47 protein-coding genes (2 of these 47 cut by a window edge) are annotated in these 56786 nt (G+C 71.4%); 13 read left to right on the plus strand and 34 right to left on the minus strand.

The window, feature by feature from the left end:
* The 3 genes from QNO09_RS17420 to QNO09_RS17430 all read left to right on the plus strand — a co-directional run.
* On the plus strand, nt 1-29 hold the final stretch of the coding sequence (locus QNO09_RS17420; protein ID WP_283971104.1) for an ADP-ribosylglycohydrolase family protein. Its footprint begins 1042 nt before the window's first position; the window shows 29 of its 1071 coding nt (coding positions 1043-1071); its start codon lies beyond the left edge, outside the window; its stop codon occupies nt 27-29.
* Between the two features lie 42 nt (nt 30-71).
* Nucleotides 72-566, plus strand: coding sequence for an NUDIX domain-containing protein (locus QNO09_RS17425; protein ID WP_283971105.1), 495 nt, complete (start codon nt 72-74; stop codon nt 564-566).
* Nucleotides 567-646: 80 nt separating this feature from the next.
* The gene (locus QNO09_RS17430) at nt 647-1402 is read left to right on the plus strand and encodes an SIR2 family NAD-dependent protein deacylase (protein WP_283971106.1); all 756 of its coding nucleotides are present in this window, start codon (nt 647-649) and stop codon (nt 1400-1402) included.
* Nucleotides 1403-1426: 24 nt separating this feature from the next.
* Here QNO09_RS17430 and QNO09_RS17435 read toward each other — a convergent pair whose 3' ends face one another.
* Both QNO09_RS17435 and QNO09_RS17440 read right to left on the minus strand, forming a co-directional pair.
* Entirely contained in the window at nt 1427-1909 is a 483-nt protein-coding gene (locus QNO09_RS17435; RefSeq protein WP_283971107.1) for a methylated-DNA--[protein]-cysteine S-methyltransferase, read from the minus strand.
* Between the two features lie 9 nt (nt 1910-1918).
* Entirely contained in the window at nt 1919-3388 is a 1470-nt protein-coding gene (locus QNO09_RS17440; RefSeq protein WP_283971205.1) for an AlkA N-terminal domain-containing protein, read from the minus strand.
* Between the two features lie 142 nt (nt 3389-3530).
* Between QNO09_RS17440 and QNO09_RS17445 the strand changes: the two genes are divergently transcribed.
* On the plus strand, nt 3531-3893 hold the full coding sequence (locus QNO09_RS17445; protein WP_033309205.1) for an ArsR/SmtB family transcription factor: 363 nt from the start codon (nt 3531-3533) through the stop codon (nt 3891-3893).
* Nucleotides 3894-3938: 45 nt separating this feature from the next.
* On the opposite strand, the gene QNO09_RS17450 is transcribed toward QNO09_RS17445, so the two are convergent.
* Both QNO09_RS17450 and QNO09_RS17455 read right to left on the minus strand, forming a co-directional pair.
* Complete coding sequence (locus QNO09_RS17450; protein WP_283971108.1) at nt 3939-7835, minus strand: glycoside hydrolase family 2 TIM barrel-domain containing protein; 3897 nt, start codon at nt 7833-7835, stop codon at nt 3939-3941.
* Between the two features lie 224 nt (nt 7836-8059).
* The gene (locus QNO09_RS17455; protein WP_283971109.1) at nt 8060-8896 is read right to left on the minus strand and encodes an alpha/beta fold hydrolase; all 837 of its coding nucleotides are present in this window, start codon (nt 8894-8896) and stop codon (nt 8060-8062) included.
* A gap of 150 nt (nt 8897-9046) precedes the next feature.
* Here QNO09_RS17455 and QNO09_RS17460 point away from each other — a divergent pair, with 150 nt between their 5' ends.
* Nucleotides 9047-11092 carry a SpoIIE family protein phosphatase gene (locus QNO09_RS17460; protein WP_283971110.1) on the plus strand — a complete coding sequence of 682 codons (2046 nt, stop codon included), beginning with the start codon at nt 9047-9049 and terminating at the stop codon, nt 11090-11092.
* Nucleotides 11093-11103: 11 nt separating this feature from the next.
* Here QNO09_RS17460 and QNO09_RS17465 read toward each other — a convergent pair whose 3' ends face one another.
* Together QNO09_RS17465 and QNO09_RS17470 are read right to left on the minus strand one after the other, a co-directional pair.
* Nucleotides 11104-11520 (minus strand): DUF7144 family membrane protein, encoded by a 417-nt coding sequence (locus QNO09_RS17465; protein WP_283971111.1) that lies wholly within the window; start codon nt 11518-11520, stop codon nt 11104-11106.
* A gap of 34 nt (nt 11521-11554) precedes the next feature.
* Nucleotides 11555-12025 carry an SHOCT domain-containing protein gene (locus QNO09_RS17470; RefSeq protein ID WP_283971112.1) on the minus strand — a complete coding sequence of 157 codons (471 nt, stop codon included), beginning with the start codon at nt 12023-12025 and terminating at the stop codon, nt 11555-11557.
* Between the two features lie 180 nt (nt 12026-12205).
* On the opposite strand from QNO09_RS17470, the gene QNO09_RS17475 reads away from it, so the two are divergent.
* The 3 genes from QNO09_RS17475 (at nt 12206) to QNO09_RS17485 (ending at nt 15676) form a co-directional block, all read left to right on the plus strand.
* Nucleotides 12206-12784 carry an ion channel gene (locus tag QNO09_RS17475; RefSeq protein WP_283971113.1) on the plus strand — a complete coding sequence of 193 codons (579 nt, stop codon included), beginning with the start codon at nt 12206-12208 and terminating at the stop codon, nt 12782-12784.
* 3 nt (nt 12785-12787) lie between these two features.
* On the plus strand, nt 12788-14197 hold the full coding sequence (locus tag QNO09_RS17480) for a DUF2252 domain-containing protein (protein ID WP_283971114.1): 1410 nt from the start codon (nt 12788-12790) through the stop codon (nt 14195-14197).
* Between the two features lie 645 nt (nt 14198-14842).
* On the plus strand, nt 14843-15676 hold the full coding sequence (locus tag QNO09_RS17485; protein ID WP_283971115.1) for a class II glutamine amidotransferase: 834 nt from the start codon (nt 14843-14845) through the stop codon (nt 15674-15676).
* Between the two features lie 59 nt (nt 15677-15735).
* On the opposite strand, the gene QNO09_RS17490 is transcribed toward QNO09_RS17485, so the two are convergent.
* From QNO09_RS17490 to QNO09_RS17505, 4 genes are all read right to left on the minus strand, one after another.
* Entirely contained in the window at nt 15736-16245 is a 510-nt protein-coding gene (locus QNO09_RS17490; protein WP_283971116.1) for an O-acetyl-ADP-ribose deacetylase, read from the minus strand.
* Nucleotides 16242-17651, minus strand: coding sequence for a phytoene desaturase family protein (locus QNO09_RS17495; protein WP_283971117.1), 1410 nt, complete (start codon nt 17649-17651; stop codon nt 16242-16244). The genes QNO09_RS17490 and QNO09_RS17495 overlap by 4 nt, the downstream gene beginning before the upstream one ends.
* A 179-nt stretch (nt 17652-17830) precedes the next feature.
* Nucleotides 17831-18676, minus strand: a complete 846-nt coding sequence (locus QNO09_RS17500; RefSeq protein WP_283971118.1) for an inositol monophosphatase family protein — start codon at nt 18674-18676, stop codon at nt 17831-17833.
* A gap of 85 nt (nt 18677-18761) precedes the next feature.
* Nucleotides 18762-20588, minus strand: coding sequence for a gamma-glutamyltransferase family protein (locus QNO09_RS17505; RefSeq protein ID WP_283971119.1), 1827 nt, complete (start codon nt 20586-20588; stop codon nt 18762-18764).
* 344 nt (nt 20589-20932) lie between these two features.
* On the opposite strand from QNO09_RS17505, the gene QNO09_RS17510 reads away from it, so the two are divergent.
* Nucleotides 20933-21601, plus strand: a complete 669-nt coding sequence (locus tag QNO09_RS17510; RefSeq protein WP_283971120.1) for a hypothetical protein — start codon at nt 20933-20935, stop codon at nt 21599-21601.
* 26 nt (nt 21602-21627) lie between these two features.
* Here QNO09_RS17510 and QNO09_RS17515 read toward each other — a convergent pair whose 3' ends face one another.
* The 9 genes from QNO09_RS17515 to QNO09_RS17555 all read right to left on the minus strand — a co-directional run bounded on the left by QNO09_RS17515 (nt 21628) and on the right by QNO09_RS17555 (nt 32981).
* Nucleotides 21628-23154, minus strand: coding sequence for an NCS1 family nucleobase:cation symporter-1 (locus QNO09_RS17515; protein ID WP_283971121.1), 1527 nt, complete (start codon nt 23152-23154; stop codon nt 21628-21630).
* Nucleotides 23155-23306: 152 nt separating this feature from the next.
* Nucleotides 23307-24329: a TIGR03842 family LLM class F420-dependent oxidoreductase gene (locus tag QNO09_RS17520; protein ID WP_283971122.1), complete on the minus strand. Its 1023-nt coding sequence runs from the start codon at nt 24327-24329 to the stop codon at nt 23307-23309.
* A gap of 11 nt (nt 24330-24340) precedes the next feature.
* The gene (gene hydA, locus QNO09_RS17525; RefSeq protein ID WP_283971123.1) at nt 24341-25744 is read right to left on the minus strand and encodes a dihydropyrimidinase; all 1404 of its coding nucleotides are present in this window, start codon (nt 25742-25744) and stop codon (nt 24341-24343) included.
* A 121-nt stretch (nt 25745-25865) separates the two neighbouring features.
* Nucleotides 25866-26708 (minus strand): nitrilase-related carbon-nitrogen hydrolase, encoded by an 843-nt coding sequence (locus QNO09_RS17530; RefSeq protein WP_283971124.1) that lies wholly within the window; start codon nt 26706-26708, stop codon nt 25866-25868.
* A 155-nt stretch (nt 26709-26863) separates the two neighbouring features.
* Entirely contained in the window at nt 26864-28462 is a 1599-nt protein-coding gene (locus QNO09_RS17535; protein WP_283971125.1) for a PucR family transcriptional regulator, read from the minus strand.
* A 25-nt stretch (nt 28463-28487) separates the two neighbouring features.
* On the minus strand, nt 28488-29774 hold the full coding sequence (locus QNO09_RS17540) for an aspartate aminotransferase family protein (protein ID WP_283971126.1): 1287 nt from the start codon (nt 29772-29774) through the stop codon (nt 28488-28490).
* Nucleotides 29771-30613, minus strand: a complete 843-nt coding sequence (locus QNO09_RS17545) for a nitrilase-related carbon-nitrogen hydrolase (RefSeq protein ID WP_283971127.1) — start codon at nt 30611-30613, stop codon at nt 29771-29773. Before QNO09_RS17545 ends, QNO09_RS17540 begins: the two co-directional genes overlap by 4 nt.
* A gap of 170 nt (nt 30614-30783) precedes the next feature.
* The gene (locus QNO09_RS17550) at nt 30784-32631 is read right to left on the minus strand and encodes a hypothetical protein (RefSeq protein ID WP_283971128.1); all 1848 of its coding nucleotides are present in this window, start codon (nt 32629-32631) and stop codon (nt 30784-30786) included.
* Between the two features lie 98 nt (nt 32632-32729).
* On the minus strand, nt 32730-32981 hold the full coding sequence (locus tag QNO09_RS17555; RefSeq protein ID WP_283971129.1) for a helix-turn-helix domain-containing protein: 252 nt from the start codon (nt 32979-32981) through the stop codon (nt 32730-32732).
* Between the two features lie 32 nt (nt 32982-33013).
* On the opposite strand from QNO09_RS17555, the gene map reads away from it, so the two are divergent.
* The gene (map, locus tag QNO09_RS17560; RefSeq protein ID WP_283971130.1) at nt 33014-33781 is read left to right on the plus strand and encodes a type I methionyl aminopeptidase; all 768 of its coding nucleotides are present in this window, start codon (nt 33014-33016) and stop codon (nt 33779-33781) included.
* Between the two features lie 187 nt (nt 33782-33968).
* A complete protein-coding gene (locus QNO09_RS17565; RefSeq protein WP_283971131.1) occupies nt 33969-36503 on the plus strand; it encodes an ATP-dependent Clp protease ATP-binding subunit in 2535 nt (844 codons plus the stop codon).
* A gap of 112 nt (nt 36504-36615) precedes the next feature.
* On the opposite strand, the gene ggt is transcribed toward QNO09_RS17565, so the two are convergent.
* Nucleotides 36616-38421: a gamma-glutamyltransferase gene (gene ggt / locus QNO09_RS17570; protein ID WP_283971132.1), complete on the minus strand. Its 1806-nt coding sequence runs from the start codon at nt 38419-38421 to the stop codon at nt 36616-36618.
* Nucleotides 38422-38525: 104 nt separating this feature from the next.
* On the opposite strand from ggt, the gene QNO09_RS17575 reads away from it, so the two are divergent.
* Nucleotides 38526-38666, plus strand: a complete 141-nt coding sequence (locus QNO09_RS17575; RefSeq protein WP_283971212.1) for a hypothetical protein — start codon at nt 38526-38528, stop codon at nt 38664-38666.
* A 214-nt stretch (nt 38667-38880) separates the two neighbouring features.
* Here the strand turns inward: QNO09_RS17575 and QNO09_RS17580 are convergent, their stop codons facing one another.
* A complete protein-coding gene (locus tag QNO09_RS17580; RefSeq protein ID WP_283971133.1) occupies nt 38881-39357 on the minus strand; it encodes a MarR family winged helix-turn-helix transcriptional regulator in 477 nt (158 codons plus the stop codon).
* 202 nt (nt 39358-39559) lie between these two features.
* Here QNO09_RS17580 and QNO09_RS17585 point away from each other — a divergent pair, with 202 nt between their 5' ends.
* Nucleotides 39560-40687: an amidohydrolase family protein gene (locus QNO09_RS17585; protein WP_283971134.1), complete on the plus strand. Its 1128-nt coding sequence runs from the start codon at nt 39560-39562 to the stop codon at nt 40685-40687.
* A 114-nt stretch (nt 40688-40801) separates the two neighbouring features.
* Here QNO09_RS17585 and QNO09_RS17590 read toward each other — a convergent pair whose 3' ends face one another.
* From QNO09_RS17590 to QNO09_RS17655, 13 genes are all read right to left on the minus strand, one after another.
* Nucleotides 40802-41578, minus strand: a complete 777-nt coding sequence (locus QNO09_RS17590; protein ID WP_283971135.1) for an IclR family transcriptional regulator domain-containing protein — start codon at nt 41576-41578, stop codon at nt 40802-40804.
* A 29-nt stretch (nt 41579-41607) separates the two neighbouring features.
* On the minus strand, nt 41608-42441 hold the full coding sequence (locus QNO09_RS17595; RefSeq protein WP_283971136.1) for an ABC transporter ATP-binding protein: 834 nt from the start codon (nt 42439-42441) through the stop codon (nt 41608-41610).
* A 13-nt stretch (nt 42442-42454) separates the two neighbouring features.
* On the minus strand, nt 42455-43246 hold the full coding sequence (locus tag QNO09_RS17600) for an ABC transporter permease (RefSeq protein WP_283971137.1): 792 nt from the start codon (nt 43244-43246) through the stop codon (nt 42455-42457).
* A 4-nt stretch (nt 43247-43250) separates the two neighbouring features.
* The gene (locus tag QNO09_RS17605; protein WP_283971206.1) at nt 43251-43967 is read right to left on the minus strand and encodes an ABC transporter permease; all 717 of its coding nucleotides are present in this window, start codon (nt 43965-43967) and stop codon (nt 43251-43253) included.
* Between the two features lie 152 nt (nt 43968-44119).
* Nucleotides 44120-45094, minus strand: a complete 975-nt coding sequence (locus tag QNO09_RS17610; RefSeq protein WP_283971138.1) for an ABC transporter substrate-binding protein — start codon at nt 45092-45094, stop codon at nt 44120-44122.
* 503 nt (nt 45095-45597) lie between these two features.
* Nucleotides 45598-47490: a DUF2264 domain-containing protein gene (locus tag QNO09_RS17615; RefSeq protein ID WP_283971139.1), complete on the minus strand. Its 1893-nt coding sequence runs from the start codon at nt 47488-47490 to the stop codon at nt 45598-45600.
* Between the two features lie 22 nt (nt 47491-47512).
* The gene (locus tag QNO09_RS17620; protein ID WP_502962309.1) at nt 47513-48580 is read right to left on the minus strand and encodes a LacI family DNA-binding transcriptional regulator; all 1068 of its coding nucleotides are present in this window, start codon (nt 48578-48580) and stop codon (nt 47513-47515) included.
* Between the two features lie 32 nt (nt 48581-48612).
* Nucleotides 48613-50265 carry an extracellular solute-binding protein gene (locus tag QNO09_RS17625; protein ID WP_283971140.1) on the minus strand — a complete coding sequence of 551 codons (1653 nt, stop codon included), beginning with the start codon at nt 50263-50265 and terminating at the stop codon, nt 48613-48615.
* A 17-nt stretch (nt 50266-50282) separates the two neighbouring features.
* Nucleotides 50283-51170 carry a carbohydrate ABC transporter permease gene (locus QNO09_RS17630; RefSeq protein ID WP_283971141.1) on the minus strand — a complete coding sequence of 296 codons (888 nt, stop codon included), beginning with the start codon at nt 51168-51170 and terminating at the stop codon, nt 50283-50285.
* Nucleotides 51167-52021 (minus strand): ABC transporter permease, encoded by an 855-nt coding sequence (locus QNO09_RS17635; protein WP_283971142.1) that lies wholly within the window; start codon nt 52019-52021, stop codon nt 51167-51169. The genes QNO09_RS17630 and QNO09_RS17635 overlap by 4 nt, the downstream gene beginning before the upstream one ends.
* Nucleotides 52022-52355: 334 nt before the next feature.
* Nucleotides 52356-53669, minus strand: coding sequence for an RICIN domain-containing protein (locus QNO09_RS17640; protein ID WP_283971143.1), 1314 nt, complete (start codon nt 53667-53669; stop codon nt 52356-52358).
* 82 nt (nt 53670-53751) lie between these two features.
* Complete coding sequence (locus QNO09_RS39720) at nt 53752-55782, minus strand: family 43 glycosylhydrolase (RefSeq protein WP_349636976.1); 2031 nt, start codon at nt 55780-55782, stop codon at nt 53752-53754.
* Nucleotides 55783-55969: 187 nt separating this feature from the next.
* Nucleotides 55970-56786: the 3' portion of a right-handed parallel beta-helix repeat-containing protein gene (locus tag QNO09_RS17655; protein ID WP_283971144.1), read on the minus strand. The gene runs 533 nt beyond the window's last position; only the last 817 of its 1350 coding nucleotides appear in the window; its start codon lies beyond the right edge, outside the window — the gene reads right to left on this strand; the stop codon is at nt 55970-55972.

A 56786-nucleotide genomic window follows, 5' to 3' on the forward strand; every position in this document is an offset into this window, starting at 1 on the left:
CGCTGCGGCTGGCGGAACCGGCGGCCTGAGCGGCCGGGGGCGAAGCGGGCCGCGGTGGTTACCCTGCACCGGTGACTTCCTCTCCTGATTACGCCGCCTACATCGCGTCCCTGCCCCGCGTCCTGGCCGGCGCCGCCGCGCTGTTCCGGGACGACGAGGGCCGTGTCCTGCTGGTCGAGCCCAACTACCGGGAGGGCTGGGCGCTGCCCGGCGGCACCGTCGAGTCCGACGACGGCGAGACCCCGCGGCAGGGCGCGCGGCGCGAGACGGCCGAGGAGATCGGCCTCGACCGTGAGCTCGGCCGGCTGCTGGCGGTGGACTGGGTGCCGGGCTCGGGCCGCCCGCCCCTGGTGGCGTACCTCTACGACGGCGGGGTGCTGAGCGAGGACGAGCTGAAGGCGATCCGCCTCCAGGAGGAGGAGCTGCTGTCCTGGCGGCTGGTCGCGCGCGGGGAACTGGCCGAGTACCTGCCGGGCGCCCTCGGCGGGCGCGTCCTGGCCGCCCTCGACGCCCTGGCGGACGGCTCGGGGACGGCAGAGCTGGAGAACGGCCGGCGGGTGTACTGACGGGTCCGCAGGCGCCCCCCCTCGGCACCCCGTTCGATATCCGCTCGCCGGCGCACCGCGGCCCGCCTACCCTCGGTGCCATGGCCAAGCCCCTCGTCGCCCTGCTCACCGGTGCGGGTGTCAGCACCGACTCCGGGATTCCGGACTACCGCGGACCGAACGGGCTGTGGCGGCGGGATCCGGAGGCCGAGAAGCTCGTCACTTACGCGTACTACATGGGTGACCCGGAGATCCGCCGCCGGTCGTGGCGCATGCGGCTGGAGAACCACGCGCTGCGTCCCGAGCCCAACGCCGCGCACCGGGCGGTGGCGGAGCTGGAGCGGTCCGGGGTGCCGGTGCGGGTGATCACGCAGAACGTGGACGGGCTGCACCAACTCGCCGGGATGCCCGACCGCAAGGTGCTCGAACTGCACGGCACGGCACGGCGTTTCGTCTGCACCGGCTGCCCTGCCCGCGGCCCGATGGAGGACGCGCTGGCCCGGGTCGAGGCCGGTGAGGAGGATCCGCCGTGCCGGGAGTGCGGCCGGATCCTGAAGTCGGCGACGGTCATGTTCGGCGAGCGGCTCGACCCCGTCGTCCTCGGCGAAGCGGCGGCCGTCAGCAAGGCCTGCCAGGTCTTCGTCGCGGCCGGCACCAGCCTCCAGGTCCAGCCCGCGGCGGGCCTCGCCGGTGTCGCCGCCGACCACGGCGCCCGCCTGATCGTCGTCAACGCCGAGCCGACCCCCTACGACGACCGTGCCGACGAGATCGTCCGCGATCCCATCGGCACGGCCCTGCCGGAGCTGCTGCGCCGTCTCACGACCGGGGCGAGCCCCGCAGGCCCTCCAGGCGCGTGAGCGGGGCTGCGCTGTTCCAGGGGGTCAGAACAGTGCGGCTCCGCGTTCGAAGTCCAGCAGGCGCTGCTTGCGTTCCAGGCCTCCCCCGTATCCCGTGAGACCGCCGTTCGCGCCGATGACGCGGTGGCAGGGGATGATGATGCCGATGGGGTTGCGGCCGTTGGCCAGGCCGACCGCGCGGGAGGCGTGGGGAGTGCCGAGGGTGTCGGCGAGCCGGCCGTAGGTGCGCGTCTCGCCGTAGGGGATGCGGCGCAGCTGGTCCCAGACGGCGCGCTGGAACGGGGTGCCGTGCAGGCGCAGCGGGACGGTGAACTCCTTGAGCTCGCCCGCGAAGTAGGCCTTGAGCTGTTCCTCGGCCTCCGTGAACAGGGTGGGGTCGCGGGGGCCGAAGGTCTCCTCCGGGGGGCGGTGGCGCTGGCCGGTCATGTAGAGGCCGCACAGGACGCCGTCGTCGGCGACGAGGGTGAGCGGGCCGTACGGGCTGTCGGTCACGGTGTGCTGCTTCATCGAAGGTCCCTATACCGGAAGGAAGTTGATCGGGTGGCTGTCGGTGGCCCAGAGGTACTGGACCGCGTAGGCCCGCCACGGGCGCCAGGCCACGGCGCGTGCGGTGAGCGCGGCCGGGGTGGACGGCAGGCCCAGTTCCCGGGCGGCTCGGCGGATGCCGAGGTCGGTGGGGAGGAAGGCGTCGGGGTCGCCGAGGGCGCGCATGGCGAGGACGTCCGCCGTCCAGGGGCCGAAGCCGGGCAGGGCGAGGAGCTGGGCGCGAGTCTGCGGCCAGTCGCTCTCCACGCCGAGGTGGAGCTCGCCCTCGGCGAGGCCGCGGACCAGGGTGGTGAAGGTCGCCCGGCGGGTGCGCGGCATCGCGAGGGTCTCCGGGTCGAGCGCCGCGAGGGCCTCGGGGGCCGGGAAGAGGTGGGTGAGGCCGCCCTCGGGGTCCTCGACCGGTTCGCCGTGTGCCGTGACCAGGCGGGCCGCGTGGGTGCGGGCGGCGGCGGTGGAGACCTGCTGGCCGAGTACGGCCCGGACGGCGAACTCGGCCTCGTCGACCGTGCGTGGCACGCGTCGGCCGGGTGCCTTGTCGACCAGGGGCGCCAGGACCGGGTCCGTGCGGAGCTGGTCGTCGATGGCGACGGGGTCGGCGTCCAGGTCGAGCAGGCGGCGGCAGCGGCTGATGGCGACGGTCAGGTCGCGTGGGTCGCTGAGGGTGAGGCGGCAGGCGATGTGGTCCGGGGTGGGCGTGAGGGCCACGATGCCGTGGCCGTACGGGAGGCGCAGGGTGCGGCGGTAGGAGCCGTCGCGCCACTCCTCCACGCCGGGCACGGCCGTCGCCGCGAGATGGCCGAAGAGGTTGTCGGGATGGAGCGGGGCGCGGAACGGCAGCCGCAGCGCGAGCGCGCCGGGGGTGCTCGCGCCCTGCCGTTTCGGCGCGCGGGCGCGCAGCTCGCTCGGGGGCAGGGCGAAGACCTCGCGGACCGTGTCGTTGAAGGTGCGGATGGAGGCGAACCCGGCGGCGAAGGCGATCTGCGCCATGGGCAGGGTGGTCGTCTCGATGAGCAGCCGGGCCGTCTGGGCGCGCTGGGCGCGGGCGAGCGCGAGGGGGCCCGCGCCCAGTTCGGCGAGCAGTTGCCGTTCGATCTGGCGGCTGCTGTAGCCGAGCCGGCCGGCCAGGCCGGGCACGCCCTCGCGGTCCACGACGCCGTCGGCGATCAGCCGCATGGCCCGGGCGACGAGGTCGGCGCGCTGGTTCCACTCCGGTGAGCCGGGGCTGGTGTCGGGCCGGCAGCGTTTGCAGGCCCGGAACCCGGCCTGCTGGCAGGCGGCCGCGCTCGGGTGGAAGACCATGTTCTCCGGCTTGGGCGGCACCACCGGACAGCTGGGACGGCAGTAGATGCCGGTGGTCAGGACGGCCGTGAAGAACCAGCCGTCGAATCGCGCGTCCTTGGAGCGGACGGCGCGTACGCAGCGCTCGGTGTCGGTGTGCATCCCCATCTGCATGGGTCCAGCATCCGGCACCGGGCGGCGCGGGGCTGGCGAGAATCCGACATGAACGTGTCCGTGCGGCACCGCCCACCGGCACAGATGAAGATTCATTCATGTGTTCGTGCGGGGCCGGTACGATGACGTCATGGGTCATGGAGCCGTCACCCCCGTGCAGGACGCCGGCGAGCGCGTACGCCTGGACGCGGACAACGTCGCAAAGGTCGCCACCACGCTCCAGGCCCTGTCCACGCCCTCCCGGCTGCTGATCCTGGCGCGGCTGCGCGAAGGCCCGCTGCCGGCCACGGAGCTGGCCGCCGAGGTGGGCATGGAGCAGTCGGCCTGCTCGCACCAGCTGCGGCTGCTGCGCAACCTGGGACTGGTCGTGGGCGAGCGGCGGGGCCGTTCGGTGGTCTACGCGCTGCACGACCACCATGTCGCCGAGCTGCTCGACCAGGCCGTCTACCACGTGGAGCATCTGCGTCTGGGGATCAGCGACGCCGCCGACTGAGGCGGCGTCGCTGTCACACGGCGGGTTCCAGTGCCGCAGCAGGCACTAGCGGGTGGCCGTCGGCCGCCGCGAGGCCTCCATCGCCCGGCTCACCCGCGTCAGCGGACGCAGCCGGTAGGTGTAGGCGTAGTCCCGGTCGGCGAGCAGCTTGAACTCGTCGTGCGTGTGCGCTCCCCAGCTGTTGTCGCCGCCCACGCCCATCTGGCGGTGGTTGACCCGCAGGACCACCGCGTCCCGGGGGGTGAGCTGGTAGTCGTGGCGGGCCCCGACGGACAGGTCCTCGGGGGTGAAGCGCGAGGCGTTGACCTCCAGCAGCGGCTCACCGGACACCAGCAGCCCCCGCCCCCTGCCATCGGTCAGCGCGGCCCAGCGCACATCGGTCTTGTTGCCGTTCTCCTGGGGACGCAGGTAGGGGGTCCACTGCCCGGAGACGGTCCCGGAGTACAGGCCCACGTCGGTGGCGTTGTTGCGGTCCCACATGTTCTCCTCGGGACCCCGGCCGTAGTAGTGCAGCCGGTCCAGGCTCCGCGGCAGGAACAGCAGGGTGCCGACCTCCGGGATGTACGGCAGGTTCGCCGCGCCCGGGTGCAGGGTGTTGTCGACCCTGATCTCCCCGTTGCCGAAGACCGTGTACGTCGTGCTGTACGTGGACTCGGTTCCGGTGGGCAGTGTGCCGGTGACGGTGACCTCGACGGCCCGGTCGTCCAGGGATCGCACCCGTACGTCGGTCACCTTCCGCTTCGCTCCGGCGTCGCGCCAGATCTGGTTGCGCGTGTGCTGCCCGTTGCCGCGGTCGTTGTCGGTGGGCGCCCGCCAGAAGTTCGGGACGGGGCCGGAGGTGATGAGCCGGATGCCGCCCGCCTCGTAGGAGGTGATGGTGCCGGTGCCCTTGTCGACGGTGACGGTGAAGCCCCTGCCCTTCACGGTGACGCTCTTGTCCCCGTCGGTGTGGCCGAGGGCGGGCACGCCGCTCAGCGGTACGGGCTTCACGGCCGGGCTGCCCGCGTCGAGGGCGAGTTGCTGCTTGGCCACCTCGAAGCCCGCCTTCGCCCACTTGGTGGCTTCCCTGGTGGTGAAGGAGAGCTGCAGGAAGTATTCCGTGCCGGGCTCGGGCCTGGCGGGCAGCCGTACCGGAACCTTGATGTCCTTGCTGCTGAGCGGGGCGACGTTCAGCTGGTCGCGGGTCAGCCGGCCGCGCTGGACGACCTCGCCGTCGGCGACGACGGACCAACGCCCGTCGAGCTCGCGGAGGTTGGTGAAGAGGTACTCGTTGGTGAGGGTGACGGCACCGGGGCCGCCGGAGGCCGGGGCGGCATTGATGGCCTGGTAGATCTGCTTGACCTCGGCGGACTTGCCCGTGAGGGCGCGGTCGGCCGTGACGATGCCGTTTCCGCAGAAGGCGCCGTCGTTGGGGCTGTCGCCCCAGTCACCGCCGTAGGCGAAGAACGTCTTTTCGCGCGGGCGCTTCTCGGTGAAGCCGACGGTGGCGGCGTCGAACCAGAAGCGCACGCCCTCGTCGTCCGGGCCGCGGCTGTCCGAGGCCAGCTCGGCGGCGCTGAGGGCACGGGCGTACACGCGGGCCCGCCGGATGGTTCCGCTGAACTCCCGGGTCGGGTTGTCGACGTCGGTGGCGAGCGCCAGGGACGCGGTGTTGTCGGCGGGGCGCCGGGTGGTGGTCCGGGTGCCGCGCACCTGGCCGTCGACGTACAGGGTGAGCGTGCCCGCGTCCGCGTCGAAGACGCCGGCGACGTGGTGCTCCTTGCCGGTCCAGCCGTCGGGCAGCGCCCAGCTCGCGGTGGCCCACTGGCCGCCGCCGTGGATGAAGAACTCCAGGTTCTTGTCGGTCTGTTTGAGGGCGTACTGGGTGTCGCCCTTGGCGAGGATGGGCTGGTGGCCGCCGGTCACGCCCGGGGTGACCCAGGCCTCCAGCGTGAGGGAGTCGGTGAGGTCGAGGCGGGCGTCGCGGGGGAAGACGGTGCCGCCGGAGACGCCCTTCGCGCGGTCGAAGCCGGCGGCGGGTGCGATGACCTCGCCGCGCAGTGCGCCCGGGCCGGACTCGGTCAGCAGCTTGCGGGTCGGAACCGGCCAGCTCAGGGCCTGGTCGACGAAGTCCCAGATCCAGCCGCCCTGGAGGACGTCGAAGCGGCGGACGAGGTCCCAGTACTTCTTGAAGTTGCCGTTGGAGTTCCCCATGCCGTGCGAGTACTCGATCATCACGTACGGGCGGGTGTCGTTCGTGTCCTTGGCACGTTGCTCGACCCGCTGCGGGCTGTCGTACATCTCGGAGCGGATGTCGCTGATGCCGGGGCGGTCGTCGCCCTCGTACTGGATGACGCGGGTGGGGTCGTAGGAGCGGATCCAGTCGTACATGGCGTTGAACGTGGTGCCGCCGCCCGCCTCGTTGCCGAGGGACCAGATGACCACCGAGGCGTGGTTCTTGTCGCGGTGGACCATGTTCTGGGCGCGGACCACGCACGCCTCGGTCCACTCGGGGTGTCCGCTGCCGGGGAACTTGTCGCGGATGCCGTGGGTTTCGAGGTTGGTCTCGTCCACGAGGTACAGGCCGTACTCGTCGGCGAGTTCCGTCCACAGCGGGTTGTTGGGGTAGTGAGAGGTGCGGACGCTGTTGATGTTGAGCCGCTTGATGACCTCGATGTCCTCGATCATCTGCGCACGGGTGAGCGCCGAGCCGCTTTCGGGGTGGATCTCGTGCCGGTTGACGCCGCGGAAGGAGACCGGCTTGCCGTTGATGCGCATCAGGCCGTCCTTGAGCGCGAACTCGCGGAAGCCGACCCGGTGCGAGAGGGTCTCGACGACCTTGCCGGACGGGTCGCGCAGTCGCAGCACGGCGGTGTAGAGGTTCGGGTGCTCGGCCGACCACAGCTTGGGCGCGGGGACGGCTCTGGACGCCTCGACGGTGGCCTCGTCCCCGTCCGGGACGTCGACGGACCCGTTCAGCGGCCGCGACCAGACGGCGTGGCCGCGCGCGTCGTAGAGCTGGGTCTCGACGGTGTGGCGGCCGCCTCCCTCGCCGCCGTAGTCGCGCACGTGCGCGGTGACCTTGAGTTCGGCGGAGGTGTAGTCGTCGCCGAGCGGGGTGTCCAGGCGGAAGTCGCGCAGGTGCACGCTCGGCGTGGAGTAGAGGTGGACCGAGCGGAAGATGCCGCTCAGCCGGATCATGTCCTGGTCCTCCAGCCACTCCGCGTCGGAGTAGCGGTACACCTCGACGGCGATCTGGTTGGTGCCCGGCTTGAGGTGGGGCGTGATGTCGTACTCGGCGGAGGTGTAGGAGTCCTCGTGGTAGCCCACCAGTTCACCGTTGATCCACACGTAGTGCGCGGACTTGACGCCCTCGAAGTGCAGGAAGGTGCGCCGGCCCGTCCAGTCGCGGGGCACGGTGAACGTACGGCGGTACTGGCCGACGGGGTTGTAGCGGGTCGGGGCGGCCGGCGGCTGGGCGTTCTCACCGCCGCCGTTGGGGCCCCACCAGGGGTAGGTGATGTTGACGTAGATCGGGAAGTCGTAGCCGTGCAGCTGCCAGGCCGAGGGCACGGGGATGGTGTCCCAGCCGGAGTCGTCGACGTCGGTGCGGTAGAAGTCGGTGTCCCGGTCGTCGGGGCGGTCCACGTAGGCGAACTTCCAGGTGCCGTCCAGGCTCTGGCGGTACGGCGAGCGCTCGCGGTCGGCCTTCAGCGCCGGCCCGAGGTCCGCGTACGGCGTGAGGGTGGTGTGCGGCGGCTCGGTGCCGATCCGGTAGGTGGCCAGGCCGTCGTTCCACTCCGGCGGGCCGTCCGCCGCCGGGCGCCGCCCGGCCGCGTACGCCGCGGCGGGCGACGCGGACAGGGCGAGCGCGCCGAGCACGGCGGCTCCTCCCTCCAGCAGTCGGCGGCGGCTGACGACCGGCCGGTCGGCGGGAGAGGGGTGCGGGTGCGGGTACGGCATGACCGTTGGCCTTCCTCGGTTCGACAGGGTGCTGCACGGACTGAGGGCATGTCAGGTGCGGCCCCCAACGCCCCATCCGTGATGGGCGTTTCTGTTGGTACGCAGGCAACTGACGGTGACGGAGCAACTGCTGAGCAGGCACACCCTAGGACTCGAACACAACCGAAGCAATGACCCCGTCGGACTTTGTGCGGTCCTGATGGTTATCCGGGGTCAGGTGGCCGTCAGCCGGTCGCCGTGAGAAAGCCGAGCAACTCGCTCGTCAGCCGGGCGGGCGCGTCGAGCGGGACGAGATGACCGGCCTGCGGGACGGGCACCAGCCGCGCCCCGGGGATCAGGGCGGCGAGTTCCTGCCCCTTGGCGAACGGGATCCAGGTGTCCTCGGTCCCCCAGCACACCGTGACGGGCAGCTCGATCGCCGGGTACAGCGGCTGGATCTCGTCGGTGTAGCGCTGGTCGGCCTGGGCGATCTGCCGGTAGAAGGCGGCCTGGCCCTCCTCCCCCGTCCAGGGCCCGACGAGCGCGTCGAGCGTGGCGGGCCGCAGCCCGAGATGACTCGCGGAGGAGACGTACTCGCGCACCAGGGCTTCGTGCAGTGCCGCCGGGAGCTGCTCGAAAACCCGGCTGTGCTCCCCGACCAGCCGGAAGAAGGCAGAACCCCAGGGCTCCAGGGCCACCGGGTCGACCAGCGCGAGCCGCCGGTAGCGGGCCCCGTGCAGCAGGTGGGCACGCAGCGCCACGCAGCCCCCGAAGTCGTGCGCGACGACCGCCGGCTCCTCCAGCCCCCAGTGGGAGAGCAGCTCGGTGAAGATCCGGCCCTGGGCGCCCAGGGAGACGTCCTGGCCGGAGCGCATCGCCGAGGCGCCGTAACCGGCCATGTCCCACACGTGCACGCGGTGCCCGGCGGCGGCGAGGGCGGGCGCGATCTCATGCCACACGAACGACGAGAAGGGCGTCCCGTGCAGCAGCACGACCGGTTCGCCGCCGGGGTCGCCGAACCGGTCCCAGCGCACGGTCCCCGACGCGGTGAGCAGGCTCTCCCGCAGTGTCCATTCCCCCACGAGGGCATTCCCTCCCCGCGGGCACCGACCCGCGATCTCTCGTCATTTCGGCGCGACAGTGGCGCTTCCCCGACCGTAATGTGACCTCATCGGACAGCCCGCGCAACAGATCTCGGCGGTACCTTTGCCGCGCCGGAAGGAGCGGCTCGCATGAACGGGTATGCGACCTCGGACCGCGACACCGTCACGGCCGCGCCCGGCGGGCTGCTGGATCTGCTGAAGGTCGCGGCCGTGGTCCTCGACGCGGGCGGGCACATCGCCCTGTGGAGCCCCGAGATCGAGCAGCTGCTCGGCTGGACCGCGCAGGAGGCGCTGCGCCGGCGCGCCGACACCTTCCTGGTGTCCCCGGAGAACAGGTCGCGGGGCCGGGAGCTGTTCGCCCAGGTGAGCACGGGCGCCCGGTGGGCCGGTGTCTTCCCGCTGCGGCACCGCGACGGCACGGACCGCGCCGTGGAGTTCCGCACGATGCGCCTCCTCGACTCCGAGGGGCAGCCCCACCTGCTGGGACTCGCCACGGACGCGTCGACCGTACGGAAGGTGGAGCGCGACCTCGCCCTCTCGCACAGTCTCGTCAACCAGACCCCGCTCGGCATCGCCGTCTTCGACAACGAGCTGCGCTGGGTCGGGGTCAACCCGGCCCTGGAGCGGATCAACGGCGTGCCCGAGGAGGCCGTGCTGGGGCGCCGGATCGGCGAGGTGCTGCCCGACCTGGACGTGGAGACCATCGAGGCCCGGATGCGGCACGTCCTGGAGACCGGCAGGCCGCTGCTCGACCAGCAGACCGTCGGCCGGACGGCGGCGGACGTCCAGGACCGCGCCTACTCGGAGTCGTACCACCGCATCGAGGACACCGACGGCCGGGTGCTCGGGCTCGCCATGGCCGTGCTGGACGTCACCGAACGCCAGCAGGCCGCCGCCGAGGTCGCTCAGGCACGCCAGCACCTGTCGGTGATCGCCGACGCGGGTGTGAAGATCGGCACCACGCTGGACCTCCAGCAGACCGCCCGGGAGCTGGCCGACGCAGTCGTGCCGCAGCTCGCGGACCTGGCCGCCGTGGACGTCCTGGAGTCCGTCGTGGCCGGCGGCACCATCGTGCCCGTGTCGGGCGGCGCCCCGGCCGAGTTCCGTGCGCTGGCCGTCGCGGCCGGCTACCCCACCGACGCCATCCACGCCGCCGACCCGGTGGGCGAGCTGGCCACGTACGGGTCGTCGCGGATCATCACGCAGTGCGTCCGCGACGCCCGCCCGGTCCTGGTGGAGCACGTGGACGCCAAGATGCTGCGGCGTCTGGCCCGGGACGCGCGAGCCGCCCAGGCGCTGCACGAAGCCGGTGCCCACTCCTACCTGGCACTGCCGCTGATGGCCCGGGGCAAGGTGCTCGGCACACTGTCGCTGTACCGCACGGTCAACGAGCTCCCCTTCGACGACCGCGACCAGGTGCTCGCCTCGGAGCTCGCCGCCCGCGCCGCGATCTGCGTCGACAACGCCCGTCTCTACGGCCGCGAACGCGGCACCGCCCTGACCCTGCAGCGCAGCCTGCTCCCCAGCACGCCGGCCGAGCGGGAGGGACTGGACATCGCCGCCCGCTACCGCCCGGCCCTCAGCGAGGTCGGCGGCGACTGGTACGACGTCCTGCCGCTGGGCCCGGGACGCACCGGGCTGGTCGTCGGGGACGTCATGGGCAAGGGCGTCCAGGCGGCGGCGATCATGGGGCAGCTGAGCACGGCGACGCGGGCGCTGGCGCGGCTGGACCTGCCACCGGCCGAGCTGCTGCGCCACCTCGACGACATCGCCGGCTCGCTGGGCGATGCCATCGCCACCTGTGTGTACGCGGTGTGCGACCTGCGGCGCGGTACCTGCGAGCTGTCCAGCGCCGGGCATCTGCCGCCGGTGCTCGCCGGGCCGGACGGCAGCGCGGCGCTCCTCGACGTGCCGGGCGGTGTCCCGCTCGGGGTCGGCGGGGTGGATTTCGGCACGCTGGAGGTGGAACTCACCCCGGGCTCCCTGCTCGCCCTGTACACGGACGGGCTGGTCGAGAACCGCGCGGAGCCCATCGACACCGGCCTCGACACGCTGACACGGCTGCTGGGGAACGCCGGGCACAGCCTTCAGCGCGCGAGCGACAGTCTGCTCAGCGCGCTGAGTCCCGAACCGGACGACGACGTGGCTCTGCTGTTGGTCCGCACCCGGGCCTGAGCCCCGACGGCTCAGGCGTCGCCCCTGCTTGGGGTGCACAGGGCCCAGATGATGAACGCGGACATCGCGATCATGACCACGGACCAGACCGGGTAGGCCGGCAGGGAGAGGAAGTTCGCGATGATGACCAGTGCGGCGATGCCCACGCCGGTGACGCGCGCCCAGCCCGCTCCCTGGAACAGTCCCATGCTGACGAGCACGGCTACCACGCCCAGGCTGAGGTGGATCCAGCCCCAGCCGGTGAGATCGAACGCGAAGATGTAGTTCTCGGTCGAGACGAAGACCTCGTCCTCGGCGATCGCCGCGATGCCGCGGAAGACGGCCAGGATTCCGGCGATCATCAGCATGACGGCCGCGAAGACCATCATGCCGGTGGCCAGGCCGTGCTTCGCTGTCGTGCGCCCGTGCGCAGGGTGTGTGGCGGCCATCTGTTACCTCGCTTCTGCTGGGTCCGGCGCGCGGTCAGCGACCGGAGGTGGGGGTACCGGGGGCCGAGGCGCCCGATGCCGCGGAGCCGCTCAGTACCAGCTCCTTCGCCCTGCGGAACTCCTCGTCCGTGATGTCGCCGCGGGAGCGGATGTCGGACAGCCTGGCGAGTTCGTCGACGCTGCTGGGCCGGCCGTCGCCGCCCCGGGCGGCCTCCCTGATGTAGCTGTCGAGGGCCTGCTGCTGAGCGCGGGCCCGGTCCGTCTCCCGGCGGCCCATGTTCCGGCCGCGGGCGAGGACGTAGAGGAACACGCCCAGGAAGGGCAGGACGACGCAGAGGACCAGCCAGCCGGCCTTGGCCCCGCCGCTCAGGGAATCGTCGCGGAAGATGTCGAGGACCACCCGGAAGAGCAGGACGAACCACATGATCCAGAGGAAGAACCACAGCATCGACCAGAAGGCGCTCAGCAGCGGAAAGTCGTATGCCAGGTAGGTCTGCGCGTCCACGTCGGTCCTCCGTCCCGGGGCAGGCCCGGCGACCGTCCCCATGGACCTCAGCCTGCCCGGGGCCGGGCCGGGCCCGCCTCACCCGTGGCGGGTGATCCGTGTGCGGCGTGAGGGCGCTGAGGTGGTGGGCATGGCCTCGTGGGGTGTCCGGGGGCCGGACCGAGAACGAGAGACACGGCGATGGACGATGCAGCGCGGATACCGCACCGGCGGCGGCCGGGGCGTCGGCGGCGCGCGGCGGTCTCGGCCCTCGTGCGTGCCGCGCTCATCGCGGCCGGGCTCGTCACCGTCTACTACGTGCTGCCCCTGGACGGACGCGGCACGGGAGGCGACTCGGTGCTGCTGGGGTGCGGTCTGCTGCTGGTGGTCGTGGTCTTCTGGTGGGAGGTGCGGGCCATCGTGGCCTCGCCCTACCCCCGGCTGAAGGCGGTCGAGGCGCTGAGCACGACGCTGGCGCTGTTCCTGCTGCTCTTCGCGGGCGCCTACTTCCTGCTGGAGCACTCCACCCCGGGCTCGTTCAGCGAGCCGCTGACCAAGACGGACTCCCTGTACTTCACGCTGACCACCTTCACCACCGTGGGCTACGGCGACATCGTGGCCCGTTCCCAGACCGGGCGGACGCTGACGATGACGCAGATGGCGGGCGGGCTGCTGCTGGTGGGCGTGGCGGCACGGGTCCTCGCCGGCGCGGTGCAGGCGGGACTGCGCCGGCAGGGCCGGGAGCCCTCGGACGACTTCCCCTCACGGCCGGAGCGCTGAGCCATGACCGTATCGAGCCCCTTCACGACCTTCGTGTCACCGGCCGAGCGAGCGGCCGCGGGCCGGCACGCACGGCGGCGGGTCCCGCGCTCGGCCCACGCCGGGTTCGAGGCGGGGCCGGACCGGTTCGACCCGGTCGAGGTGGTGCAGCGCCAGTCGGCCACCCGTGTACCGGAGTTGGTGCCGATCCGCTACGGCCGCATGCTCGAGTCCCCGTTCCGCTTCTATCGCGGCGCGGCGGCGGTCATGGCGGCGGACCTCGGGGCCACCACGGACACCGGGCTGCGGGTGCAGCTGTGCGGAGACGCCCATCCGCTGAACTTCCGGCTGCTGGCTTCGCCGGAGCGCCATCTGGTCTTCGACATCAACGACTTCGACGAGACGCTGGCCGGCCCCTTCGAGTGGGACGTCAAACGGCTCGCGGCCGGGTTCGTGATCGCGGGCCGGGCCAACGGCTTCTCGGCGGCGGAGCAGCACAGCGCGGTGGAGGCGTGCGTCCGGGCCTACCGGCGCCGGATGCGGGAATTCGCCGGGATGCGCACCCTCGACATCTGGTACGCCCAGGACGACGCCGACCGGCTGCGGGAGCTGATGGCCGCGTCGCTGTCCAAGGAGGCCCGGCGGCGCACCGAGAAGGCCACGGCGAGCGCCCGGACACGCACCGGGTTGCAGGCCTACGCGAAGCTCACCCGGGCCACGGCCGAGGGACGGCGGATCACGCCGGACCCACCGCTGATCACCCCCCTGCGGGACCTGGTGACCGACGCCTCGCCGCACGGCCAGGAGCAGGAACTGCGCGCCGTCCTGGAGGGCTACGCACGGACCCTGTCGTCGGAGCGCCGGTATCTGCTGCGCCACTACCGCCCGGTGGACATCGCCCGCAAGGTGGTCGGGGTCGGCAGTGTCGGCACCCGCTGCTGGATCGTGCTGCTGCTGGGCCGGGACGACGACGATCCCCTGCTGCTCCAGGCCAAGGAGGCACAGGAGTCCGTCCTCGCCGCCCACAGTGTCGGCGACCGCTGGGACAACCAGGGCCGGCGCGTGGTGGCCGGCCAGCGGCTGATCCAGACGACCAGCGACATCCTGCTGGGCTGGACCCACGCGGTGGGGCTGGACGGACAGGAGCGGGACTTCTACGTCCGGCAGTTGCGGGACTGGAAGGGCATCGCCCGGCCGGAGACCATGAACCCCGGCCTGCTCCGGCTGTTCGGGCAGCTGTGCGGGGCGAGCCTGGCACGCGCCCACGCCCGCTCCGGTGACCCCATCGCCATCGCGGCCTACCTGGGCGGCGGCGACCGCTTCGACCGGGCGCTGGCCGTGTTCGCGCAGGCGTACGCCGATCAGAACGAGCGGGATTTCGAAGCGCTCGGCGAGGCGGCCCGCTCAGGCCGGGTGCACGCCACGACGGGGTGAGCGCCCGGCCCTTCCGCGCGGCTGCCGGGTCGCTCCGGCAACCACGCCGAAGCACTGGGCCCCGCCCCGGGCAGGGCCCGGCCGTCAGGTGATCGACCACCACCAGGTGGCAATCACCGCCACGTGATCGATCACCACCAGGAGCCCGAGGGCCTCCCACCGGGGCAAGTCCATCGCCGCACCGGCCAGGTGCCCGGCCACCGCCGACAGAGCGCCCCCGGCCCCACGACCACCCGCCACGCGGGCGCTGCGCCCCGCCCAGGGCCCGCCGCCAGGTGGTCGATCACCACCAGGAGCCCGAGGGCCTCCCGCCGGGGCAGGCCCATCGCCGCACCGGCCAGGTGCCCGGCCACCCCGGACGAGGCGACCCAGGCCCCACAACCACCCGCCACGCGGGCAATGGGCCCCGCCCAGGGCCCGCCGCCAGGTGGTCGATCACCACCAGGAGCCCGAGGGCCTCCCACCGGGGCAGGCCCACCGCCGCACCGGCCAGGTGCCCGGCCACCCCGGACGAGGCGACCCAGGCCCCACAACCACCCGCCGCGGGCGATGCGCCCCGGCCCCGGTCATTGTTCTCTGGGGGCACGCACACCACCTACGGAGCCGTGCGGCTCGGCCGGGCGGCTCGGAACGGGGGTACCGGCCATGTGCCGCTGGCTCGCCTACTCGGGCACTCCCGTGCTGCTCGACGACGTCCTCTACCGCCCGGAGCACTCGCTGATCGACCAGAGTCTCCACGCGCGGATGGGCGTCGAGACCACCAACGGAGACGGTTTCGGCGTGGGCTGGTACGCCTGGCACCTGCGCACCCCGGCCGTCATCCGCGACACGGGCCCGGCCTGGAGCAACCGCAACCTGCGGGAGATCGCCGACCACGTCCGCTCGCCGCTGTTCTTCGCCCATGTGCGCGCCTCCACCGGCTCGGCCGTGCAGCAGACGAACTGCCATCCGTTCCGCCACGGGCGGTGGATGTGGATGCACAACGGGGCGATCGACGGCTACTTCGACCTGCGCCGGGATCTCATGCTCACCGTGGACCCGGGGCTGTTCCCGTCGCTGGAGGGCACGACGGACTCCGAGGTGATGTTCCACATGGCGCTCACCCTCGGGCTGGACGGCGATCCGCCGGGCGCGGTGGCCCGGATGACGGGGCTCATCGAGCGGCTGGGCCGCGAGCACGGGGTGCCGCAGCCGCTCCAGATGACGGTCACGGTGACCGACGGGGAACGGCTGTGGTTCTTCCGGTACTCCAGCGCGGGGACATCGCGGTCGCTGTACTACAGCAGCCGGGTGGAGGACATACGGGCCCTCCACCCCGACCTGGGCTTCCTGAACCACGTCTCCGACGAGACACGGCTGGTCGTGTCCGAGCCGCTGGGCGATCTGCCGGGCGTCTGGAACGCCGTACCGGAGAGCACCTACGGCGTCGTCCAGCCCGGCCGGGACCTGCTGTGGCACTTCGAGCCCGAGCCCGTCTGAGGAGGCCCTGCCCCGAAAGGCGCTCGGAGAGGCCGCGGAACCCTGCCGTCCCCGGGCCGTCAGTGGAGCCGGGCGGCGAACGCCTCGTACGCCCGCTCGTCGAAGAGGACGAACCGGACCTCCTCGACCGTCGTGTCCGCCGCCCGCACGGTCCCGACCGCGATCCGGGCGCCATCGTCCATCGGCCATCCGTAGACGCCGGTGGAGATCGCGGGGAACGCGACGGTACGGGCGCCGAGTTCGGCGGCGACGCGGAGCGACTCGCGGTAGCACGAGGCGAGGAGGCCGGAGCGGTCCTCGGTCGTACTGAACACCGGGCCGACCGTGTGGATCACCCAGCGGGCGTCCAGGTCGCCCGCGGTGGTGGCGACAGCCTGACCGGTGGGCAGGCCCTTGCCGAGGTGCGCGGCACGAAGCCTGCGGCAGTCCTCCAGAATGGCCGGGCCCCCGCGGCGGTGGATCGCCCCGTCGACCCCTCCCCCGCCCAGCAGTGAGGAGTTGGCCGCGTTGACGATCGCGTCGGCGCTCTCGTGGGTGATGTCGCCCTGGACCAGTTCGACGGCCGTCATATCTGCCTCAGTCGCTTCCACACGGCCTTGGCCGCGTTGTGCCCCGACATGCCGTGCACTCCGGGGCCCGGCGGGGTCGCCGAGGAGCAGATGAACACGGCCGGATGGGGGGTGTGGTACGGGAACAGGGTGAGCTTCGGGCGCAGCAGGAGCTGCAGGCCGGAGACCGCGCCGCAGGCGATGTCCCCGCCGACGTAGTTGGCGTTGCGGGCGGCGAGTTCGGGCGGGCCCGCCGTGGCACGGGCCAGGACGCGGTCGCGGAACCCCGGCGCGAAACGCTCCAGTTGGCGCTCGACGGCCTCGGTGAGGTCGCCGGTCCAGCCGTTCGGGACGTGCCCGTAGGCCCAGAAGACGTGTTTGCCCGCCGGAGCCCGGGTGGGGTCGACGACGCTCGGCTGCACCGTGATCAGGAACGGTTTGTCGGGAGCCCGGCCCTCCCGGGACGCCGCGCGCAGGGCCGCGCCGATCTCCGCGCTGCTCGCGCCGATCTGCACCGTGCCGGCGGCACGGGCCTCCTTCGCGGTCCAGGGCACGGGGCCGTCCAGCGCGTAGTCGATCTTGAAGACGCCCGGTCCGTAGCGGTAGCCGGCGTAGTGGGTGCCGAAGCCGGCGATGCGGGCCAGGGCGGTGGGCGAGGTGTCGAAGACGTACGCGCGGGCCGGCGGCAGGTCGTCGAGGCGCTTGACCTCGTAGTCGGTGTGGACGCTGCCGCCGAGGTCGCGCAGGTGGGCGGCGAGGGCATCGGAGAGGGACTGGGAGCCGCCGCGGGCGACGGGCCAGCCACGGGCGTGCGCCGCGAGGGCGAAGACCAGGCCGACGGCGCTGGTGGCGAAGCCGCCGAGCGGTGCCATGACATGGGCGACGAGCCCGGAGAACAAGGCCTTGGCCGGTTCGTCGCGGAAGCGGCGCATCAGGAGCGTCGAGGGGGGCAGGCCGGCCAGGCCGAAGCGGGCGAGGGTGACGGGGTCGCGGGGCAGCGCGGTCAGCGGCAGGGACATGAAGTCCCGGGCGAGGGTGTCCCACCTGGGCAGGAAGGGCGCGACGAGCTTGCGGTACGCGCCGGCGTCGCGCGGGCCGAAGGAGGCGGCCGTCTCGCCGACCGTCCGGGCCAGCACGGCCGCGGTGCCGTCCGGGAAAGGGTGCGCCATGGGCAGCTCGGCGTGCAGCCATTCCAGGCCGTAGCGTTCGAGCGGCAGGGCGCGGAACGCCGGGGAACTGATGGCCAGCGGGTGGGCCGCGGAGCACGGGTCGTGCCGGAAGCCGGGGAGGGTGAGCTCCTCTGTGCGGGCTCCGCCGCCCACGGTGCCCCGGGCCTCGAAGACGGCGACGGAGAAGCCCCGGCGGGCCAGCTCCACGGCCGCGGTCAGTCCGTTCGGCCCCGCACCCACTACGACGGCATCGAGCATCGACGGCACCTTGGGACCCCTTCGTCAGCCGACGGCCACTGAGGATCAGGATATGCCCGGGGACTGTCCGTCACCGGCCACGGGTGATGTCCGCTGTGAAAGGCCGCTGAGCGGCGGCCGGAGCCGCCTGTGCGCACGGTGAGCGATCGGCCGTGCGCGGCAGGCGACGGTTCCGGCGCTCAGACCCCGCCCGAGAGCAGCCCCACCACCCTGCGGGCCGTTGCCGCGTCGCGGGCCGCGGTGAAGGGCAGGACATTGCCGCCCGTGATGCGGAACGGCTCACCCGCGCGGGTCAGGTGCACGCCACCGGCCTCCTCGACCAGCAGCAGACCGGCCGCGTGGTCCCAGGCGGCTTCCCAGGAGAACGCGACGGCGTCCAACTCGCCGCGTGCGACGGCGAGGTACTCCAGACCGGCCGAGCCGCACGGGCGCGGTTCCACACCGTCCGTGCGCAGGTGGAGCAGGGCGTGCTTCTCCTCCTCCGTCGTGTAGTCCGGGTGGGAGGTGGCCACGCGCAGGTCCCGGCCGGGCTCGGGCACACCGGCGAACAGCCGCTGCCCGTCGAGGTAGGCGCCCTTGCCCCGCTGGGCGGTGGCGAGCCGGTCACGGGCGGGCGCGTACGTCCAGGACGCGAGCAGGGTGCCGCCGACGGCCAGCGCGACCAGGGTGCAGAACCCGGCCTCGCCACGCACGAACTGCCGGGTGCCGTCGACCGGGTCGACGATCCAGACCGGGACGTCGCCGCCTATCGCCTCGTACGACGCCGGATTGGCGTGGACCGCTTCCTCGCCGACCACGACCGAGCCGGGCAGCAGGGCGGCCAGCGCCTCGGTCAGAAACAGCTCGGCCTTGCGGTCGGCGTCGGTCACCAGGTCGTGCGGGCCGCTCTTCTGGTCCACCTCGTGCGCGGCGAGCCGGCGCCAGCGCGGCATGATCTCGCCGGCGGCCGCCTTGCGGACCGCCTCTTCGACGTCGGAGGCGTGCTCTGCGAGAAACTCTTCGATGGTTTCGTTCGTATCGATCACCCCTCCATGACAACACGTGTCACTGACAAGACGCCTCCGCCGGGTGCACTGCGGGTCTCGTCGCGATGAACAGCGGCATACCGGATCACCGGCCCACCGCGTACCCCTGCATGCCGCGCGGATTCGCCGCCGCCGACAACACGCCGGTCTCCGGATCCCGTGCGACCGCGCACAGCCGGCCCTCCGACCAGGGCCCGCCGACGGTCACGGCGTGGCCGCGGCGCCGCAGCTCCGCGACGACGGCCGGGTCGGTGCGGGACTCCACGGTCACACTGCCCGGGCGCATGCCGCGCGGGTAGAAGGAGCCGGGGAAGCTGTCGTTGTGCCAGTTCGGGGCGTCGATCGCGCCCTGCAGGTCGAGGCCGCCGCGCACGGGGGCGCGCAGGGCGACCGCGAGGAAGAAGTGCAGCTGCCACTGGTCCTGCTGGTCGCCGCCGGGCGTGCCGAACGCCATGACGGGCACGCCGTCGCGCAGGGCGAGGGAGGGCGTCAGGGTGGTGCGGGGGCGCCGGCCGGGGGTGAGGGAGTTGGGCAGTCCCTCCTCCAGCCACGTCATCTGGAGCCGGGTGCCGAGCGGGAAGCCGAGTTCGAGCACGACGGGGTTGGACTGGAGCCAGCCGCCGCTGGGCGTGGCCGAGACCATGTTGCCCCAGCGGTCGACGACGTCGAGGTGGCAGGTGTCGCCGCGGGTGGTCCCGTCGGTCAGGACCTCCGGTTCGCCCGGCACGGGGGAGGCCGGGCTCTGGGCGACGGTCGGTTCGCCGACCCCCAGGGCGTCGTAGCCCTCCTGGGCGGCGGCCGCCACGCGCGCGTGCGCGCACAGCCGCGGTGTGCGTCCGCCGGGGCTGCCCGGCCGCAGGTCGTGCTCGGCCCGCTCGCCGACGAGGGCGCGGCGGGCCGTGTTGTACGCGTCGGACAGCAGGTCGTCGAGCGGCACGTCGGCGGCGTCCCCGTACCAGGCCTCCCGGTCGGCCATGGCGAGCTTGCAGTTCTCCACCAGGAGGTGGACGTAGTCGGCCGAGCCGTAGCGGGGCGGTTCGGGCGGGAGCAGGGCGAGTTGCTGGAGGAGGACCGGGCCCTGGCTCCAGGGGCCCGGCTTGCACAGGGTCCAGCCGTTCCAGTCGTACGTCACCGGCGTCTCGTAGGTCGCGGACCAGGCGGCGAGATCGGCGGCCGTGAGGGTTCCGGTGTGGCGTTCTCCGCTGGTGTCCCTCGTGGGGCGCCCGGCCTGGCGGACGAGGGCGTCGGCGATGAACCCGGTGCGCCACACCTCCCGCGCGGCCTCGATCCGCGCCTCCCTGTCCCCCGCTCCGGCGGTCTCGGCGAGCAGGCGCTTCCAGGTGGCGGCGAGTGCGGGGTTTTTGAAGAGCTCGCCGGGACGGGGCGCCTTGCCGCCGGGCAGGTAGACCTCCGCGGACGAGGTCCACTCCGTCTCGAACAGCTCGCGCACCGTCTCGACGGTCTCGCCGACGCGTTCCACGGGCGCGTGGCCGTGCCCGGCGTACCCGATGGCGTACTTCAGGACGTCGTCGAGGGACTTGGTGCCGTGGTCGCGCAGCAGCAGCATCCAGGCGTCGAACGCGCCCGGTACGGCGGCGGCGAGCGGCCCGGTGCCGGGGACGAGGTCCAGACCGAGGTCACGGTAGTGGACGACGCTCGCCCCGGCCGGTGCGACGCCCTGCCCGCACAGCACCCGTACCTCGCCGCCGGCCGGGGCGAGCAGGATCGGCACCTCCCCGGCCGGGCCGTTGAGGTGCGGCTCGACGACGTGCAGCACGAACGCACCCGCCACGGCCGCGTCGTAGGCGTTGCCGCCGTCCTCCAGCACGGCCATCGCCGACTGCGAGGCGAGCCAGTGCGTGGAGGACACCATGCCGAAGGTGCCCTGGAGGGTGGGGCGGGACGTGAACATACGGCCTTCTCATCTCTCGTCGTCGCATGCGCTCAAGGGCACGCCACCCGTCCCCCTCCCCGTGTCGCGGCGCCGCCAAAACCTCGGAAGATCGCAGGTGGACGCAGGTGGACGGGCACTTGTCGACAGCAACCACCGCAGCCCTCCAACTACACACGCACCTGCCGCAAAGCACTCACCGGTCGCTGAACCAGCCGAAATCCGGGCGGTGGACAGCGGGACCCGGTCACCGCGCGGCCACGGAGCGAGTTCGCACTTCCGCACCACAGACACTCATGTGACACTGTCGTCCCGTCCGCCGTGCGGACCCGTTCCGCACCGTCGTCCCCCACGAGAAGGGCGCCGTGCGTTCTCTACCTCTGCCCTTGGCTCTGACCGCCCGTCTGTCCCCGGTGGTGGTGCTCGCCGCGGCGGGCTGGGCGCTGTCGTCCGGTCCGCTCGTCGCGCCACAGGCCGCCGCGCACAAGCCGGCCGAAGAGAAGACCGAGACCCGAGCCGCGTCCGCCCCGTCCACGTCGACGGTGTCCAAGGCGTACTCGGCCGCGCCCGCCCCGTGCGACAGCGTCGCCGAGAAGACGATCGAGTCGCTGGTGCCGGGCGCCAAGGCGAGCGGCAAGGAGATACCGTCCACGGACACCAAGCTGCGCCGCACCTGCTCCTGGAACGCGCTCAAGGGCTACGACTACCGCTGGCTCGACGTGTCCTACGAGGTCATGGAGTCGGACGAGGCGGCACAGAAGGCGTACCAGGAGCACACGGACAAGAAGAGCGGTGGCGGGGCCGTGCCCGGTCTGGGTGACAGCGCCTACTCCGTAGTGACCCTCACCACCGAGGACAAGCAGGAGACCCGCGAGGGCGTCGTGATCGCCCGCGCCTCCAACGCGCTGGTGACGATCACCTACAACGGCAGTGACTTCGAGTCGAAGAAGGCGCCCGGTACGGACACGATCAACAAGGGTGCCATCAAGGCCGCGAAGGAAGCGGTGGCCGCGCTGGAGGCCGACGAGGGCTGATCGCCGCCCTCCAGCACCGGTCCGGGTCAGACGGCCGCGCGGTCACGGCCTCGCAGGGCCATCAGCAGCAGGTACAGCACCATCGAGGTGCCCAGGCCCACCGCCCAGCCGTAGTCGGCCAGATCGGCCAGCGCCGGGATCGGACGGCCGTCGATCAGCGGTTTGAAGCTCGCGCCGCCGACGGCGAGGACACCGCCGACCACGAAGGCGGCGACGGCTCGCCAGTTCCAGCCGCCGTCGTACCAGTAGCGGCCGCCCGGGCGGTACAGGTCGGCCAGATCGAGCCGGGAGCGGCGCAGGATCCAGTAGTCGGCGATGAGGATGCCCGCGACGGTGCCGAGCAGCCCGCCGACCAGGCCGAGCCAGGTGAAGATGTAGCCCTCCGGGTCGGAGTACAGCTTCCACGGGAAGATCAGCACCCCGAGGACGCAGGTGGCGAGGGCTCCGGCCCGGAAACTGATCCTGCGGGGCGCGATGTTGGAGAAGTCGAACGCCGGAGAGACCAGGTTGGCCGCGACGTTGACGGAGAGGGTCGCGACCAGGACGGTGACCAGCGCGAACAGCAGGCCCACCGTGCTGTCGGTCTTGGCGGCGAGCTGAACCGGGTCCCAGATGGCCTCGCCGTAGACGGCCTGGCTGCCGGAGGTGACCATCACCGACAGGAAGGCGAAGAGGGTCATGGTGGTCGGCAGGCCGAGCGCCTGACCCCAGGTCTGCGCCTTCTGGCTCCTGCCATAACGGGTGAAGTCGGGGATGTTCAGCGACAGCGTGGACCAGAAGCCGATCATGCCCATGAGGGCGGGGGCGAACAGCTTCCAGAAGTCGGGGCCCCAGCCGAGCTTCGACGGCTGGTCGAACAGCGGGCCGAAGCCGCCCGCCTTGTCGCTCATCCACCACAGCATCACGAACGCGCCGACGAGCACGAAGGGCGCCGCCCAGTTCTCGAAGCGGCGGAGGGTCTCCATACCCCGGTAGATGATGACGACCTGCAGCGCCCAGAAGATCGCGAACGACAGCCACATGGTCCAGGCGTAGCCGCCGACCTTCGCCGCGTCCGTCCAGCCGGTGCCGATGAGCTTGCCGGCCAGGAAGTAGATGGCCTCACCGCCGATCCAGGTCTGGATGCCGAACCAGCCGCACGCCACCAACGCCCGTACGACCGCGGGCAGGTTGGCGCCGCGGATACCGAAGGAGGCCCGGGCGAAGACCGGGAAGGGGATGCCGTACTTCGGCCCGGCGTGGCCGGTGAGCAGCATCGGTATCAGCACGATCACATTGGCCAGGGCGATGGTGAGCACCGCCTGCTTCCAGTCCATGCCGACGGCGATGAGCCCGGAGGCCAGGGTCCAGGAGGCCGTGTTGTGGGCCATGCCCACCCACAGTGCGGAGAAGTTGTAGGTGGTCCAGGTGCGCTTCTCGACCGGTACCGGCAGCAGGTCGTCGTTGGCGTAGGGGCCGGTCGGTGCGGGGGCGCCGGGGGCGATCTCCACCCGGCCGTCGGCGAGGGTGACTTGGGCGGGTGGCGGTGGGGCGGTGGGAGCGGTATCGGTCATGGGCCGGGCCAATCAGGGGAGACGGGACGGGAAAGGCCGTGCGGTGGCGCCGATGGGGGGGGTGCGCTCCGGGGGCGTCGGTGAGCGTCCTGGGCCCCCTTCCCGAGCCGCTGGGAAGGGGGAGTTCACAGGGGGAGGTGCGGCGGTGGAGGTCAGCCGTTGACGGCCGGGATCACCCGGGCTCCGTAGGCCTCGATCACGGCCTCCTGCGCGTCGTGCATGTCGTAGACGGCGAACTGGTCCACGCCGAGCGCGCGCAGCGCCTCCAGTTTCTCGATGTGCTTCTCGACCGGGCCGATCAGGCAGAACCGCTCGACGATCTCGTCGGGCACGAACCGGGTGTCCGGGTTGCCGCTGCGCCCGTGGTGGGAGTAGTCGTAGCCCTCGCGGGCCTTGATGTACTCGGTGAGCTCGTCGGGCACCTGGGCGGAGTGCTCGCCGTACTTGGTGACGAGGTCGGCGACGTGGTTGCCGACCATGCCGCCGAACCAGCGGCACTGCTCGCGCGCGTGGGCGAGTGCCTCGGGCGAGTCGTCCTCGGTGACGTACGCCGGGGCCGCCACGCAGATGGTCACCTCGGCGGGGTCCCGGCCGGCCGCGACGGCCGCGTCCTTCACGGCCTTGACCATGTACTCGGTGAGGTACAGGTCGGCCAGCTGGAGGATGAACCCGTCCGCCTCCTCACCGGCCATCTTCAGGGCCTTGGGGCCGTAGGCGGCCATCCAGACGGGCAGTTCGGCGTCCGGATTGATCCACGGGAACCGGACGACGGTGCCGCCGCCGAGGTCGGCCTCCCGTCCGCCGGCGAGGTCCCGGATGACCTTCATGGCCTCGCTGATCCGGGCCAGGGTGTTGGGCTTGCGGCCGGCCACGCGCATCGCGGAGTCGCCGCGGCCGATGCCGCAGACCGTGCGGTTGCCGAACATGTCGTTGAGGGTGGCGAAGGTGGAGGCGGTGACCTCCCAGGTGCGGGTGCCCGGGTTGGTCACCATCGGCCCGACCTTCAGTTTCGTCGTGTTGGCCAGGATCTGGCTGTAGATCACGAACGGTTCCTGCCACAGCACGGCGGAGTCGAAGGTCCAGCCGTACGTGAAGCCGTTGCGTTCCGCCCGCTTCATCAGGCTGATCACCCGGGAGGCCGGCGGGTCCGCCTGCAGGACGAGTCCGAAGTCCATCTGCACCACTCCTAGTTGAGGTACTGACAGGTGGATCGCGGGGTGAAGACGCCGTGCCCGGCATGGCCGGTGTACTCCCGCTCGGTGATGACGGGTTCGCCGCGCGAGAGGACCGTCTCGACCCGGCCGGTGGTGCGTTTGCCCTCGTACGCCGAGTAGTCGACGTTCATGTGGTGCGTCTCGGCCGACATGACCTGCTGGGCGTGCGGGTCGTAGACGACGACGTCGGCGTCGGCGCCCGGCGCGAGGGTGCCCTTCTTCGGGTACAGGCCGAACATCCGGGCCGGGGTGGCGCAGGCGATCTCGATCCAGCGGCGGCGCGAGATGTGCCCGTCGACGACGGCCTGGTGGAGGAGGTCCATACGGTTCTCCACGCCGGGAAGGCCGTTGGGGATCTTGGAGAAGTCACCGCGGCCGAGTTCCTTCTGGCCGACGAAGCAGAACGGGCAGTGGTCGGTGGAGACCACCTGGAGGTCGTTCGTCCGCAGGCCCCGCCACAGGGCGGCCTGGTGTTCCTTCGGCCTCAGCGGCGTGCTGCACACGTACTTCGCGCCCTCGAAGTCGGGCTCGGCGAGGTTGTCGGTGGACAGGAACAGGTACTGCGGGCAGGTCTCGCCGAAGACGTTGAGCCCCTCGTCGCGGGCCCGGGCCAGTTCGGCGACCGCCTCCGTCGCCGAGACGTGCACGACGTACAGGGGCGCGCCGGCCACCTGGGCGAGCTTGATGGCGCGGTGGGTGGCCTCGGCCTCCAGCAGGGCCTTGCGGACCTCGCCGTGGTAGCGGGGGTCGGTCTCGCCCCGGGCCAGCGCCTGCTCGACCAGGACGTCGATCGCGATGCCGTTCTCGGCGTGCATCATGATCAGGCCGCCGTTGTCGGCGGAGCGCTGCATGGCGCGCAGGATCTGGCCGTCGTCGCTGTAGAAGACGCCCGGGTAGGCCATGAACTGCTTGAAGGAGGTGACGCCCTCCTCGACCAGGTGGTCCATCTCCTTGAGCGTGTGCTCGTTGACGTCGGAGACGATCATGTGGAAGCCGTAGTCGATCGCGCAGTTGCCGTCGGCCTTGGCGTGCCAGGCGTCGAGGCCCTCGCGCAGGCTGTGGCCGACGCTCTGCACGGCGAAGTCGATGATGGTGGTCGTGCCGCCCCAGGCGGCGGCGCGGGTGCCGGTCTCGAAGGTGTCGGAGGCGAAGGTGCCGCCGAAGGGCAGCTCCATGTGGGTGTGGGCGTCGACGCCTCCGGGGATGACGTACTTTCCGGTGGCGTCGATCGTGCGGTCCGCGGTGAAGGTCTGCGCGGCGGGGGTGCCGGAGGCGGCGAGGGCGGCGATGCGGCCGTCCTCGATCAGGACGTCGGCGTGGATCTCGTCGGATGCGGTGATGACGAGGCCGCCGCGGATGACTGTACGGCTGCTCATGTCGTGGTCGCTCCTCGCGGTGGGTTGATGCGGGTGGTGGGTGGCTGGTCGCGCCCACGCGGCGGTAGCCGCATGCCGAACGCGGTCCCGCGCCCCTGAGGGCACGTCCCCCGCGGACGTTTCACGGTGCTGTCAGCGGTCCGTAGGCCCCCGGTGCCCGGTCCCGGTAGAACTGCCAGCGGTCGCGGACCTCCCGGAGTCTGGCCATGTCCAGGTCCCGCACGATCAGTTCGGGCTCCTTGTCGCTCGCCACCTCGCCGACGAACCGGGCCTCCGGGTCCACGAAGTACGAGGTGCCGTAGAAGTCGTTGTCGCCGTACTCCTCGACCCCGACCCGGTTGATCGCGCCGACGAAGTACTCGTTGGCGACCGCCGCCGCCGGCTGCTCCAGCTGCCAGAGGTAGCCGGACAGGCCGCGCGAGGTGGCCGAGGGGTTGAAGACGATCTCGGCGCCCGCCAGGCCGAGGGCGCGCCAGCCCTCGGGGAAGTGCCGGTCGTAGCAGATGTAGACGCCGACCTTGCCGACGGCCGTGTCGAAGACCGGCCAGCCGGAGTTGCCCGGACGGAAGTAGAACTTCTCCCAGAAGCCCCTGACCTGGGGGATGTGCGTCTTGCGGTACTTGCCGAGGTAGGAGCCGTCCGCGTCGATCACGGCGGCGGTGTTGTACAGGACGCCGGGCTGTTCCTCCTCGTACATCGGCAGCACCAGGACGATGCCGAGTTCCTTCGCGAGGGCCTGGAAGCGGCGGACGATCGGGCCCTCGGGGATCTGCTCGGCGTACTCGTAGAAGGCCGGGTCCTGGACCTGGCAGAAGTACGGTCCGTAGAACAGCTCCTGGAAGCAGAGGACTTGGGCGCCCTGCGCGGCGGCGTCGCGGGCCGCCTGCTCGTGGACCTGGATCATCGATTCCTTGTCGCCCGTCCAGGCTGTCTGGAAGACGGCGGCACGGATCACTGGGCTCATCGGGACCTCCGGTCGCTCGGTGTGCCGTGAGCCTAGGAAGTCGCGCGGGTGTCTTTGAGTTGCAGCGTGTCACGTCGAAGGGCGTGCGGCGTGCCACCGTGTCACTCTGTCGTGGGCCCATGTTTCACCGCCGTTTTCCCAGGTGGTCGCTTGTTTCACTGTTGTTGCGCGTCGTGCGCGAGGAGCGCGATGTGCACCGAGACGGCCTGCTCGAAGTCGTCGAGGTCCACCCCGAGGCGGACCTGTATGGCCTCCAGACGGCGGTAGAGGGCCGGCCGGGAGACGTGGTGGAGCTGGGCGGTGCGGGACTTGTTGCGGCCGGTGGCGAGGTAGGTGCGCAGGACCGACAGCAGGTCCTGCTCGGTCTCGCGCAGCAGCCCGTCCAGCTCCCGCTCCGCGAAGGACTGCACATGCGGGTCGTCGCGCAGCAACCGGATCAGGCCCCGCAGATGGACGTCCTTCAGGCGCACGACCGGGGGGAGGTCGAGGACGGCGGAGGAGTCGGCCACGGCGTCCGCGACGTGCTGCGCCTCGCGCAGTCCGGTGGGTACGTCGTCCCAGGCGGCCCGGGGTTCGGCCGTCGCCACGACGGTGCGGTCCGGGCCGGGCTCGGTGCGCAGCCGGGTCGCGAAGTGCGTGGCGAGGGCGCCCGCGTCCTGGTCCCGGGGAACGCTCAGCAGTACGGCGGTGGCGCCGTCGGCGAGTTCGGCGACCAGCCCGGGCAGGCCCAGCAGCCGCAGCAGCCGTTCGAGCCGGGCGGGGTCGGCGTCGCGGACGACCAGCGGTACGAAGGTGCGCCGGTTGACGGGCAGCCCGGCCGCGCGGGCCCGGGGCAGGAGTTGCCGCGCCGGTACGGCACCGCTGACCAGGTCGGTCAGCAGGCTCTGCGCGGACTGCTCCTCCCAGGAGCAGGCGGCGCCCCCGGCGAGCATGCGGTGCAGGACGAGGGCCTCGGCGGCGCGGTCGGCGAGCAGCCGTCCGGTGGCGGTGTCGCCCCGGTAGCCGCACAGCACGATCCGGCCCCAGCGTTCCCCGCGCCCGCCCAGTTCGGCCCGGATCCAGCCGTCGCCCTCGGTGCCTCCCCCAGTGCCTGAACGGCCTGGGCGGTGCCCCCCTGCCTGCCGGGCGATGCGTTCCCAGTCGCGCAGCACGTCGTCCACCGCGGGCCGCTCCCCCGCCGTGCCGAGGACGCGGTGGGCGAGGTTGGTGACGACGACCGGGCAGGCGCTGTGCCGGGCGACCTCGTCGAGCAGGCGTTGCAGTGGGGCGCCCGCGGTGATGAGGGCGGTGAGTTCGGTGCGGACGGCCTCGGAGAGGCTGACGGCGGCGAACTTGCGCAGTACGAGCCTCGACTGGACCTCCTCGGTCAGTTCGGCGAAGGGGAAGGGCCGGTGCAGGACGACCATCGGCAGTCCGCACCGCTCGGCCGCCCGGCGCATCACGTCCGGCGCCGCGGGGAAGGCGCGGCCGAGTCCGAGGACGACGGCGGCGGCCTCCGCGCGGTGCAGGGACCGGACGTACTCGGCCTGCTTGTCCTCGTCGCCGGCGAGCAGGACGCCGGTGGTGAGGACCATCTCGCCGCCGCTGAGCATCACACCGACGTCCGCGGCCTCGGCGACGTGCACCCAGCGCACCGGCCGGTCGAGATGGGTCGCGCCGGCCACCACCTCGGGCTCCCCGGCGAGCACCCGCTCCAGGGTGAGGATCTGCCGCACCGACAGGGCGGGTTCCAGGGAATCCAGGGTGGTGGTCATGGGCGGTCCCTTGCTCGGCGCACTGCTACCGGATGCTCCTCAGAGCGTTCTCGAGGATCGCGGCGCCTTCCTCGGCCTCCGCGACGGTGAGGGACAGCGGCGGGGCGACGCGCAGCGCACTGGTGTTGTGCCCGCCGCCCTTGCCGATCAGCAGGCCGCCCTCGCGGGCCGCCTCCAGGACGGCCGCGGCGGTCTGCGGATCGGCCTCGTCGGTCCCGGGCCTGGTGATCTCGATGCCGATCATCAGCCCCCGGCCGCGTACCTCCCGCACGGCCGGCACCTGGGCGGCGACGGACCGCAGCCGCTCGATGAGCAGGCCGCCGACGCGCCGGGCGTTGCCCTGGAGGTCGTGTTCCAGCAGGTAGGTGAGGTTGGCGAGGCCCGCCGCCATGGTGATCTGGGTGCCGCCGAAGGTGGAGATGCTGTGGGAGTCCAGGCAGTTCATGATCTCGGAGCGGGCGACGACCCCGCCGATGGACATGCCGTTGCCGATGCCCTTGGCGAAGGTCATGATGTCCGGCGGTCCGTTGCGGCCGTGGGCCTGCCAGCCCCAGAAGTGGTCGCCTGTGCGGCCCCAGCCGGTCTGCACCTCGTCGGCGATCCACAGGATGCCGCGTTCGCGCAGCACCTCGCGGAACGCCGCGTACAGCCCGTCCGGCGGTGCGGTGAAGCCGCCGACTCCCTGGACGGGTTCGGCGATCAGCGCGGCCGGGGGGCGGGTGTGGCCGAGCAGGTCCTTGAGGTCCTCGACACAGGCCGCGATGAAGTCGTCGTCGCCCAGGGAGGCGAACGGGCCGCGCGTGCGCACGCCGCCATGGACGTACAGCGTCTGAAGCGGGGAGAGCGAGGTCGGGGACCAGCCGCTGTTGCCGGTGATGCCCACGGAGCTGAAGGAGCGGCCGTGGTAGCTGTTGCGCATGGCCAGGATGGTGTTGCTGCGCCGGTACGCCGTGGCCAGCAGCAGCGCGGTGTCGTTGGCCTCGGTACCCGAGGTGGTGAAGAAGACGCGGGCGTCCGGGATGCCGCTCAACCGGGCGATGCGCTCGGCGAGTTCGACCATCGGGCGGTTGAGGTAGAGGGTCGAGGAGTGGATGATCCGCCCGGCCTGCTCGCTCACCGCCTTGGTCACCTCGGGCAGCGCGTGCGCCGTCATGGTGGTGAGGATGCCGCCGAAGAAGTCGAGGTAGCGGTTGCCCTGCGCGTCCCAGACATGGCGGCCCTCGCCGTGGGTGATCTCGAGGGGCTCCTCGTAGTAGAGGGCGAGCCAGTCGGGGAGCACGGCCCGGTGGCGGCCCAGGAGGTCGTTGATCACGGCTTCACCAGCCCTTCGTAGGCATCGGGACGGCGGTCGCGGTAGAAGGCCCACGTCTGCCGCACTTCTTCGATGAGGTCGATGTCCAGTTCCCGGATCACGAGCTCCTCCTGGCTGTCGCTGGCGACGTCCCCCACGAACTGCCCGCGCGGGTCGACGAAGTAGCTCGTGCCGTAGAAGTCGTTGTCGCCGTACTCCTCCTGCCCGACGCGGTTGATGGCGGCGATGTAGTACCCGTTGGCGACGGCGGCCGCGGGCTGCTCCAGCCGCCACAGGTGGGACGACAGACTCCGGTGGGTGGCCGAGGGGTTGTAGACCAGCTGGGCTCCGGCCAGGCCGAGCTGCCGCCAGCCCTCCGGGAAGTGGCGGTCGTAGCAGATGTACACGCCGACCTTGCCGACGGCCGTGTCGAAGACGGGCCAGCCGAGGTTGCCGGGCTTGAAGTAGAACTTCTCGCGGAAGCCCTTGAGCTGCGGGATGTGGTGCTTGCGGTACTTGCCGAGGTAGGTGCCGTCGGCGTCGATCACGGCCGCGGTGTTGTAGTAGAAGCCGGGCTGCTCCGCCTCGAACACCGGCGCGACGATGACCATGCCGGTCTCGCGCGCGAGTGCCCGCATGCGCCGCACGGTCGGCCCGTCGGGGACGGGTTCGGCCCAGCGGTAGTGCTCGGGTTCCTCGACCTGACAGAAGTAGGGGCTGTTGAAGACTTCCTGGAAGCCGATGATCTTCGCGCCCCGGCGGGCCGCCTCGCGGGCGTGCTCCTCGTGTTTCGCCACCATGGACTCGGTGTCGCCGGTCCAGGTGGCCTGGACCAGGGCGGCACGTACGACGTTGGCCATGAGCTGCTCCTTCGACGCGACGTCTGCGCCTCTACGCCCGTAGAAGCGGGGCGTAGAGCCACGAACGTAAGCCTCTGGCACGGGGTTGCCAAGACCATCGTCGCCAACCCGCGGGGCATTGCGCGATTCGCACTCCGGTGGGTGAGTCGCCCGGGGCGCGATGTCGCCGGTCAGGCGGGTAATCCGGCGACGCGCAGGGCGTGCACGACATCCCGGTGGCGCTCCTGAGAGACGCCCCGGGCGGCTTCCAGCAGGAGCGGCACGAGGCACCCCGGACCGGGCTCGGCGCTGCGGGCGGCCTCCTCGGGGGTACGGGCCCCCACGAACGCGTCGAGCAGCACCCTCACCTCGCGGTGGCGCTCCTCGGCGACCAGGTCGAGGACGGCCTGCCCGAGCTCGCCCGGCGGCCGGGCGACCCCCTGCCGCAGCATCTGCCGCCCGTCCCCCGGCCGCCCGGCCGCGACCAGCGCGTCGGCGACGGCGACCAGCCGCCCGGCGGGCAGCGAGGCGGCCTCCCACAGCAGGGTCTGCCAGTCGGCGCCCAGCCCGGCGGCGTGCAGCCCCTGCGCGAGCAGCGGGAACCGGCCGGGCTCCCACGAGGCGACCTCGGCGAGCAGCGCGTGGGCCTCCCCACTGCGCCCCTCGCTCCGCAGCCGGGCCAGCGCGTCGACGGTCCTTTCCACCTCGGCCAGGTCGGCGGCCCCGGCCGGGTCCGCCTCCCGCACCGGGCGCTCGCCCCCCGCCTCCTCGGCGGCCCCGGCGAAGCGCGCACCCCGGGGGGTGCGACCGGTGGCGGCGGGGGCGGGTTCGGGCAAGACCGGCACGACAGCGGGCGGCACCGTGACGGGTGCGGTGCCCTCGTCCGCCATGCCGGCGAAACGGGCGCTGCCACGACGGCGTTTGCGCTGCTTGGACGTGGGGGCCGCGGGGGCCGGGGCGGTGAACGCGTCGGGGAGGGCCGCAGCGGGGAACGCGTCGGGCGAACCGCCCGCGACGGCTTCCGCACGGGCACTACGAGGCTCCGCGCCCTGCGGAACGCGCCCCCCGGCTCCGGTCCGGCCCGGGCCCGCGAATTCCTCGGGCCTGCCCCCTCCGACGGCCACCCCGGAGCCACTCCGGGCCCCCGGACGCCGCAGGGCACGCCATCCGTCGACCCCGGCCCCACCCGGGCCCGCGAACGGGTCGGGTGTGACCCCTTCTCCGGCCTCCCCGGAGCCGCTTCGGGGATCCGGACGTCCCGGGGCGTGCGGCCCGCCGGCCCCGGCCCCACCCGGGCCCGCGAACCCCTCGGGCCTGACCCCCTCCACGGCCTCCCCGGAGCCGCTCCCGGCCCCCGGACGCCCCTGGGCGTGCCGTCCGGTCTCCGGGGTGACGGCGCCGTACCGGCCGGGTGTGGTGGTCGGCGTCCAGGCCGGAGTCGTGCGGTGCTGCTGCGCCAGGGCGGGTGATCCCGCCCCGGCGCCGTGCGGCGCGTCGGCGTCGCTCCGTGTTCCGGGGGGCGGCCCCTGCTCGCGCCGGTCCGCCTGAGCGATCCGCGCGCGGAGTTCCGCGCAGCGCGCGGCGGCCCGTTCGTGGTCGTCCTGGGCCCAGGCGAGATCCAGACGGAGGGCGTCCGCCTGTGAGCGGGTCGTGGCCGAGGTCAGCTGGCGGGCCAGGGCGGCCCGGCGTTCCGCGGCGTGCCGCTGTTCGCGGAGCATGACGTCGAGGCGGTCACCGAGGGCGTGGCGACCCCCCGGCCGGGTGTCGTACGCGGCGAGCGCCGCGGCGTGCAGGGACCGGGCGCGGCCCTGCTCCGGGCCGGCGTTTCCGGGGCCGTACCGCCCGGCGAGATCCTGGAGCAGGGCCTCGACCACGTCCCACGGCGGCATCTCCCGCCCGTCGAGACAGGCCCGCATGCCCTCCGGATCGCGGTGCCAGAAGACCGCGCACCAGCCTCCGGACGGATCGAGACGTGCCAGCAGGCCGTTCAGGTAGGTCGCGAACTCCCCGACCTCAGCCGGGAGTCGATCCGCCGCCATCGCTCAACTCCCGTGAGACCGGAGCACTCCGCCCCGTAGGCAACACCAGTCGTGTTACGGACGTGCTACGGGGAGTTTTCACACGGGGCGCGGGAGTCTCAGACGGGCACCAGCACGCACTGGCCCGCCAGTTCGTCCATCGACAGCCCGAGCACTCCGGCCAGCGCGGCCACCGTGAAGAAGGCCGGGGTCGGGGCCCGTCCGGTCTCGATCTTCCGGAGAGTCTCCGCGGAGACGCCCGCGCTCGCCGCGATCTCCGTCATGCTCCGGGAGCCACGCGCTTCACGCAGCAACCGGCCGAGCCGCTCGCCGCGTTCGCGCTCTTCTGGGGTGAGAGGGGTGCGCACCATGACCCCATTCTAATACCGGTATAGTAATTGGCATGGTGGAGCTCAAGACAGACACTTCGATCGACGCGATGTACGAGGCGGGCCAGGTCGTCGCCCGCGCCCTGACGGCCGCCCGGAAGGCCGCCGACGTGGGCGTCTCCCTGCTGGAACTGGACGAGGTGGCGCACGACGTCCTGCGCGAGGCGGGCGCGGCCTCGCCCTTCCTCGGATACCGGCCGTCTTTCGCACCGACCCCCTTCCCCGCCGTCCTGTGCGTCTCGGTCAACGACGCGATCGTGCACGGCGTCCCGACCCGCTACCGCCTGCGCGACGGCGACCTGGTCTCCATCGACTTCGGCGCCGAACTGGGCGGCTGGGTCGGCGACTCCGCGCTCAGTTTCGTCGTGGGCACCCCGCGCGCCACGGACCTCCGCCTCATCCGCACCGTCGAGCAGGCCCTCGCGGCCGGCATCGAGGCCGCCGTCGTGGGCCATCGCATCGGCGACATCGCCCACGCGATCGGCACGGTGTGCCGGGACGCCGGCTACGGCATCCCGGACGGCTTCGGCGGCCACGGCATCGGCCGCCGCATGCACGAGGACCCCGGGGTGCCGAACGAGGGCCGCCCGGGTCGCGGCATGCGGCTGCGGCACGGCATGGTGCTGGCGATCGAGCCCATGGTCATCGCGGGCGGCACGGACGGCTACCACGCGGCCTCCGACGGCTGGACCCTGAAGACCAACGACGGTTCCCGCGCCGCTCACGCGGAGCACACGGTGGCGATCACGGATTCCGGGCCGAGGATCCTGACGGCGCGCTGAAGCCCGTCACATACTCCCTTTCCTCCCGGTATGCCCTGAAGGTGCCCCTCGTCCACGATCGTGCGAAGGTGTTCTACGAGCGCGCCCCAGGTGTAACCGGCTGCCACCCGGGTTACCCGACCCCGGCACGTCGACCAGCGAGGGCGTCCCCCGCCCGCGCGCCGGGGACGCCGGGAACGGAAGGCCCATGAGCAGCGGCTTCACCAGCCCGGAGGGCTACGGCTCGGACCCCTTCGGAGAATTCCTCGCACGCTTCTTCGGCGGACCGCGTCCAGGTCCCCGGCAGATCGATCTCGGGCGGCTGCTCAGTCAGCCGGCCCGGGAGCTCGTCCGCGGCGCCGCCCAGTACGCCGCCGAGCACGGCAGCCGGGACCTCGACACCCAGCACCTGCTGCGGGCGGCGCTCGCCACCGAGCCCACCCGCACCCTGCTCAGCAAGGCCGGCGCCAACCCCGACTCGCTGGCCTCGCAGATCGACGACCGGTCGGGACCCGCCCAGCACACGCCGGACGACGCCCCGCCGCCCACCGCGCTCTCCCTCACCCCGGCCGCGAAGCGGGCCCTGCTGGACGCGCACGACATGGCCCGGGCGCGCGGCTACGGCTACATCGGCCCGGAGCACGTGCTGAGCGCCCTGGCGTCGAACCCCGACTCGGCCGCCGGGCACATCCTCAACGCCGCCCGCTTCGCCCCCTCCGAACCGCCCGAGGCACCGGAGGTCCCCCAATCCGAGCGCCCGCGTCCGACGAACACGCCGACCCTCGACAAGTACGGCCGCGACCTCACCGAGCTGGCCCGGCAGGGCCGGATCGACCCGGTGATCGGCCGGGACCAGGAGATCGAGCAGACCGTCGAGGTCCTCTCGCGCCGCGGCAAGAACAACCCGGTGCTGATCGGTGACGCGGGGGTCGGCAAGACGGCCATCGTGGAGGGGCTCGCGCAGCGCATCTCCGAGGCGGACGTGCCCGATGTGCTGCTCGGGCGCCGGGTGGTCGCCCTGGACCTCACGGGCGTGGTCGCGGGCACCCGCTACCGGGGTGATTTCGAGGAGCGGATGAACAACATCGTGGGCGAGATCCGCGCCCACTCCGACCAGTTGATCATCTTCATCGACGAGTTGCACACGGTCGTGGGCGCCGGTTCCGGTGGCGGCGACGGCAGCTCGATGGACGCCGGCAACATCCTCAAGCCGGCCCTCGCCCGGGGCGAGCTGCACATCGTGGGCGCCACCACACTGGAGGAGTACCGCCGCATCGAAAAGGACGCGGCGCTGGCCCGCCGCTTCCAGCCGATCATGGTGCCGGAGCCGACCCCCGCGGACGCGATCGAGATCCTGCGCGGCCTCCAGGACCGCTACGAGGCCCACCACCAGGTCCGCTACACCGACGAGGCCCTGGTCGCGGCCGTGGAGCTGTCGGACCGCTACCTCACCGACCGCCGCCTGCCCGACAAGGCGATCGACCTGATCGACCAGGCCGGTGCCCGGGTGCGGCTGCGGGCCCGGACCAAGGGCACGGACGTACGGGCCCTGGAGCGGGAGCTGGAGCAACTGACCCGGGACAAGGACCAGGCCGTCGCGGACGAGCAGTACGAGCAGGCCACCCAACTGCGCGACCGGATCATGGAGCTGAAGCAGCGGATCACCGACGCCGGTGGCGACAGCGAGGTCGACGAGGGTCAGGACCTCGTGGTCGGTGCCGAGGCGATCGCGGAGGTGGTGTCCCGGCAGACCGGCATCCCGGTCAGCAGCCTCACCCAGGAGGAGAAGGAACGCCTGCTGGGTCTGGAGGAACATCTGCACCAGCGGGTCGTCGGCCAGGACGAAGCCGTGCGGGTCGTCTCGGACGCGGTGCTGCGCTCCCGCGCCGGGCTCGCCGCTCCCGACCGCCCGATCGGCAGCTTCCTGTTCCTCGGCCCGACGGGCGTCGGCAAGACCGAACTGGCCCGGGTGCTCGCCGAGGCGCTGTTCGGCAGCGAGGACCGCATGGTCCGGCTCGACATGAGCGAGTACCAGGAGCGCCACACCGTCAGCCGGCTGGTCGGCGCCCCGCCCGGCTACGTCGGCCACGAGGAGGCGGGCCAGCTCACCGAGGTCGTGCGCCGCCACCCGTACTCGCTGCTCCTGCTGGACGAGGTGGAGAAGGCCCACCCCGACGTCTTCAACATCCTGCTCCAGGTCCTCGACGACGGCCGGCTGACCGACTCCCAGGGCCGCACGGTGGACTTCAGCAACACGGTCATCGTGATGACGAGCAACCTCGGCTCCGAGGCGATCACCCGCCGGGGCGCCACGACGGGCTTCGCCGCGGGCGGCGCCGACGCGGACGAGGAGGCCCGCCGCGAGCAGATCCTGCGCCCGCTGCGTGAGCACTTCCGCCCCGAGTTCCTCAACCGCATCGACGAGATCGTCGTCTTCCGCCAGCTCACCACGGAGCAGCTGCGCCGGATCACCAACCTCCTGCTGGACCGCACCCGTTCCCTGGTGCGGGGCAAGGGCATCACGGTGACGTTCACCGACCGGGCCGTGGAGTGGCTGGCCGACCGCGGCTACCAGCCGGAGTACGGCGCCCGTCCGCTGCGCCGCACCATCCAGCGCGAGGTGGACAACGAGCTGTCACGCCTGTTGCTGGACGGCAGGGTCGATGAGGGCGGCAGGGTGACAGTGGACGTCAAGGACGGACACCTGGCCTTCGAGACGCAGGTGTCGGCAGCGCCCTCCTAGGGGCGCGGGGCCGTGTCGAGGTGCGGGTGCGGTGCGAGTGCCGGTGCGTGGGCGCGACCAGCCCCCGCGCCGGCCCACCGGCACCCCGCACCCCGCACCCCGCACCCGCACCTCAACGCTCGGGCCACACCACCATCGCCGACCCTCCGCCCCGCCGCGCGGTCTCAGCGGCTGCCAGCCACTTCCCACCGGGCAGCCGCTGCACACCCGTGGCCGCGCCGATCTCCGGGTTCTCCTTGAAGGAGTGCCCGATGGCCTCCAACCGCTGCCTCAGGTCACTGTCGTACAGCCCGGGCTCCAGATCGGTCTGTGCGGCGTTGCGCTGGCTGGCCCGGGGTGCCGCGATCGCGTCGACCAGCGGCAGCCCCCGGTCGACGAAGCCGGTGAGCGTCTGCAGCACGGTCGTGATGATCGTCGCGCCGCCCGGCGACCCCAGCGCCACCACGGGCCTGTCGTGCCGGTCCAGCACGATCGTCGGCGCCATGGACGACCGCGGACGTTTGCCCGGCCCCGGCAGGTTCGGGTCGTGCACGGCCGGGTTCGCCGGGGTGAAGGAGAAGTCCGTCAGCTCGTTGTTGAGGATGAATCCCCGCCCGGGGACGGTGATTCCGCTGCCGCCGGTCTGCTCGATGGTGAGGGTGTAGGCGACGACGTTCCCCCATTTGTCGGCCACCGACAGATGCGTGGTGCTGTCACCCTCGTACGTCGTGGGAGCCGCCGTGCCGCCGGAGCCGCAGCGCTGCGGCTGACGCGGGTCGCCGGGCGCCACGGGGCTGGTCAGCACCGCGTCGTCCTTGATGAGGCACTCGCGCGAGTCGGCGAACCGCTGCGACAGCAGTTCCCTCGTCGGCACGTCCTCGAAGGCGGGGTCGCCCACCCACCGTCCCCGGTCGGCGAAGGCGATCCGGCTGGCCTCGATGAAGCGGTGCAGATAGCGCGCCCTGCTCGCCTTGGACAGGTCGGTCCGTTCGAGGATGTTGAGCGCCTCCCCGACCGTCGTGCCGCCGGAGGAGGACGGTGCCATGGAGTGGACGCCGAGGCCGCGGTACGAGGTCCTGCTGGGTGCCTGGAGCCTGGTGCGGTAGGTGGCCAGATCCTTGGCGGTCAGGTCGCCGGGCCGGGCGTTCCAGCCCGAACCGGGGTCCACCGGCGGCTTGTTGACGGTGTTGACGACGTCCCGGCCGAGCCGGCCGTGGTAGAGCGTGTCGACGCCCTTGCGTCCCAGCTCCGCGTACGTGCGGGCGAGGTCGGGGTTCTTGAAGGTGGAGCCGACGACCGGGAGTCGCCCGCCCGGCAGGAACAGGTCGGCGGTGTCCGGGAAGTAGCGGAAGCGGGTCTCGTTGGACGCCGTCTGCGAGCGGAAGGTCTCGTCGACGGTGAAGCCCTCACGGGCGATCCGCTCGGCCGGCTTCAGCACAGTGGAGAGCCGCTTGCTGCCCCACTTGTCGAGCGCCGTCTGCCAGGTGGCGGGCGTGCCGGGGGTGCCGACGCTCAGGCCGCTGCTGACGGCCTCGGCGAAGGCGAGGGGCTTGCCGTTCTCGACGAAGAGGTTCTCGTCGGCGCTCAGCGGGGCGGTCTCGCGGCCGTCGATGGTACGCACCGTGCGGGACTCGGCGTCGTAGTAGACGAAGTAGCCGCCTCCGCCGATGCCGGCGGAGTAGGGCTCGGTGACGCCGAGCGCGGCGGCCGTGGCGACGGCCGCGTCGACGGCGTTGCCGCCCTTCCTGAGGACCTCGATCCCGGCGGCGGAGGCGTCGGGATCGACGCTCGAGACGGCACCGCCGTAACCGACGGCCAGCGGGGACTTCTCAACGCCGGTGTGCTGCGCGGTCGGTGGCGGCGCCGCCGCTCCCACCGACATCACCACGGCGGCCGAAACCGCCAGGACCGTCAGATTCCGTGCGACAGGGCGACGCATCCGCACCTCCAGTCAAAGGCCGTCCGCGCAGCTTAATTCATCGCCATGGCCGCGTCAGGCAGGCGTCGAACACCGGTGCGTCGGGCCCGCCGGCATGCGCGCCCATGACCGACGAGGTGCGCACCATCGTTCTGGGTCTGATCGCGGCGGATGTCAGTGCCGCGCTGGGCCGGCTCGCCCGTACGTTCCGGTGGAACCGCAAACTCCGGCGCAAGCAGGCCTTCTTCGGGAGCCGGGCAGGGTGATGAGGCCATGACGCACGCGTGGGCTGCTCGCACGGTCACCCCGGTGTGCCGTCCTTGCGGCAAGGTGGCCGGTCTGGTGAGGGGGCCTGCCGGTTGCACCTGTTGGGATCGCGTCGGTGACCTGATCGAGGAGCGCCTGCAGTCACGTGGAGTCCTGGGCGCCGAGCCAGTTGCGCTCCGGCCGGGCCGGGGTCGACGTGGACGGCCAACAGCGTCATGGGGTGGACGGGCCGGGGAGTTCCGCTACCGCCGATTCCGGAGATCCCCACGGTTCCTCCAGTGCGGCCCGCAGCGCGATGACGGTATCCGCGCCGATGCGCCCGGCGAGCGCGGCTTCGATCCCGGCCAGTATCCGCATCGTCTCCTCGCGGCGTCGGACACCGGCCGCCGTGAGGCGCACGAGCTTCGACCGGGCGGAGTGCGGATCGCTCTCCACGGTCAGCACGCCCATGGCGACGAGTTCGTGGACCCACTGATGCGCTGTCGGGGCGCTGACGCCCAGGCGCCGGGCCAGCTCGGCGATGCTCGCCCCTTCTGACGGGAGCTGACTGAGCAGGGTCACGTGGGCCGCGCTGATGGTCACCCCGTCTTCCTGGTTCTCGAACGCAGTGGTCAGGGCGGCCCGAAACCAGTTGTGTGCGCGCCACAGCAGCCGGATGAGCGGCTCGGATTCAGACGGGGAGGAGGACATGTGGTTCTGCCTTCACGGTGGGGTGGTCGGTTCGGCGCGGTCCGCCGATCGTAAGCCGGTGGGACCTGGTGCCCCACATCACCGGAGCTTCCGAGATCACCCTTCATTAGGTAACCTACGATTAGGTTACCTAAGTGCGGGGTTCGCATCGATCCCCGCCGACCGACCCGTGCCCCTGCTTCCCGTGAACCGATGGAAAGGCATGACGATGACGACAGGATCGTCCGGATCCCCCCTCACCGCGGGCACCTCGCGGCGGCGACTGCTGGCCGCCGTGGCCGGCACCACCGCCGGCACGGCGGCCCTCGCGGCTCCGTCCGCCGCCCAGGCCGCCACCTCCACGTCGGCCGGGAGCGCCGCCGGCCGCCCGGGACGCGGCATGAAGGTGATCGCGGTCGAAGAGGCGTTCTCCGTTCCGGAGCTGATCCCGTGGCCGGGCGAAGCCCGGATGCCCCCCGGCTGGGGGGAAGAGTGGGGGCGCCGGCTCGCCGACCTCACGGAGCTGCGGCTGGCGGACATGGACGAGCATGGCGTGGACATGCAGGTCCTGTCGCTCACCTCACCCGGCGTGGAGGCCATCGAGGACCCCGCCGAGGCCGTGGCGACGGCCCGCCGGGTCAACGACCGTCTGGCCGAAGTGGTCGCCGCGCACCCGACACGGTTCGCCGGTTTCGCCGCCCTGCCGTTGCAGGACCCGAAGGCCGCCGTGGCCGAACTGCGCCGGGCGGTGGAGCGACTGGGCCTCAAGGGGGTCCTGCACAACGACCACGTGCACGGCCACTACCTCGACGAGCCGCGGTTCCGCCCCGTGTGGGCCGAACTCGAGCGGCTCGGCGTGACGCTCTACCTCCATCCCGCGCTCTTCCCCGCCGATCAGTGGCGGGTGTTCCAGGGCCATCCCGTGCTGAGCGGGCCGTCCTGGGGATGGACAGCGCAGGTCGGTGCCCACGCGCTGCGCCTGATCTACGGCGGAGTGTTCGACGAGTTCCCCGGGGCCTCGGTGACGCTGGGGCACATGGGAGAACTCCTGCCTTTCCAGTTGGCCCGGCTCGACAGCCGCTACCACCAGGCCGACCCCAAGACCAGGCCACGGCACCTGCCCTCCCACTACCTGCGGCACAACCTCTACGCGACCACCAGCGGCGTCTTCTCCCACGCGGCCCTCCTCGGAGCCGTCCAGGCCATCGGCGCCGACCGGCTGCTGTTCGCCGTCGACTACCCCTACGAATCAACGGCCGAGGCAGTCGAGTTCCTCCGCACAGCGCCGTTCTCCCGCGCCGACCTCACACGCATCGCACACCGCAACGCGGCACACCTGCTGCACCTCTGACCAAGACACCAGCAGCAGGTGAGTGGGGCTGAGCAGACCTTCAAACGCTGGTCCTCGTCCGGCTGGGCGCGACTTCCGTCAGCCAGGGCCCGGCCCACCACGCCGGCAGCAACGTCAGCCGAGGACTTTCAGCTCGGCCTCGATGTTGGCGGCGGTGGCCAGGAGCGGCGGCAGCAGGTCGTGGCGTATCGAATCCGGCGTTCGCCGGCTGACGTGGGTGGCGAGGTTGATGCCTGCCACCACACGACGTGCCTCGTTCCGGACGGGTACGCCGATCGCTATGAGGCCCTCTTCCAGTTGCTGGTCCACCAGACACCAGCCCTGTGCCCGCACTTGTTCCAGTTCGGCGGCGAGTGCCTCCTTGGAGGTGATGGTGTCCGGGGTCAGCGGCTCCAAGGACGCGGTGTCCAGGTAGTGCCGCAGCCGGGTCTCGTCGAGGTGGGCCAGCAGGACCCGGCCGAGGGAGGTGGCGTGGGCGGGGAAGCGGGTCCCGATACTGATGGAGACCGCCATGATCCGCCGGGTGGGTACCCGGCTGACGTACACCACGTCCCCGCCGTCGAGCACCGCCATGGACGAGGACTCACGCACCTCGGCGACCAGTTGCTCCAGGTGGGGCTGGGCGATCTCCGCCAGGGACATGCTGGACAGGTAGGCGTAGCCCAGTTCCAGAACGCGGGGTGTGAGGCGGAAGTGGCGGCCGTCCGTGGCCATGTACCCCAGGTCGGCGAAGGTCAGCAGGAACCTCCGTGCGGTGGCACGGCTCATGCCGGTGGCCCTGGCGACCTCCGAGAGGGTCATCGCGGGCGTGTCGGCGCTGAACGCACGGATGACGGCCAGCCCTCGCTCCAGGGACTGCACGAAGTACCGCCCGGGTTCGTTGTCGTCCATGCGCTGTGACTCCTGTGTCGGACGGTGTGTCAGGACTCGGACTTCTGCAGGGTGAGTTCGTCACTGCGGTCGGCCACTGGCGTGTCCGTGTCGCCGTTGTGGTGCTTGGCGCGCTGGATCTGCTCGTAGACGTGGGCGCGCAGTTCGGCGAAGCGGGGGCTGGCGCGGGTGTGCAACTGGTCGCGCTCGTCGGGGAGATCGATCGTCAGATCCTCCAGCACCACGGTCGGCGAGGCGGACAGGATGATGGTGCGCTGGCCGAGGTAGACCGCCTCGTCGATGTCGTGGGTGACGAACAGGACGGTGACGCCCAGGTCGTGCCACAGGCGCCGGATGAGGTCCTCCAGCTCGGCGCGCGTCTGGGCGTCGACGGCCGCGAAGGGCTCGTCCATGAGCAGCACCTTCGGCTCGAAGGCGACGGCTCGGGCGATGGCGACGCGCTGCTGCATTCCTCCGGAGAGCTGCCAGGGGTAGGCCTGGTGCACGTCGGCGAGGCCGACCACTTCCAGGGCTTGGTCCACCAGTTCCCGTGTCCGCGCCTTGCCGAGCTTCTTGCGGCGCAGGGGCAGGGCGACGTTGTCGCGTACGTTCATCCAGGCGAACAGGGAACGGCCGTACTCCTGGAAGACCACGGCCATGTCGGGCGGCGGCCCGCCCACCGGGCGGTCGTCCAGGCGGACGTCGCCGCTGGTCGGCGTGAGTAGTCCGGCCATGCACTTCAGCAGGGTCGTCTTGCCGCATCCCGACGGGCCGACCAGGCACACGAGTTCGCCGGCACCGATATGGAATGTGAGGTTCCGTAGTGCTTCGACACTGCGATTGCGTCCGGTGTAGATCTTCTTCAGGTTGCGTACGTCGAGCATCGACGTCTCCTTGTCAGGTGTTGCGCTGAGCCCGGCGCAGGCCCTGGTACCAGGCCAGGACCCGGTTCTCGGTGAATCGGAAGAGCAGCGACAGGGCGAAGCCGAGCAGGCCGAGCAGCAGGACGCCGCTCCACATCTCGGGTATGGCGAACGAGCGCTGGAACTGCACGATGGTGAAGCCGAGCCCGTTGCTGGCGGCGAACATCTCACTGATGACCATGAGGATGATCCCGATCGAGAGGGCCTGGCGCATGCCCGTGGCGATCTGCGGGCTCGCCGAGCGCAGCATCAGGTGCCGGAGCCGGGAGGTGCCGGTGATGCCGTACGAACGGCAGGTGTCGCTGAGCACCTCGTCCACGGCGCGGACACCCTCGACCGTGTTGAGCAGTACCGGCCACACGCAGCCGCTGACGATGACGAGGACCTTCATGGTGTCGCCGATGCCCGCGAAGAGCATGATCACCGGCACGAGCACCGGGGGCGGGATGGCCCGGAAGAGTTCCAGGACCGGCTCCAGCACGTCGCGCGCGACGCGGCTCATGCCGACCACCAGACCGAATCCGACGCCGATGACGACGGCGAGGAGGTAGCCCGTGGCCAGCCGGAGCAGGCTGGGTACAGCGTCCGACAGGAGCCGTTCCCCCGTCCACACCTCCCCGAACTTCTGCAGGATGGTGGCCAGCGGCGGGACGTAGAAGTCGGTGCTGTCCGCGGTGGCGAACCACCACACGGCGAACAGGACCGCGGGCAGGCCCAGGATCAGCGCGGCGCGCCGGGCCATGGTGAGGACCGTTGTCCGGATCATCCGGCTACCCCTCCCTGCGGATGGACTGATGCCAGTGCAGCGCCCGCCGCTCGACGGCCCGGGCCACCAGATTGATCGCGACGCCCAGCACTCCGGTGACCAGGACCAGGGCGTAGACCCGCGGCACGGCGCCGGACGTCTGCGCCACGGCGATCTGATGGCCCAGCCCGGGCGAACCGATGACGAGTTCCGCGGTGATGGCGAGGACGAGCGCCACGGTCGCGGCCAGCCGCACACCCGTCATCACATACGGCAGCGCGGTGGGCCACATGACATACCGCACCCGCCCCCACCTGCCCATCCGGTAGCTGCGGGCGGTGTCGTCCGCGACCGGGTCGACGTCCTGCATCCCGGCCAGCACCTGGACGAGCACCTGCCAGAAGGAGGCGTACACCACCAGCAGCAGCTTCGACCTCAGGTCGGTGCCGTAGAGCAGGACCGCCACCGGGATCAGGGCCACCGACGGTATCGGCCTCAGGAACTCGATGGTGGAGGCGGTCACCGCCCGCAGCACGGGCACGGAGCCGATCACTATTCCGGCCACCACACCCGTCACGACGGCGATGGCGAGCCCGAGGCCCCAGCCGGTCAGGGTGTCGCCCAACGCGGTCCAGAACGCCTCCTCGGCGAGCAGGAGCAACAGGGCCCGGCCCATCTCCGACGCGGGCGGAAGGTAGTCGGCGGACACCAGCCCGCTGTGCGGCAGGACTTGAAGCACCATCACCAGCCCGGCCAGGCCGGCCAGGCCGCGCAGCGGCGTAACGGCTCCCTCCAGCACGCGCCCGGCGCGGCCACCGCCCGGACCGCCGGGAGCCGTATCGGCTCCGGCGGCACCCGCGGTCTTCGGCAGCGCAGAAGTGCTCCCGGACCCGGTCATGAGAACAGGGCATCCAGGTCGGGCTTCTTGCCGTCGAAGATGCCGTCCTGCTCACCGAGAGAGGCCACCTTCTCCAGCGAGGCCATGTCGTACGCCGCCGGCCAGGTCGGCAGCGTCAGGTTCTTCAGCACCTCACCGTCGATCTTGGTGTACGTCGTGACGATCTGACGTGCCTCGTCCGGGTGCGCCGAAGCGTACTCGAGCGACTCGGCCACCGCCTCGGTGAACTTCTTCACCAGATCGGGGTCCTCCTGGGCCAGCTTGGTGGAGGCGAAGTACGTCGCGATGGTCAGCTTCGGGTCGGTCTCCGCGAACGGCGACGCCACGACCCGTGCGCCCTGTCCCTTGGCGATGGTCAGCGCGGGCTCGCCCATCCAGGCGGCGTCCACCTGACCGCCGTCCAGCGCGGCGGGCATCTGGTCGAACGGCATCTCGAGGAACTCGATCTTCGAGGGGTCGCCGCCGTCCTTGCGCACCGACTCGCGGACCGTGGTGTCCCCGATGTTCTGCAGCGTGTTCACCGCAACGGTCTTGCCGGCGAGGTCCTTGGCCGACTTGATCGGGCTGTTCTTCTTGACGGCCACTCCGCTGATGTCCTGGCCGGTGTCACCGGTGGAGGCGGCCCCGTTGACCACGGACTTGAGCGGCACGCCCTTGGTCTGGGCGATCATCAACGAGGTGACATTGCTGAACCCGAATTGGAACTGACCGCTCACCACGCCGGGGATGATCGCGGCACCGCCTTGGGCGGTCTCCATTTTCAATTCGATTCCGCGACTGCTGAAGAATCCCTTCTCCTGTCCCAGATACAAGGGCGCCACATCGACGATCGGAATGATCCCCACTTTGACCTGGGTGGTCTTGTCCCCGCCCGAGGAGGGCGAACCGCCGGCCCCGGAAGAAGATCCGCATCCGGCCGCGGCTGCGACCGTCAGTACCGCTACGGCAAGTCCTAGAACGCGTCTTTGCATGGGCCCCTCCTGGCGAGGACGGATTGTGTGCGCAATGCGAACATGTGTCCGTGTACCGAACAAAGCAAGCGGACATTATGCCGTTGTCCGAATCGCGTCAATAGATCGCACCGAACCCGTCGCCACCGCTCATACGGCCGCGCGTGCCCATCACCGCGCGCTGTCATCGCGCCACGACTCCCCTGGGCCTACCGCACCCCCTCTGCGCCGCCTGGCAGGCGCGCAGACCTGGGCCGGACTCGGCGTCTTCGCCTACAGCCCGCACCGGATGACCGTCAGCGGCCGGCGAGCACGCAACCACCCCTGGCCCCGGCATAGGAGTGAACCCGCGGTATCAGGCCTGCCACCACGCCGAACCCCTTAAGCAGCTAACCGCATTGCTCTCGGTTCGCGCTGGGGTATGGACGAGACGGCGTGACGGTGTACGCGGTGATCGTGCTGCTGCCGGCCTGGCCGCTGGTGAGGAAGGCGGTGACGCGGGGCCGCGCCGCGGCCCGACCCGGTCACCGCGGCACCCGTTCCCGGGTGCCGTCCGGGAAGCGGATCTCCACCTCGCCGTTCGTCTCCGGACCGGCCCTCAGTACGACGAGGGTCACCAGGAGGTGGGTGCCGCCCGGGTGGGCGGGCAGGGTGAGGCACGGGGTCGCCGAGTGGTGGCCGCAGGCGTTGGCGCCGACCGCGTGTACCACTGCCGTCCCGGCGTCCTGCCACCCGTGCAGGGCGACGACCGTGCTGGTCAGACCGTCCGCGCGCCGGGCCAGCGCCCAGCCGGGGCCGGTCGACGCGACCGGCGGCGCGCTGTCGTCGGCGACGGCCCAGCCCCCTTCGCGCACGGGTGTGCCGGGCGGCGCGTCGACGCGGTGCACCCGGACCTCCCAGGCGCCGTGGGCCACGCTGACCGTCTCGATGCGGTGTCCTTCGTCGCTGCCGGGGAGCACCGCCCGGTGCCAGGAGGCGGCCCGCGTGCCCGCGACACCGAGGGGGTGGATGCGACCGCGCGGGGTGGGCGTGCCGTCGGGGGCGAGCAGGGCGATGTGGTTGTCGAGGCCCGTGTCCGGTGCGGCCGGTGTTTCGGGCGCCGTCGCACTGGAGTAGGCGAACCGGGCGTAGTGCGGGCTGTCCTCGGCCGTTGCGGGTGGGGGTGGAAGCCGGTCGCTGCCGTGGTTGACGAGCCGGACGATCCCGTCGGCGGCGGTGGAGTGCAGCAGCCAGCCGGGGGCAGGTAGCGCGAGGCGCACGTCGGCCGTCTCCACCGGGCCGGGTTCCTCGGGCGCGGTCCACACGGGGTGGTCGGCGGGCAGGAGCAGGCCGAGGAAGGCCTTGCTCGCCCAGTAGGGGGAGGCCGGTCCCGAGTATCGCTGGGTGACGGGGAGGAACCGCCCGTACCAGCCGAGTGTGAGCAGCCCCTGCGCGTCGGGCACGCCGCGCTCGGCGAAGTGCTTCAGCGCGCCGGAGGCAAGACGGCGGGTGCGGCCGGGCGGCAGCGGGGTGGCGTCGGCGAGGACCCCCGCCCACAGCGGGGCCGTCGTCGCGAACCGGTAGGTGAGCGAGCGGCCCTGGTGGACGGGGGCGCCGTCGGCGCCGAAGAAGTGCTGGTGGTCGTGGAGGAACGACCACAGGCGCGTGCGGTGTTCGGCCACCAGCCGTGGGTCGGCGCGCGGCCCCGCGATACGGGCCCACAGGACCGGGTAGAGGTGCAGCGCCCAGGCGTTGTAGTAGTCGAACTTGCGGCCGTCGCCGTCGGTGTACCAGCCCTCGCCCCGGTACCAGTCCTCCAGGCGGGCGAGACCGGCGTCGATCTCGGTGCGGCTGTGCGGGGCGCCGACGGAGGCGAGGAACTCCTCGGTGATGACCTGGAACAGCCGCCAGTTGGAGTCGTTGACCACGGCTCCGACGAAGCCGCCGAGCCAGTCGGCGACCCGCTGCCGTACCCCGTCGTCGAGCCGGTCCCAGATCCAGGGGCGGGTCTCGTGCAGGGCGATCGCGAGGGACGCGGCCTCGACCATGGGCTGGGATCGGTCGGTGATGGGCGGCCAGCGGTCGGGCCCGCGCGGGTCGGACCCGGCCGCGAGCCCGGCCGCGTACCGCTCGATCAGGCCGGACACGCCCTGCCCGCCCGAACCGCCGATGCGGAACGCGGCCAGCAGGAAGGAGCGGGCGAAGCCCTCCAACCCGTCCGACCAGGGCCCGGAGTGGCTGGGCGGGCCGGGCAGCCGGTACTGGGCCAGGCCCGGGGAGGCGTAGGGCGTCAGGGCGTCGAGGAGGCGGTCGGCGATGGCCTCCCAGTGGGCGCGGGTCCAGCCGGTGAGGGGCGAGGTCAGCGGGTCGGAGGGTGGTAGATGGGGCAGGTTGGCCAGGTGCGTCGGGTCGGGGAGCGACACGTGCGGCGCGCTCATGCGGGTGCGGTTCCTCCGTTGGTCACAGGGCGCGCCCGGGCGGGGGCGCGCCGACGCTGTCGCGTACGACGATGTGGGTGCCGAGCAGATGGTGGGCACCGGCCGCGTGCTCGGGGTCGCGCAGCGCGATGCGCACGGCGGCGCGGCCGAGTTCCTCAGCGGGGGTGCGGACGGTGGTCAGGGGCGGGTTGAAGTCCTCGGCGAGCGGGATGTCGTTGTAGCCGACGACGGAGATGTCACCGGGCACGCGCAGTCCGGTGTCGGCGATGGCGCGCAGGGCGCCGGCGGCGACCATGTCGTCCCCGGCGAATACGGCGGTGAACTCCGGTGTGCCTTTGAGGAGTTCGGTCATCGCGCGATGGCCGGCGGCCCGGCCCAGGCCGCAGTCGACGACGTGTGCGGCTTCCGGCGGCAGCCCGTGCTCGGCGAGGGCGGCCCGGTAGCCGGCGACGCGGGCGTCGAGGGCGGTGTTGCCGGGCAGTCCGCCGAGGAAGACGATCCCGCGGTGGCCGGCCGACAGCAGATGGGAGGTGACGGCGCGGGCCCCGGCCTCGTTGTCGAACTCGACGACGAGTGCCGGGATGTCCGGGTCGGGCGCGGGCCGGCCGCAGAGCACGAGCCGGGCTCCGGAGGAGTCGAGGGCGTGTGCGTAGTGGGCGACGCGCTGGCGGTAGGCGTCGTCCTCGACGACCCCGCCGACCAGGATCACGAGCCGGGCGCCCTCCTCCCGCATGAGCTGCACGAACTCCATCTCGCGCTGGGCGTTTCCGCCGGTGGCGCCGACCACGCAGAGCCAGCCGCGGTCGGCGGCCTCCGACTCCACGCCCTCGGCGACCTGGGCGTAGAAGGGGCTGGTGACCTGGCGGACCACGACGGCGGCCATCTTGCGGCCGCCGCCGACCAGGGCGCGGGCGTGCGCGTTGGCCACGTAGTCGAGGTCACGGGCCGCGCGCAGAACCCGGGCCCGGGTCGCCGGCGGCACCGGGTGGTTGCCGCTGAGCGCGCGGGAGGCGGTGGCCGTCGACACGCCCGCCCGCTCGGCGACCTCGCGGATCGTGACCCGTCCCTTGGACATCATGTCGTTCCCCATCCCCCGCGTCTCCCTCTTCGGCCCACCGCCGCTCAGGTGTTGGCCGCGTAGTCCTCGGCGTATTCCTCGGCCATTCTGTCGCCGCCCCGACTCCGCCACTTCTTCACGGCCGGGTCCCACTCGGACATGGGCAGGCGCCCGGCGATGATCCCGGTGACCGTGTCGTCCAGGAAGGTCTTGAGGGTGGCGCCCTGGGAGTTGTTCGTCGCGGACTGGAGGCCGAAGGAGGCGTCGCGGATGGCGTGCGGTACGACCTTGCGCTGCCAGGCGTGCAGGGCGCGCACGGCGTCGGGCATGCCGGGCACGAACAGCACCTGGGGGCCTTCGGCGAGGTACTTCAGCGGCAGGTTGGTGTTGTTCTCGACCTCGCCGAGCTTGGTGAACTCGGGCGATCCGTCCTTGCCGCGGGTGAAGTGGACACCCTCGACGCCGTAGTGGACGAGTTCCCACTCCTTGCTGCCGAAGGGCGCGGCGAGGTAGTCGAGGATGCGCAGCAGCAGTTCTATGCGCTCCTTCTTCGCCTGCTTCAGGACGGTGTAGCCGAAGGAGCGGCGGGCGGCGACGATGCCGCCGGGCTCGCCGCCGACGCTGTACGGCAGGGCCGCGGCGGGACTCATCTTGCCCTGAGATTCCCGGTACTTGGGCAGGTAGGCGCCGAATCCGTCCTGCATGGAGCCGACGGTGCCGTTGTAGTACAGGGTCGTCAGGTCGATCTGGGAGATGGACGTGGCGTCGGGGTGATAGGAGCCGTTCTCGCGCAGCTGCGCCTGGAAGGCGATGGATGCCTTGTAGCGCTCGTCGGCGGCGGCCGGCAGGAAGGTGCCGTCCTTGGTGACGGCCCAGCGCTGAGGCGCGTTGTGGGCGGCGGAGTGGAAGCCGTTGCCGAACAGGGAGCCGTTGGCGGCGCCCAGCATGTACGTCCTGCCGCGGGTGCCCCGCCGGGCCACGGTGGTGAAGTCCTCGGCGGTCCAGCCCTCCTTCATGCCCGCGTCGGCGAACATGTCCTGGTTGATCCAGAGGGTCGAGCCGGGCAGCGGGCGTTCCAGCGGGATGCCGTAGATGCGGCCGCCGATGCGGCCCATGTCGCGCCAGGCGTGGGTGGGGATGCCCGCGAGGTTGGGGTAGTCGGCGATCGCGTCGCCGGAGAGGTACGGCGTGAGGTCCTGGGCGCGGCGCCGCACGAACTGCGCCTCACGCGGCAGGGTGAAACCGGCGAACATGTTGATGATGTCGGGCAGGGCGTCGGCGTCGCCGGCCATGACCGTCGCCATCTTCTTCTGGTAGTCGGCCTGGGAGATGATCGTGTACTCGATCTTCACGCCGAGGGCCTTCTCGACGGCGGCCCAGAAGCGGTTCTGGGAGGCGGGCTTGGGCGGGGTCCCGAAGGAGACGGTCATGACGCGGACGGTGGAGCCGTCGCCCGGGGTGCGGGAGACGGACTTGACCAGGTCGGACGGGTAGGTGGTGTAGCCGGCCTGGACACCGGCGTCGGTGGGGGCCAGGTCGGGCTCGGGCCCGGCGGCGGGCCGGTAGGCGGGCCAGGGGGCGAGCTTCTTGCCCGCGTTGGAGACGTCTCCGTCCCCGGAGTCCGAGGAGGAGCAGGCGGTCAGCAGACCGGGGACGGAGACGGCGGCACCGCCCACCGCCATGGAGCGCAGGAGGGTGCGTCGGGACATGCGGGGCATGGGTGAACCACCTCGTGTCAGCTCTTGATGGCGCCGGTGAGCACGCCCTTGGTGAAGTACTTCTGGAGGAACGGGTAGACGAGCAGGATCGGCACGGTGGCGATCACGAGCACCGCCATCTGCACGGTCTGCGGAGCGGTGACGGTGGCCTCGCCGGTGGTCGCGTCGGTGAGTCCGGCGCCGGACACCACATAGGTACGCAATACCTGCTGGAGCGGCCAGTGGTCGCTCTCCAGGTACAGCGAGGCGTAGAACCAGGAGTTCCAGTAGGCGACGGCGTAGAACAGGCCGACGACGGCGAGTGCGGCCTTGGACAGTGGCAGCACCACCGACACCAGCACCCGCCAGTCCCCCGCCCCGTCCAGCCGGGCCGCCTCGTACAGCTCCTCGGGGACCGACTGGAAGAAGCCACGCAGGACGACCAGGTTGAACACATTGACCAGGACGGGCAGGACGAGGGATGTGTACGAGTCGAGCAGGCCGAGTTCCTTGACGAGCAGGAAGCTCGGGATCATGCCGGGCGGGAAGAGGAACGTGAACAGCACCAGCAGCAGGACCGGTTTGCCGCCGAAGACGCCCGGGCGGGACAGCGCGTAGGCCAGGGTCACCGTGCAGACAAGGCTCAGCAGGGTGCCCGCGATGGTGACACCGGCGCTGACGCCGAGGGCGTGGGTGACGATGCCGCCGTCGAAGATGTCGCGGTAGGCGTCGAGCGAGGGCTCGGTGGGCCACAACACCCAGCCGCCGTTGTCGACGACCTCCCGGGTGGACGCCAGCGAGGTCGACACGATCACCAGGAACGGCACGCACACCAGCAGCACGACCGCGGCGAGGGCGAGGGCCTTCGCGGCCTGGGTGAGCGGCCGGGGTTTCTCCATCCAGCCGGGCCGGGCGGACGCGCTCACTTGTAGACCCCCTGTTCGCCGAGGCGGTGGGCGACCTTGTTGGCCGCGTAGACGAGGAGGGCGCCGACGACACCCTTGAACAGGCCTGCTGCGGCCGCGAATCCGTAGTCGCCGCCGACGATGCCCTGGTAGTAGACGAAGGTGTCGATGACCTCGGCGGTCTGCGGTCCGACCGCGTCGCGTTGCAGCAGCATCTGCTCGAAGCCGACGGAGAGGATGTCACCGAGCCGCATGATGAGCAGCAGCACGACCACCGGGCGGATGGCGGGCAGGGTGACGTGCCAGAAGCGCCGCCAGGGCCCGGCGCCGTCGATGGCGGCGGCCTCGTACTGCTGCTCGTCGACCTGGGCGAGCGCGGCGAGGAAGATGATCGTGCCCCAGCCGGCGTCCTTCCAGATGACCTGGGCGACGACGAGCGGCTCGAACGCGTCGGGGTTGCCGATGATGTCGACGGTGTGCAGACCGGCCCCGCTCAGGCCGCTGTTGAGCAGGCCGGTGTCGCCCAGCACCTGCTGGAACAGCGCGACGACGATCACCCACGAGATGAAGTGCGGCAGATACGCCACCGACTGCACGAACCGGCGTACCGAGCTCCAGGTGAGCGTGTGCAGCAGCAGGGCGAGGCCGAGCGGCACCGGGAAGTAGAAGACCAGCTGGAGGACGGAGATCCAGAGGGTGTTGAGGACCGAGTCCCAGAACGCCGCGTCCTCGAACATGCGCTGGAAGTTGGCGAGGCCCACCCAGGGGCTGCCCCACAGGCCGTCGAACGGCACGTACTCCTTGAACGCGATGACGTTGCCGAAGAGTGCGCCGTAGTGGAACAGCAGGAAGTAGGCGACCCCGGGCAGCATGAGCAGGAACAGTGAGCGGCTCTGAAAACCTTTACGCTTGTGCTGCACCCCATCGGGCTCACGTCGACCGGGCCTCGCTCCCTTCGCACCTGCTCGTTCCCGTAAGGCAGTTGCCACGGCTCCCCCTCACCTCGGCGTGTCCGGTGAAGGGAAGTTAAAACGCTTTCACTACCCGGTCAACACTTCTGACACAGCGGTCAACACGTCCGACGATGGCGGGACTGCAGGCCGAGAGCAGCCCCCTGCCGAAGTCCAAAGTGGTCGCGAGGGTTGTCGGCGCCATGTCGGAGCACCACCCGCCTCGTTGCCCGAGCGGTGCTCCGAGAGGTCCGGATCAGACGCGGCGGCGGGTGAAGCGCTGGTTGGGGTTGCCGGTGTAGGTCCACTGGGAGATGCGGGCGCCGTCGGCGGTCGAGTGCTCCCAGACATCCATGGCCAGGCCGGACTCCCGGTTGACGAGGCTGATCACGTCACCGCCGTGGTCGACCACGCGCCACTGCTGGCCGGTGGCGCCGGTGCCGGCCTGTTGGACGACGTCCGCGCCGGTCGCGGTGCCCGTGGGCTGGAGGAACAGGCCACTGTGCCGGGCCTTGACGCGGACGTGGCCGTCGCCGGCGTCCACAAATTCGAACTGCTGGTTGGAGCGACTGTTGGTGGTCCACTGGACGAGCCGGGCGCCGGCAGCGGTGGAGGCCTCGTTGATGTCGGCGGCCTTGCCGCTGTGCTGGGCCACCAGGGTGTAGGCGGCCGGGCCGCCGGGTGAGCCACCCAGCTGGGCTTCCCACCTGGTGTTGGACCCGGCCGCGTCGGCAGGCAGGCGGTCCCGTGCGGCGGTGTCGCCGTACATCGTCCAGCGGGCCCAGTCGACGACGGTGTTCGGGAAGCGCCGGTCGCTCCAGAAGCTGGTGTGGCTGCCGCCGACGAAGGTGAGGAACGCCTTGGGCCAGGCCATCTCGGTGTACGCCTGCCGGGCAGAGGAGTACGACGTGGTCGAGTCCCGGTCGCCGTGGACGAACAGGACCTTGGCGGAGACCGAGGCGGCGGGGTTGCCCATGTCCACGCAGGACTGCGGGTTGGCGGAGATGATCCGGCTGTCGGGCCAGGAGGTCAGCAGGCCATGGGTGACCATGCCGCCCAGGGAGTGGCCCGAGACGCCGACGCCGATGCCGGTGTTGATGTGCCCGGCCAGCGGTCCGCTCGTGTTGAGGGCGAGGGTGTTGGTGAGGATCTGCGAGACGTCCTTGGAGGTGTTGCCGTTGTTGACGTCGTCGAAGTTGTGGTTGAAGTGCGGGGCGGGGACGACGAAGCCTGCCGAGGCCAGGGCCCGGATGATGAACAGCGAGTTCTGCGGGCTGCTTTGGAAGCCGTGGGTGAAGTTGTAGACGGGGAAGACACCGCCTGCGACGGGGGCGTTCGTCACCGGGTTGCCGCCGGGGGTGCCGGTGGCGGGGTAGTAGACGTAGGTGGTGCACCGGCGGCTGCCACGGGTCCAGTCATACCGACGCACGCCGACCGCGAACGGTGTGGTCGGCGCCGTGTCCAACGGCCCGACGGCGGCTGGTGCCTGCCCCGAGCCGAGCAGGGACAGACCCACGCCCGTCGCTCCGGCCGCGCTCATCCTGAGGAATGTCCGTCGTTGCATGGGCATGGATGTCTCCTTGGGTGCAGGGATGGGTGTCCGGGTCCCAGACGTCGCCTCGGACCGTGCGTGCCGGGTGGAGAAGGGGATGTCAGCCGGCCGAGGCACCGACATCGAGGTAGTCGACGTTGGGTAGTCCGGCTGCCGTGGTCGGATCCAGCCGGATGGTGTTGCTGCCGGCGTTCAGCGGGACCGTCACGGTCTTGGTCGTCCACGTCGTCCACGCACCGGTGGACTCGAACGAAAGCGTGCCTGCCGTCGATCCGTTGACGACGAGGTTCGCCGGCCGCGCACCGGTACCGGCGCCATGGGCGAACCGGATGCCCAGCGTGGCCGTACGGGCGGTCTCGGAGTTCACCGTGAACTCCGCGAAGGCCCCCGGGGCGCTGTCGCCGTTGCAGAACCCGCTGCCGGAATAGCCGGCTTGATTCGAGTCGATCGTGCCCCGGCACTGGGCCGGAGGCGTCTCCGCCTCGTAGCGCCCCGGAGGCGTTGGTGTGTCGACAGAGGTCTTGACGAGTGAGAGCTGGTCGACGATGACGCCGCCCGAACCCGACGCCCGCACGGTGACGGTGGCGGCCCCGCTGGGCAGTGCGATGCCGGTGAGCTCCCGCTTGGCCCAGCCGCTCGACGACGGGATGCTGAGGGTGCGTTGGCTGCCGTTGGAGCCTGCTATCACGACCTGCCCGGCGCTGCCCCGCGCGTGCAGGGACAGGGTGTAGGTGCCTGCGGGCACCGACGCGATCCGCTGCTCGACGCCGCCGCTGTTGCTCACCTGGAGTGCGAAGCGGGACCCGTTCGCACCACCGTTGACGTTGGTCACCGAACCGCCGAGGTTCCGCCATCCGCGCACACTGGAGACGATGATGCGGTCGGCCTGGATGTCGGGGTTGAGGATGTAGTTGTTCGCCGGCCCGACACGCCATTCTCCGGTGGTGGCGTTGAACTGCCACTGGCTCACCGAGTGGAACTGCGGCCGCACGCCGGTCTTGGTGATCGGCAACCACTGGTTGTACCCGATGCCGTTCCAGGCGAAGTCGGCCCAGCGGTCGCCGGCGTAGATCACCGTGTTCTGCTTGGTGCCCTTGACCGTCACGAAGAACCCGGTCTGGGTCACGTGACTGTAGTCCATCTCGGTGCCGGCAAGGACGTACTCGCTGCTGTAGGAGCCCTGGACGTTGCCGCTGGTCGACTCATTGACGTAGTTGACCGAGGTGTTCCAGCCGTGCAGGTCCGACGCCGCGTGGTAGTACTTGCCGTCGAGCTTGAACATGGCGTTGCCCTCGCGACCGTCGCCGCGGCGGATCTCCACGCCCGGCTCGATCCGCAGCGAGTCGGACTCCCGGAACTTGGCCACGAAGCCGCGCGACCGTCCTTCGCGGTTGGAGAAGATCAGGTAGTCCTTGCCGTCGTCGTCGGTGAAGACGGTCTGATCGCCGGTTCCGGTCGTGGGCGAGTTGGTGATCTGGGTCTGGAAGTAGCCGTAGTCGAAGGTGTCGGTCGGTGAGTCGCCCTGCAGCAGCAGAACGCCGTGCCCGCCTCTGCTCGTGTGCCACATCTGCACGGCGAGCACGTACTTGCCGGTGTTCTCGTTGTACGAGACGCCGAGCCGCCCGACCCAGCCCGCACCACCCAGGTTGGCGCCACTGCCCACGCCGGTGGAGCGCGTCGCGACCCGGTTCTCGAACTTCCAGTTCACCAGGTCCTTGGACGAGTACACGGGGATCGAGACGAAGCTGACGTTGCCGTCGTACTTCCTCGTCGGATTGGCCCGGTAGAGCTCGGCGCCGGTGTAGTGCACGCCGTACCAGTAGTAGGTGTCGCCGAACTTGAAGACCCCGCCGCCCTGCGAGTAGATGGGATTGCCGCTGGTGTCGTTCCAGAAGGTGTTGTTCGTGATGGTCTGGAACGTGCCCTCGTCAGCTGCCTCCAGATCGGCGGCGGCGGTCATCAGTGCCGTCTTCGCGGCGGCGACGTCCGACGTGCCGGCCGACGTGTCGTCGGCGACATCGGCCGCGGTGGTCAACGCCTTGGCGAAAGGCTTCCAGGAGTCAGCCGTGTACTTCGACGGAGTGCGGGTCTGGTAGTCGGACACCAGGTACTTCAGGCCGCGGTCCTTCACCGGTGCGGCGGCGGCACCCTGGTCCTGGAGCGCCTTTGCCGATGTCTTCGTCGCCGGTGTCTTCGTTGCAGGTGTCTCCGCCGCAGCGGTACCCGCCGAGAGCGGTGCCGCTAACGCCACGGACAACAGTGCGGCGGCTGCTACCTTCCAGTACTTCGAAACGACTCGCGATCTTTGCTTCACGATGTCACCTTCCATCGTTCTCAAAGGCGCCGAGATCGGGCGCACTTCCGCTGAAGGGCAGTCCCACGTCGGTGCCCTTGTCGATCAGGGCACTGTTCGCCGCGAGACGGAGGTGGGGCAGCACGGGCAGGCTCCCGTCGGTCTGGCGGGGCGCGTCCCAGCCGGACGTCGACACACTCCGGAACTGGGAGTTCGACAGGGGGACGCCGAGGTTCCAGGAGTTGTACGCGGCGTTCGTGCCGTTCATGTACGACGTCGGCGTTCCGGTGTAGGCGATGTTGTTGCGCAGGTTGCCCCGGCCGACGGCGGCGCCGCTCGAGTCGACTCCCCGCATGTTGAAGTTGGGGTTGTTTCCGTAGCCGGTGTTGTTGAAGAAGTCGTTGGCCACCGGGTGGTGGTTGGCGTAGAAGCCGGCCGCCTTGTTGAGGAACGCCACCGAGAAGCGGACGGTGTGCTTGGGCGCGTTGGCTTCGTAGTCGCCCCCGTAGCCGCCCGACTTGAAGCCGGCTCCGTTGCCGGAGGCCGTCGTCGTCCCCGGCACGTACCCGTTGCGCCAAGCCCACGAGTTCTCGATGATCACGGGCGAGTAGGTGGAGATGAGGTCGAACCCGTCATCGGCGTTCCACCACGCGCGGCAACCCCGGAACACGTTCGCGGCGCGGCCGGCCGGCGTGTAATGCGCACCGAACCCATCGGCGTTTTCACCGGGCCCGTCATTGCTGCGCAGGTCGTAGTTGTCGTGCGAGTCCGAGTTGAGGACGAGGTTGCCGCCCCCACCGTTGATGAACAGGCCGGTGCCCATGTGGTGGTGGGTGTCGACC

The sequence above is a fragment of the Streptomyces sp. 378 genome (genome assembly GCF_030124145.1).
GTDB lineage: Bacteria > Actinomycetota > Actinomycetes > Streptomycetales > Streptomycetaceae > Streptomyces.

What these genes read in the sequence shown, in the direction of transcription:
- ggt (WP_283971132.1), bottom strand. Translation starts at nt 38,421, where the DNA reads ATGCGTCGCCCTGTCGCACGGAATCTGACGGTCCTGGCGGTTTCGGCC.
- QNO09_RS17440 (WP_283971205.1), bottom strand. Translation starts at nt 3,388, where the DNA reads ATGCACACCGACACCGAGCGCTGCGTACGCGCCGTCCGCTCCAAGGAC.
- QNO09_RS17620 (WP_502962309.1), bottom strand. Translation starts at nt 48,580, where the DNA reads ATGGGGAACGACATGATGTCCAAGGGACGGGTCACGATCCGCGAGGTC.
- QNO09_RS17530 (WP_283971124.1), bottom strand. Translation starts at nt 26,708, where the DNA reads ATGAGCCCAGTGATCCGTGCCGCCGTCTTCCAGACAGCCTGGACGGGC.
- QNO09_RS17635 (WP_283971142.1), bottom strand. Translation starts at nt 52,021, where the DNA reads ATGCTGCCCGGGGTCGCCTACTTCCTGCTGTTCCACTACGGCGCACTC.
- QNO09_RS17605 (WP_283971206.1), bottom strand. Translation starts at nt 43,967, where the DNA reads ATGGTGCTTCAAGTCCTGCCGCACAGCGGGCTGGTGTCCGCCGACTAC.
- QNO09_RS17520 (WP_283971122.1), bottom strand. Translation starts at nt 24,329, where the DNA reads ATGGACTTCGGACTCGTCCTGCAGGCGGACCCGCCGGCCTCCCGGGTG.
- QNO09_RS17615 (WP_283971139.1), bottom strand. Translation starts at nt 47,490, where the DNA reads ATGAGCGCGCCGCACGTGTCGCTCCCCGACCCGACGCACCTGGCCAAC.
- QNO09_RS17600 (WP_283971137.1), bottom strand. Translation starts at nt 43,246, where the DNA reads ATGATCCGGACAACGGTCCTCACCATGGCCCGGCGCGCCGCGCTGATC.
- QNO09_RS17450 (WP_283971108.1), bottom strand. Translation starts at nt 7,835, where the DNA reads ATGCCGTACCCGCACCCGCACCCCTCTCCCGCCGACCGGCCGGTCGTC.
- QNO09_RS17545 (WP_283971127.1), bottom strand. Translation starts at nt 30,613, where the DNA reads ATGGCCAACGTCGTACGTGCCGCCCTGGTCCAGGCCACCTGGACCGGC.
- QNO09_RS17595 (WP_283971136.1), bottom strand. Translation starts at nt 42,441, where the DNA reads ATGCTCGACGTACGCAACCTGAAGAAGATCTACACCGGACGCAATCGC.
- QNO09_RS17640 (WP_283971143.1), bottom strand. Translation starts at nt 53,669, where the DNA reads ATGCCCATGCAACGACGGACATTCCTCAGGATGAGCGCGGCCGGAGCG.
- QNO09_RS17580 (WP_283971133.1), bottom strand. Translation starts at nt 39,357, where the DNA reads ATGTCCTCCTCCCCGTCTGAATCCGAGCCGCTCATCCGGCTGCTGTGG.
- QNO09_RS17445 (WP_033309205.1), top strand. Translation starts at nt 3,531, where the DNA reads ATGGGTCATGGAGCCGTCACCCCCGTGCAGGACGCCGGCGAGCGCGTA.
- QNO09_RS17535 (WP_283971125.1), bottom strand. Translation starts at nt 28,462, where the DNA reads ATGACCACCACCCTGGATTCCCTGGAACCCGCCCTGTCGGTGCGGCAG.
- QNO09_RS17495 (WP_283971117.1), bottom strand. Translation starts at nt 17,651, where the DNA reads ATGCTCGATGCCGTCGTAGTGGGTGCGGGGCCGAACGGACTGACCGCG.
- QNO09_RS17435 (WP_283971107.1), bottom strand. Translation starts at nt 1,909, where the DNA reads ATGAAGCAGCACACCGTGACCGACAGCCCGTACGGCCCGCTCACCCTC.
- QNO09_RS17430 (WP_283971106.1), top strand. Translation starts at nt 647, where the DNA reads ATGGCCAAGCCCCTCGTCGCCCTGCTCACCGGTGCGGGTGTCAGCACC.
- QNO09_RS17515 (WP_283971121.1), bottom strand. Translation starts at nt 23,154, where the DNA reads ATGACCGATACCGCTCCCACCGCCCCACCGCCACCCGCCCAAGTCACC.
- QNO09_RS17610 (WP_283971138.1), bottom strand. Translation starts at nt 45,094, where the DNA reads ATGCAAAGACGCGTTCTAGGACTTGCCGTAGCGGTACTGACGGTCGCA.
- hydA (WP_283971123.1), bottom strand. Translation starts at nt 25,744, where the DNA reads ATGAGCAGCCGTACAGTCATCCGCGGCGGCCTCGTCATCACCGCATCC.
- QNO09_RS17590 (WP_283971135.1), bottom strand. Translation starts at nt 41,578, where the DNA reads ATGGACGACAACGAACCCGGGCGGTACTTCGTGCAGTCCCTGGAGCGA.
- QNO09_RS17480 (WP_283971114.1), top strand. Translation starts at nt 12,788, where the DNA reads ATGACCGTATCGAGCCCCTTCACGACCTTCGTGTCACCGGCCGAGCGA.
- QNO09_RS17555 (WP_283971129.1), bottom strand. Translation starts at nt 32,981, where the DNA reads ATGGTGCGCACCCCTCTCACCCCAGAAGAGCGCGAACGCGGCGAGCGG.
- QNO09_RS17475 (WP_283971113.1), top strand. Translation starts at nt 12,206, where the DNA reads ATGGACGATGCAGCGCGGATACCGCACCGGCGGCGGCCGGGGCGTCGG.
- QNO09_RS17585 (WP_283971134.1), top strand. Translation starts at nt 39,560, where the DNA reads ATGACGATGACGACAGGATCGTCCGGATCCCCCCTCACCGCGGGCACC.
- QNO09_RS17575 (WP_283971212.1), top strand. Translation starts at nt 38,526, where the DNA reads ATGACCGACGAGGTGCGCACCATCGTTCTGGGTCTGATCGCGGCGGAT.
- QNO09_RS17625 (WP_283971140.1), bottom strand. Translation starts at nt 50,265, where the DNA reads ATGCCCCGCATGTCCCGACGCACCCTCCTGCGCTCCATGGCGGTGGGC.
- map (WP_283971130.1), top strand. Translation starts at nt 33,014, where the DNA reads ATGGTGGAGCTCAAGACAGACACTTCGATCGACGCGATGTACGAGGCG.
- QNO09_RS17565 (WP_283971131.1), top strand. Translation starts at nt 33,969, where the DNA reads ATGAGCAGCGGCTTCACCAGCCCGGAGGGCTACGGCTCGGACCCCTTC.
- QNO09_RS17505 (WP_283971119.1), bottom strand. Translation starts at nt 20,588, where the DNA reads ATGTTCACGTCCCGCCCCACCCTCCAGGGCACCTTCGGCATGGTGTCC.
- QNO09_RS17490 (WP_283971116.1), bottom strand. Translation starts at nt 16,245, where the DNA reads ATGACGGCCGTCGAACTGGTCCAGGGCGACATCACCCACGAGAGCGCC.
- QNO09_RS17485 (WP_283971115.1), top strand. Translation starts at nt 14,843, where the DNA reads ATGTGCCGCTGGCTCGCCTACTCGGGCACTCCCGTGCTGCTCGACGAC.
- QNO09_RS17550 (WP_283971128.1), bottom strand. Translation starts at nt 32,631, where the DNA reads ATGGCGGCGGATCGACTCCCGGCTGAGGTCGGGGAGTTCGCGACCTAC.
- QNO09_RS17465 (WP_283971111.1), bottom strand. Translation starts at nt 11,520, where the DNA reads ATGGCCGCCACACACCCTGCGCACGGGCGCACGACAGCGAAGCACGGC.
- QNO09_RS17460 (WP_283971110.1), top strand. Translation starts at nt 9,047, where the DNA reads ATGAACGGGTATGCGACCTCGGACCGCGACACCGTCACGGCCGCGCCC.